Annotated in this window: 53 protein-coding genes and 1 pseudogene (1 of these 54 cut by a window edge); 16 read left to right on the top strand and 38 right to left on the bottom strand. The window is 36.0% G+C overall.

The features are described 5' to 3' along the window. Window positions 1-211 precede the first annotated feature (211 nt). Entirely contained in the window at window positions 212-622 is a 411-nt protein-coding gene (locus OWO01_RS00710; protein ID WP_268778492.1) for a DUF4395 domain-containing protein, read from the bottom strand. A 340-nt stretch (window positions 623-962) separates the two neighbouring features. Here OWO01_RS00710 and OWO01_RS00705 point away from each other — a divergent pair, with 340 nt between their 5' ends. Continuing rightward, window positions 963-1,817, top strand: a complete 855-nt coding sequence (locus OWO01_RS00705) for a Cof-type HAD-IIB family hydrolase (RefSeq protein WP_268778491.1) — start codon at window positions 963-965, stop codon at window positions 1,815-1,817. 386 nt (window positions 1,818-2,203) lie between these two features. Here the strand turns inward: OWO01_RS00705 and licT are convergent, their stop codons facing one another. From licT to OWO01_RS00665, 8 genes are all read right to left on the bottom strand, one after another. Then, complete coding sequence (licT, locus tag OWO01_RS00700) at window positions 2,204-3,073, bottom strand: BglG family transcription antiterminator LicT (protein WP_268778490.1); 870 nt, start codon at window positions 3,071-3,073, stop codon at window positions 2,204-2,206. A 644-nt stretch (window positions 3,074-3,717) separates the two neighbouring features. Beyond that, entirely contained in the window at window positions 3,718-4,170 is a 453-nt protein-coding gene (locus OWO01_RS00695) for a Dps family protein (RefSeq protein ID WP_268778489.1), read from the bottom strand. 55 nt (window positions 4,171-4,225) lie between these two features. Next, window positions 4,226-4,741, bottom strand: coding sequence for a methylated-DNA--[protein]-cysteine S-methyltransferase (locus OWO01_RS15975; RefSeq protein ID WP_272505943.1), 516 nt, complete (start codon window positions 4,739-4,741; stop codon window positions 4,226-4,228). A 150-nt stretch (window positions 4,742-4,891) separates the two neighbouring features. Next, window positions 4,892-5,467: a redoxin domain-containing protein gene (locus OWO01_RS00685; protein ID WP_268778488.1), complete on the bottom strand. Its 576-nt coding sequence runs from the start codon at window positions 5,465-5,467 to the stop codon at window positions 4,892-4,894. Window positions 5,468-5,478: 11 nt separating this feature from the next. Continuing rightward, window positions 5,479-6,222, bottom strand: a complete 744-nt coding sequence (locus tag OWO01_RS00680) for a cytochrome c biogenesis CcdA family protein (protein WP_268778487.1) — start codon at window positions 6,220-6,222, stop codon at window positions 5,479-5,481. A gap of 28 nt (window positions 6,223-6,250) precedes the next feature. Further along, window positions 6,251-6,898 carry a hypothetical protein gene (locus tag OWO01_RS00675; RefSeq protein ID WP_268778486.1) on the bottom strand — a complete coding sequence of 216 codons (648 nt, stop codon included), beginning with the start codon at window positions 6,896-6,898 and terminating at the stop codon, window positions 6,251-6,253. A 321-nt stretch (window positions 6,899-7,219) separates the two neighbouring features. Then, window positions 7,220-7,846 (bottom strand): class I SAM-dependent methyltransferase, encoded by a 627-nt coding sequence (locus tag OWO01_RS00670; RefSeq protein WP_268778485.1) that lies wholly within the window; start codon window positions 7,844-7,846, stop codon window positions 7,220-7,222. A 174-nt stretch (window positions 7,847-8,020) separates the two neighbouring features. Then, window positions 8,021-8,311 carry a rhodanese-like domain-containing protein gene (locus tag OWO01_RS00665; RefSeq protein ID WP_268778484.1) on the bottom strand — a complete coding sequence of 97 codons (291 nt, stop codon included), beginning with the start codon at window positions 8,309-8,311 and terminating at the stop codon, window positions 8,021-8,023. A gap of 134 nt (window positions 8,312-8,445) precedes the next feature. On the opposite strand from OWO01_RS00665, the gene OWO01_RS00660 reads away from it, so the two are divergent. Continuing rightward, window positions 8,446-8,781: a thioredoxin family protein gene (locus OWO01_RS00660; RefSeq protein ID WP_336283687.1), complete on the top strand. Its 336-nt coding sequence runs from the start codon at window positions 8,446-8,448 to the stop codon at window positions 8,779-8,781. A gap of 794 nt (window positions 8,782-9,575) precedes the next feature. On the opposite strand, the gene OWO01_RS00655 is transcribed toward OWO01_RS00660, so the two are convergent. Continuing rightward, window positions 9,576-10,274, bottom strand: a complete 699-nt coding sequence (locus OWO01_RS00655) for a CBS domain-containing protein (RefSeq protein WP_268778483.1) — start codon at window positions 10,272-10,274, stop codon at window positions 9,576-9,578. A 338-nt stretch (window positions 10,275-10,612) separates the two neighbouring features. Then, complete coding sequence (locus OWO01_RS00650; RefSeq protein ID WP_268778482.1) at window positions 10,613-12,295, bottom strand: methyl-accepting chemotaxis protein; 1,683 nt, start codon at window positions 12,293-12,295, stop codon at window positions 10,613-10,615. A gap of 395 nt (window positions 12,296-12,690) precedes the next feature. Between OWO01_RS00650 and OWO01_RS00645 the strand changes: the two genes are divergently transcribed. Both OWO01_RS00645 and OWO01_RS00640 read left to right on the top strand, forming a co-directional pair. Further along, window positions 12,691-13,170 (top strand): PH domain-containing protein, encoded by a 480-nt coding sequence (locus OWO01_RS00645; protein ID WP_268778481.1) that lies wholly within the window; start codon window positions 12,691-12,693, stop codon window positions 13,168-13,170. Further along, the gene (locus OWO01_RS00640) at window positions 13,163-14,680 is read left to right on the top strand and encodes a PH domain-containing protein (protein ID WP_268778480.1); all 1,518 of its coding nucleotides are present in this window, start codon (window positions 13,163-13,165) and stop codon (window positions 14,678-14,680) included. Before OWO01_RS00645 ends, OWO01_RS00640 begins: the two co-directional genes overlap by 8 nt. 124 nt (window positions 14,681-14,804) lie before the next feature. On the opposite strand, the gene OWO01_RS00635 is transcribed toward OWO01_RS00640, so the two are convergent. Next, on the bottom strand, window positions 14,805-16,019 hold the full coding sequence (locus OWO01_RS00635; RefSeq protein WP_268778479.1) for an EAL domain-containing protein: 1,215 nt from the start codon (window positions 16,017-16,019) through the stop codon (window positions 14,805-14,807). Between the two features lie 459 nt (window positions 16,020-16,478). On the opposite strand from OWO01_RS00635, the gene OWO01_RS00630 reads away from it, so the two are divergent. Both OWO01_RS00630 and OWO01_RS00625 read left to right on the top strand, forming a co-directional pair. Beyond that, entirely contained in the window at window positions 16,479-18,938 is a 2,460-nt protein-coding gene (locus OWO01_RS00630; RefSeq protein ID WP_268778478.1) for a sensor domain-containing protein, read from the top strand. A gap of 99 nt (window positions 18,939-19,037) precedes the next feature. Further along, complete coding sequence (locus OWO01_RS00625) at window positions 19,038-19,211, top strand: hypothetical protein (RefSeq protein ID WP_268778477.1); 174 nt, start codon at window positions 19,038-19,040, stop codon at window positions 19,209-19,211. A gap of 91 nt (window positions 19,212-19,302) precedes the next feature. On the opposite strand, the gene OWO01_RS00620 is transcribed toward OWO01_RS00625, so the two are convergent. Both OWO01_RS00620 and OWO01_RS00615 read right to left on the bottom strand, forming a co-directional pair. After that, window positions 19,303-20,724, bottom strand: coding sequence for a 6-phospho-beta-glucosidase (locus OWO01_RS00620; RefSeq protein WP_268778476.1), 1,422 nt, complete (start codon window positions 20,722-20,724; stop codon window positions 19,303-19,305). 340 nt (window positions 20,725-21,064) lie between these two features. Next, entirely contained in the window at window positions 21,065-21,367 is a 303-nt protein-coding gene (locus OWO01_RS00615; protein WP_268778475.1) for a PTS lactose/cellobiose transporter subunit IIA, read from the bottom strand. A gap of 290 nt (window positions 21,368-21,657) precedes the next feature. Between OWO01_RS00615 and guaC the strand changes: the two genes are divergently transcribed. Further along, on the top strand, window positions 21,658-22,641 hold the full coding sequence (gene guaC, locus OWO01_RS00610; protein ID WP_336283686.1) for a GMP reductase: 984 nt from the start codon (window positions 21,658-21,660) through the stop codon (window positions 22,639-22,641). Between the two features lie 338 nt (window positions 22,642-22,979). Here the strand turns inward: guaC and OWO01_RS00605 are convergent, their stop codons facing one another. Further along, window positions 22,980-23,153, bottom strand: a complete 174-nt coding sequence (locus tag OWO01_RS00605) for a hypothetical protein (protein WP_268778473.1) — start codon at window positions 23,151-23,153, stop codon at window positions 22,980-22,982. A 237-nt stretch (window positions 23,154-23,390) separates the two neighbouring features. Between OWO01_RS00605 and OWO01_RS00600 the strand changes: the two genes are divergently transcribed. The 3 genes from OWO01_RS00600 (at window position 23,391) to OWO01_RS00590 (ending at window position 27,432) form a co-directional block, all read left to right on the top strand. Further along, a complete protein-coding gene (locus OWO01_RS00600; protein WP_268778472.1) occupies window positions 23,391-24,887 on the top strand; it encodes a spore germination protein in 1,497 nt (498 codons plus the stop codon). A gap of 5 nt (window positions 24,888-24,892) precedes the next feature. After that, entirely contained in the window at window positions 24,893-26,056 is a 1,164-nt protein-coding gene (locus OWO01_RS00595) for a Ger(x)C family spore germination protein (protein ID WP_268778471.1), read from the top strand. A gap of 251 nt (window positions 26,057-26,307) precedes the next feature. Continuing rightward, entirely contained in the window at window positions 26,308-27,432 is a 1,125-nt protein-coding gene (locus OWO01_RS00590; protein ID WP_268778470.1) for a GerAB/ArcD/ProY family transporter, read from the top strand. Between the two features lie 34 nt (window positions 27,433-27,466). Here OWO01_RS00590 and OWO01_RS00585 read toward each other — a convergent pair whose 3' ends face one another. Then, window positions 27,467-28,141 (bottom strand): CPBP family intramembrane glutamic endopeptidase, encoded by a 675-nt coding sequence (locus OWO01_RS00585; RefSeq protein WP_268778469.1) that lies wholly within the window; start codon window positions 28,139-28,141, stop codon window positions 27,467-27,469. A gap of 197 nt (window positions 28,142-28,338) precedes the next feature. Next, complete coding sequence (locus tag OWO01_RS00580; protein ID WP_268778468.1) at window positions 28,339-29,538, bottom strand: M20 metallopeptidase family protein; 1,200 nt, start codon at window positions 29,536-29,538, stop codon at window positions 28,339-28,341. Between the two features lie 556 nt (window positions 29,539-30,094). On the opposite strand from OWO01_RS00580, the gene OWO01_RS00575 reads away from it, so the two are divergent. Next, window positions 30,095-30,754: a potassium channel family protein gene (locus tag OWO01_RS00575; RefSeq protein WP_268778467.1), complete on the top strand. Its 660-nt coding sequence runs from the start codon at window positions 30,095-30,097 to the stop codon at window positions 30,752-30,754. Further along, window positions 30,754-32,085 (top strand): TrkH family potassium uptake protein, encoded by a 1,332-nt coding sequence (locus tag OWO01_RS00570; protein WP_268778466.1) that lies wholly within the window; start codon window positions 30,754-30,756, stop codon window positions 32,083-32,085. Before OWO01_RS00575 ends, OWO01_RS00570 begins: the two co-directional genes overlap by 1 nt. Window positions 32,086-32,162: 77 nt before the next feature. Here the strand turns inward: OWO01_RS00570 and OWO01_RS00565 are convergent. The 7 genes and pseudogenes from OWO01_RS00565 to OWO01_RS00535 all read right to left on the bottom strand — a co-directional run. After that, a pseudogene (locus tag OWO01_RS00565) lies at window positions 32,163-32,513 on the bottom strand (YkgJ family cysteine cluster protein); the annotation flags it as partial. Window positions 32,514-33,187: 674 nt separating this feature from the next. Further along, complete coding sequence (gene trpB / locus OWO01_RS00560; protein WP_418936186.1) at window positions 33,188-34,351, bottom strand: tryptophan synthase subunit beta; 1,164 nt, start codon at window positions 34,349-34,351, stop codon at window positions 33,188-33,190. A gap of 717 nt (window positions 34,352-35,068) precedes the next feature. Further along, complete coding sequence (locus OWO01_RS00555; protein ID WP_268778465.1) at window positions 35,069-35,674, bottom strand: flavin reductase family protein; 606 nt, start codon at window positions 35,672-35,674, stop codon at window positions 35,069-35,071. Window positions 35,675-35,896: 222 nt separating this feature from the next. Continuing rightward, window positions 35,897-36,640: an amino acid ABC transporter ATP-binding protein gene (locus tag OWO01_RS00550; RefSeq protein ID WP_272505932.1), complete on the bottom strand. Its 744-nt coding sequence runs from the start codon at window positions 36,638-36,640 to the stop codon at window positions 35,897-35,899. Between the two features lie 13 nt (window positions 36,641-36,653). Further along, window positions 36,654-37,316 (bottom strand): amino acid ABC transporter permease, encoded by a 663-nt coding sequence (locus tag OWO01_RS00545; protein WP_268778464.1) that lies wholly within the window; start codon window positions 37,314-37,316, stop codon window positions 36,654-36,656. 405 nt (window positions 37,317-37,721) lie between these two features. Continuing rightward, window positions 37,722-38,510: a transporter substrate-binding domain-containing protein gene (locus OWO01_RS00540; protein ID WP_268778463.1), complete on the bottom strand. Its 789-nt coding sequence runs from the start codon at window positions 38,508-38,510 to the stop codon at window positions 37,722-37,724. A 649-nt stretch (window positions 38,511-39,159) separates the two neighbouring features. Beyond that, a complete protein-coding gene (locus OWO01_RS00535) occupies window positions 39,160-39,978 on the bottom strand; it encodes a metallophosphoesterase (protein WP_268778462.1) in 819 nt (272 codons plus the stop codon). A 97-nt stretch (window positions 39,979-40,075) separates the two neighbouring features. On the opposite strand from OWO01_RS00535, the gene OWO01_RS00530 reads away from it, so the two are divergent. Next, window positions 40,076-40,723 carry a glycoside hydrolase domain-containing protein gene (locus OWO01_RS00530; RefSeq protein ID WP_268778461.1) on the top strand — a complete coding sequence of 216 codons (648 nt, stop codon included), beginning with the start codon at window positions 40,076-40,078 and terminating at the stop codon, window positions 40,721-40,723. 434 nt (window positions 40,724-41,157) lie between these two features. Then, entirely contained in the window at window positions 41,158-41,337 is a 180-nt protein-coding gene (locus OWO01_RS00525; protein WP_268778460.1) for a small acid-soluble spore protein H, read from the top strand. A gap of 140 nt (window positions 41,338-41,477) precedes the next feature. On the opposite strand, the gene OWO01_RS00520 is transcribed toward OWO01_RS00525, so the two are convergent. The 4 genes from OWO01_RS00520 to OWO01_RS00505 all read right to left on the bottom strand — a co-directional run bounded on the left by OWO01_RS00520 (window position 41,478) and on the right by OWO01_RS00505 (window position 45,310). Further along, complete coding sequence (locus OWO01_RS00520; RefSeq protein ID WP_268778459.1) at window positions 41,478-42,452, bottom strand: permease prefix domain 1-containing protein; 975 nt, start codon at window positions 42,450-42,452, stop codon at window positions 41,478-41,480. Continuing rightward, on the bottom strand, window positions 42,437-42,784 hold the full coding sequence (locus tag OWO01_RS00515; protein WP_268778458.1) for a PadR family transcriptional regulator: 348 nt from the start codon (window positions 42,782-42,784) through the stop codon (window positions 42,437-42,439). Before OWO01_RS00515 ends, OWO01_RS00520 begins: the two co-directional genes overlap by 16 nt. 458 nt (window positions 42,785-43,242) lie before the next feature. Then, the gene (locus OWO01_RS00510) at window positions 43,243-43,851 is read right to left on the bottom strand and encodes a hypothetical protein (RefSeq protein ID WP_268778457.1); all 609 of its coding nucleotides are present in this window, start codon (window positions 43,849-43,851) and stop codon (window positions 43,243-43,245) included. Window positions 43,852-44,266: 415 nt separating this feature from the next. Further along, on the bottom strand, window positions 44,267-45,310 hold the full coding sequence (locus OWO01_RS00505) for a M42 family metallopeptidase (RefSeq protein ID WP_268778456.1): 1,044 nt from the start codon (window positions 45,308-45,310) through the stop codon (window positions 44,267-44,269). 248 nt (window positions 45,311-45,558) lie between these two features. On the opposite strand from OWO01_RS00505, the gene OWO01_RS00500 reads away from it, so the two are divergent. Both OWO01_RS00500 and OWO01_RS00495 read left to right on the top strand, forming a co-directional pair. Further along, window positions 45,559-46,530 carry a S8 family peptidase gene (locus OWO01_RS00500; protein WP_268778455.1) on the top strand — a complete coding sequence of 324 codons (972 nt, stop codon included), beginning with the start codon at window positions 45,559-45,561 and terminating at the stop codon, window positions 46,528-46,530. Window positions 46,531-46,593: 63 nt separating this feature from the next. Next, window positions 46,594-46,998 (top strand): SLAP domain-containing protein, encoded by a 405-nt coding sequence (locus OWO01_RS00495; protein ID WP_268778454.1) that lies wholly within the window; start codon window positions 46,594-46,596, stop codon window positions 46,996-46,998. Between the two features lie 555 nt (window positions 46,999-47,553). On the opposite strand, the gene OWO01_RS00490 is transcribed toward OWO01_RS00495, so the two are convergent. From OWO01_RS00490 to OWO01_RS00445, 10 genes are all read right to left on the bottom strand, one after another. Beyond that, window positions 47,554-48,339 (bottom strand): ABC transporter permease, encoded by a 786-nt coding sequence (locus OWO01_RS00490; RefSeq protein WP_268778453.1) that lies wholly within the window; start codon window positions 48,337-48,339, stop codon window positions 47,554-47,556. Then, window positions 48,305-49,300, bottom strand: coding sequence for an ABC transporter ATP-binding protein (locus OWO01_RS00485; protein ID WP_268778452.1), 996 nt, complete (start codon window positions 49,298-49,300; stop codon window positions 48,305-48,307). Before OWO01_RS00485 ends, OWO01_RS00490 begins: the two co-directional genes overlap by 35 nt. 193 nt (window positions 49,301-49,493) lie before the next feature. Then, a complete protein-coding gene (locus OWO01_RS00480) occupies window positions 49,494-49,724 on the bottom strand; it encodes an excisionase family DNA-binding protein (RefSeq protein WP_268778451.1) in 231 nt (76 codons plus the stop codon). Window positions 49,725-49,732: 8 nt separating this feature from the next. Beyond that, window positions 49,733-50,611, bottom strand: coding sequence for an RluA family pseudouridine synthase (locus tag OWO01_RS00475; protein WP_268778450.1), 879 nt, complete (start codon window positions 50,609-50,611; stop codon window positions 49,733-49,735). 298 nt (window positions 50,612-50,909) lie between these two features. Further along, window positions 50,910-51,452: a GNAT family N-acetyltransferase gene (locus OWO01_RS00470; protein WP_268778449.1), complete on the bottom strand. Its 543-nt coding sequence runs from the start codon at window positions 51,450-51,452 to the stop codon at window positions 50,910-50,912. A gap of 114 nt (window positions 51,453-51,566) precedes the next feature. Then, on the bottom strand, window positions 51,567-52,751 hold the full coding sequence (locus tag OWO01_RS00465) for a cation:proton antiporter (protein WP_268778448.1): 1,185 nt from the start codon (window positions 52,749-52,751) through the stop codon (window positions 51,567-51,569). Window positions 52,752-53,681: 930 nt separating this feature from the next. Next, entirely contained in the window at window positions 53,682-55,289 is a 1,608-nt protein-coding gene (locus tag OWO01_RS00460) for a gamma-glutamyltransferase family protein (protein ID WP_268778447.1), read from the bottom strand. A gap of 148 nt (window positions 55,290-55,437) precedes the next feature. Continuing rightward, window positions 55,438-55,818, bottom strand: coding sequence for a hypothetical protein (locus OWO01_RS00455; RefSeq protein WP_268778446.1), 381 nt, complete (start codon window positions 55,816-55,818; stop codon window positions 55,438-55,440). Between the two features lie 600 nt (window positions 55,819-56,418). Then, window positions 56,419-56,832: a hypothetical protein gene (locus OWO01_RS00450; RefSeq protein WP_268778445.1), complete on the bottom strand. Its 414-nt coding sequence runs from the start codon at window positions 56,830-56,832 to the stop codon at window positions 56,419-56,421. Window positions 56,833-57,062: 230 nt separating this feature from the next. Next, window positions 57,063-57,671, bottom strand: partial view of a 5'-3' exonuclease gene (locus OWO01_RS00445; protein WP_272505931.1) — the 3' portion only. The gene runs 291 nt beyond the window's last position; 609 of the gene's 900 nt are visible here — the last part of the coding sequence; its start codon lies beyond the right edge, outside the window — the gene reads right to left on this strand; it ends in the stop codon at window positions 57,063-57,065.

The raw sequence follows: 57,671 nt of genomic DNA, 5'->3' as shown, positions 1-57,671 counted from the left end.
ATTCAATCAGTGAAAGTTTTAGGCATTCCGCAATTGATTGTTAGTCCTAAAGCATGTCCTAAAGACTGACCCTTGAATCTTTCGGGATGCTAACGTCCGTTATTCCCACTGAAACATCGTGGTATTCTCGTTGTTTTGAAGTGGGGGTATTGGACGGTTGCTCCGGATAAAGTAACGAGCTCTCTCAAAAGAGAAAGCTCTCATCCATTATCTAAGTGTTTTGATTTTGCCTACGATATTTCCACATCATATAGCGATATCGTATCGTGCATCCGATGCAATAGCCCATTAATGCTATACCAGCAGCTAAAATAACCATTACACTAAACAAATAGCCGATGAAAGTTAATTCAAAATAAAATGCTATTATACTTATTGCTAAACAGGTCGTTGCAATTGCTTGATTAAATAGTTGTTGATTTTTATCCTCTTGAGGATAGGATTTATTTGTTTTCTTCAGAAAACGTGCAGCAAACGCTATAACTGGATTGCGTTTTGTTGTAAGTGTTACAACTCCAACAATAAACGGAATAAACAATAAATAGTTGAAGAAGATCAATGCAATTGCTGTGGAAAGTACTAAGAACCATTGATTTACTTGTACTAAAGGTTTAGGAATCATCTAAACACCTCCTATTTTAAAACTTATTATACACTTTTATTTTCAAACGATATAACAATCGGCTCGTTAGCTTCATATTTATTGCGTTTCCTACTATTTTGGAGTGAATGTAATTGTTCATTCATCAATTCTCAGGTATGCTAATAATGGAGATAAAATGAAACTTCAATCAGTGGGGTTTTTTAGGTATTCCACACTGATTGTTAGTAGAGCCATTCGGGGTGCTAGCGTCTGTTACTCACACGTAAACAACTCGCTATGATCGTTGTTTTGAAGTAAGTGCCCTTACGTATGGTTGCTCCGGGATAAAAATTATCTACATAATTAGGAGGACAACATAATGAAAGTTATTGCGACAGATTTAGATGGAACATTATTGTCTACTACAGGAGAGATAAGTAGTAGAAATGCACAAGCCATTCGAAAAGCACAGGAGGCTGGAATCACTGTGATCGTTGCGACCGGCAGATCGTATCATGCTGCGCATAAACCATTAAAACAAGCTGGATTAACATGTCCAATCATCTGTTTAAATGGAGCTAATATCTATACAGAGAACGGAACAATTACCCGTAGTATACCTTTGTCTAAATCTGTTAGTAAAGAAATTCTAGCTCTATGCCAAGAACATCAAGCCTACTTTGAGCTTTATACGAGCCGTGGTGTCTTTTCAACAGATCGAAAAGATTTTATGAAAATTATTGTGAATATTATCTTATCTTCACATCCAGACGTTTCTGCTGAAGAAGTAGAGCATCGGGCGCAACAGCGCTTTCAAGAAGATGATTTTCAATTTACAAATGATTTTCACGCATTACTTGAAGACCAATCACTAGAAGTTTTTAAAGCTTTAGCTTTCTCTTTAGAAGCAAATGGACTAGATAAAATAAAAGCTCCTTTTAAAGATCGTGATGAAGTGGTTGTAACATCTTCTGGATATGATAATGCAGAGTTTAACCACCCAGAAGCTCAAAAAGGTATTGCACTTCAATTATTCTTAGAGGATAAGAATATTGATTTAGCTGACGTTATGGCAATCGGTGATAATTATAATGACCTGTCTATGCTGGAAATTGTCGGACGTGGCGTTGCAATGGGGAATGCAGAACAAGGTGTGAAGAATTCATGTTCGTTCGAAACGTTATCTAATGATGAAGATGGTGTGGCACATGCAATCGAGACAGTTTTAAAATAATTTTTCATTTTTTGATCTTTTATTCATGCATTTATTTGTTGGATCAATTGAAGGGTTAGTGGCTACTGCTTCCAATAAAGTGAAACTTCAATCAGTGGGGGTTTTTAGGTATTCCCCCACTGATTGTTAGTTGAACCATTCGGGGTGCTAGCGTCCGTTACTCCCACTTAAACAACATGTTTTTCTTGTTGTTTTGAAGTGGGAGTCTTTACGGACGGTTGCTCCGGGATAAAGTGAAACTTCAATCAGTGGGGGTTTTTAGGTATTCCCCCACTGATTGTTAGTTGAACCATTCGAGGTGCTAGCGTCCGTTACTTCCACTTAAACAACTTGATATTCTCGTTGTTTTGAAGTGGGACTCTTACGGACGGATGCTCCGAGATCAATTATTCAAGCATTCTTTTTTCTGCATTTTTTTCTTGAGTAGCAACACGTTGAATGTGTAGAGTTAAAAAAACCTTTTCATCATTAGATACGTGCCAACCATAGGTCTTATTAATAAATTCATCGATCTTTTCACTACAATCAAAGGCTTCTTTATATTTTTCTTTCACTTGTTCGTATAGAAACGATTCGACGCCTACTTTAGTTTTGCCTTCATCTCGAACAAAACGTAATGCGAAAAATTTTAAATGCGTTAAAAATCGTTGATAATTAATCGAATCTTCGTCAAGTACGATTTGATAATGATACTTCACAATAGCTAAAATACTGTTCACCATTTTCGTCATTTGAACTGTTGCTTCCATATTTTCTCCAGATAGTTGACTATTCACTAAGTGTAATGCAATCGAAGCTGCTTCATCCTCAGGCAGCTTAATATTCATATCCTCTTCAATAATTGCTAAAGATGCCTGCGCAATTTTGTACTCCTGTTTATAAAATTTTTTTATCTCCCATAATAATGCGTTGGGTAAATTTATCCCTTGATTGTACCGACCAATGGCAAAACTCAAGTGATCAGTCAAAGCAATATAAATATAGTCGTCAAGTTTATAATCAAGTCTTTCTTTTGCAAAGGATATAATCTTATATGCAATATCGAAATGCTGTTCTGGTATCTCTTTCAGTAATTCCCCTAGCTTATCGGAAACGTCTTGTTCTTCTAAGATAAATGTTTTCTCAACTTTATCCACATTGATCTGATCACCAATTTTTTTTTGAAAAGCAAGTCCTCGACCCATTACAACGATTTCTTCGTATTTCTTATCTTCTGATACAACCACATTATTATTTAATATTTTCTTTATTCTCATTATCAATCGTCCTTTATCGTATAAAATTTTTAGCATTATTCGTCCACTAGCGTCAAAGGATACTAGATCAATTCCCTCTTAAAAATAAAGGAAAACTCAGATAAGTGCGGGTATTTCCAATCTGATTTCTACTAATTATATGCAAATTATTCGGTAAAACCATAAACATACTCCTACTTTAACAACTTTGATTTCATTGATGTTTTAATTGGGAGTTTTTATCGACAGTTGTTTAGAGACGTAAATGATAACGGCGTACTTTACTTCTAGTTTTATCCCTTGTTAGTAAGATATTCAATCCATTTTACTTCTTATAATAATCGCGCTATAAGTTTCCTCTAATTACATCAGTGGGTATTTCCGAGATGGTTGCTAGTCCTAAAAATGAGCCCCAAAGTTCTTTAAAGATTCTGGTGCTAGCGTCCTTTGCTTAGGATAAAATAAAAACCTAAATTTGAACACGAAAATAAACCATCTTCTTTTGGTTAATTGATTCGCTCAAATTTAGGTTTTGCCTGCCGAACAGTAACAATCCTATATGATTATACGATTTTATCTATTATACTATACCATTTTCTAATTAAGCAGTAAAGCAAACAAACATAAAAAGTGCTTGATCCTAAAGACCAAACACTTTTTATTAATTAACCTAAGTATGCTTTTAACATCCACATTGCTTTTTCAATTTCAGTTTTGTATCCAATAAACATATCTTCAGAGATATCGTCACCAGCATCGCCAGCCAAATCAATCCCTTTAGCTAAATCTTTCGTTAGTGTAGTGAAATCATCTAATACGCTTTGAACCATTGTCTTTTGTTCCACTTCTGTTGAATAAGGTTGTTCAGAGATCGTAGAATGTTCTAAGAACTCTCCTAATGTTGAATAAGGTGCGCCACCAATGGTTAGTAAGCGTTCTGCAAACTCATCAAATTGCTCATTCACTTCATTGTAAAGCTCCTCAAATTTTTCATGTAACACAAAGAAATTTGGCCCTTTTACAAACCAGTGGTGTTGGTGTAATTTAGTAAATAAAACACCATGTGTAGCTACTAATTGATTTAGATGATCTTGTAATGCTTTGTTTTCTGTTGTCATGAATAAAACCTCCATTTTTTATTTTATTATAATAATTATTATAATATAATAATTATTATTTGTAAACTATTTTTTGTTCTAATTGTAATAATGTTTTTTTCAATGGTAAGCCTGCACGAAATCCAGTTAATTTTCCATTTTTTCCGATAACACGATGACAAGGATTGACAAGTAATAATGGGTTTGCGCCAATTGCATTAGCTACAGCTCTTATTGCAGTTGGTCGATTAAGTTGTTGAGCAATCGTTTGATAGGTAGTGGTTTGTCCATACGGGATTAATCTAAGTTGTTCCCAGACCATCCGTTGAAATTCTGTTCCATATGGATCAGTTTCCAATAATAATTTATCTGTACAACCTTCTAAGTACCTTCTCATTACTTCTTTTTCTCTCGTATAAAGGTCATTATCACACATTAGCGTATGTTTCATAAAAAACTTTCTTTTAAAGGATACCCAATTATCCTTTGGTTCATCTACAACTTTAATATAACAAATTCCTTTGGAAGTACCAAAAATCATAAAATGAAATTGCTGAAAACAAAAATCTGTGCAATACAAATGTTTGACCAAATCAATAATCTCCTTCTATCGTCAACCTTAACCTTTTAATGTAGTACCCCTATTTTATCTTTTTAAACCAATTTCTCATCATTTTCCTAATATACCAACATTTTTTCACATGAGAATAACATCATATTTTTTAAGTGCTTAAAGAAAAGCTTAATTCATTTGGTTTAAGGCATGTACCATTTGTTCATAATTTAAGGCACCATAAGACTTTTGTTGAATTACGCCTTTCGAATCAATCATAAAAGTCGTCGGTATCGGACGAATTTCATATGTGGAGGAAACACTAGGATTCTCTTCATCTAGAGGGATCATAAAAGTCAAATTATAATCTTCAACAAACTGTCTAATATCTTCAATAGACTCTTCTGTCTGTGTTAAATTTACAGCTAATATTGTCACATCATGTTCTTGATAAAACCTTTCCATATCTGGCATTTCTGCGCGACAAGGTGGACACCAAGTTGCCCAGAAATTCAACATCACCCGTTGCCCGCGATATTCCGATAAAACAACACTCTCCCCATCAATAGTTGTTAATTGAAAATCCGGAGCAATGTCACCAACTTGCAAACCAACAGCAAGTTCATTTTGTTCGACATTTGCTTGATTTTGCTTTGGAGAAATGTCTTCTGAAACACTAAGCTGTTGTTTTTCATTAGCATAAAAATCGTAGATCGCCCAAGCAAACAAAACACAGATTATTGCTAACAGAATATTTTTTTTCAAACAGAACACCCCTAACCTAAATTAGAAAACCAAGTATCTTCAATTAGTCGTAGTAAGAAAATGGATATACGCGTTATTTGTCCGGTAAATAGCAATATACCAAACACAATAATCAAAGCTCCTCCGATTTTCATTATCTTTTCACTATATTTAACGAGAACCTTTGTGAAACTTAAATAATACGTGGATAAGAAAAAAGGTAAGGAAAAGCCGATAATATACATCATTGTATATAAGGCTCCTTCGGCTGGATTATTAGCAGCAACCAATAAAATCGATGCAAAGATAGGTCCAATACAAGGCGTCCATCCAGCTGCAAAACCAATTCCTACAAATAAGCTACCTATAATACTTCCCGGTTTACTCTTAAACCGAATTCGTTTCTCTTTCATCAATGGGATAATCGTAATCCAACCACCGACCATCAAACCTGTTATCATTAAAAATATTCCTGTAACTCTTTGAATAAGGATCCCTGAATTACCTGCTAACATACTTTGGAGCCAATTTCCAAAAAAAGACGCACCTATTCCCAAACTAAAGAAAATAATGGATACACCCAATAAAAAAAATACTGCATGTAGGGACATGCGCATTTTTAACTTTCTATTCTCATCTCCCTGTAACTCTTTTACACTTACACCGGTAATATAGGAAAGATATGCTGGAAAAACAGGTAAGGTGCATGGTGATAAAAAGGATAAAATTCCGGCACCTAAAGCCAACCACGTGGAAAGATCTGTTACCTGTTGCATCGAACCCCCCTCTCTTTCTTTTACTACTCTATGCTTTCTTCTTTGTTTTCAGTAATATAATTAGCCCGACTAGTCCAATCATTAAGTAATACCATGAATCTACGTGAAAACCAAACAATAGCGCTGGGCTAAATGTATGTAAAAAAGCAGAACAAAACCCCCAAATCATTAGAATGTTTGCATGCAAGAACAAATAAGGTATTCTTTTCTCAAGAAGTAATAAGAATAGAAGTAAAATGAAGGAAAGCATCAATTGATAGATAGGAACAAAATCATTCGTAAATATTATTTCACTAAAAAACTGTACAAACATTGTCATCAATAGGACACGCACGAAACTGTCGCTAAAAGATAGTAAGTCAATCTTATTGCGCTTAACCAACATGCTCAAATAAACTGACATCATAACAAAAGCAAGATAAAAAGCTTTTGAATCACTAGGGAAAGCCAACACTGCAATAGGATCAGTTAAAAAGATCCGAATATGTAATAAAACCTTTGAACCAATAATTATCAAGAAAAAGACTATCAAAAAATCTATAACCTGACTTGTTTGCTCTTTTCTAGAAAAAGGACTGGTTACGATCAAAAAAATTATACCGAAAACAAAACTCAAACTTTTAATGATTATATCAAATGAAAGGATAAAAGGACCAAAATATAAAGCATCTGTCATCAAGCGACTCCTTTGAAAAGTTTTTTATTCCTAACACAATCATATACCCTTATAGGTATATGAGCAAGAAAACAGTTTAAGCTATCTCATTATAGAGTTAAATAAAGTGAAACTTCAATCAGTGTAGTTTTTTTGGTATTCCCCTACTGGTTGTTAGTCCAAAAGGATGACCTAAAGGCCCTTCAATCATTTGGGGTCCTAGCGCACATCTACCCCCTCTTAAACAACTTGGTATTCTCATTGTTTTGAAGCGGAGTCTCATGGACTGTCGCTCCGTTATAAAACAAGAAAAGATGCGTAACATTTTCGTTATGCATCCCCTTACTTTTCACATACTACAATCCCTAAAGGATAGTATTCTAGCCTTGCTGAATTGGCTGGTTCAATTAAGGCACCTTTTTGCATATAATAATTCACTACAGAAAAGTTGAATGCATCAAACAAATGATAAAATTCTTTCTGCGTAATTTGATGAATATGAAAAGGTGATCCACATGGGGTTCCCCTCCCTTTACCAAAAGGCGTAGATAAAACCAACGTTCCACCAGGTTTTAATAAATGATAGATATTGCTAAGAAATTTTTCTTCTTCTTCAATGTGTTCATACGTCTCAAAACTAAGGATTGTATCAAAAACCCCCAATTGTTCAACTAATGATTGATCTGTTACATCCGCTTGTTGATAGGATGACTTTGGGTGATAATAGTTTTTCTTTGCATACGCTAACGAATCAGCATCAATATCAATTCCGATAACTTCCTCAACTAGCTTCTTGTTCTTCTTTGCGATAATATGTGTTCCAAATCCAGTACCACATGCAAAATCAAGTACACGCCCTCCCTTTATATATGGTAAGGCAAAGTGGTAGCGAGCTACATGTTCAATTAATAATTCATTGGTTATTTTCATTTTTTCTGGAATAATTCTTTCCCCAGTATCTTCCAACATCATTACCACCACTTTATTATAATTTTTATCCTTACAAAAGCATACCATCAATAGAGTATACTTGAAAAGGAAAAAGAAGCCTATCCATCGTGAAGAGCCTAGGAACATCCCGACTGTTGTTGTATTATATCTCTTTTTTTTGTTCTAATTAATGGTAATAGGAGTATTTAATCTCTATTTTTCTGTCCAGTTCAACATACCACCTGTTATATTCGTTACATTATATCCATGCTCCGTTAAAAAAACCCCGACATCACCGCTTCTTGCTCCAGAACGACATATGAGATAGTAATGTTTCTTTCGGTCCAGCTCTTCCATCCGAAGAGGAATTTCACCCATTGGAATATTTATCACACCAGGAATTTTGCTAACTTCCAACTCGAACGGTTCTCTTACATCAATGATATTAACTTTTTCTCCATTAGATAGGCGATTTTCTAATTCTTTTGTTTGTATTTCTTTCAACATATTTGCTCCTTTTACAGTTAAACTTTGTTGTGTTATTATATTATACCTGCACAGGTATAAGGTCAATTATTTTGTTTTACGATTTTTTTTAAAAAAAATTGAGGATATTATTAATAGGGAGGATGTTATTTATGATGAATAATTTCGAGCAGATCACAAGTATTGAACAAATCGATTATTTCCTACATCAAAACAAACTAGCTTTTTTATTTATTTCTCGTCCTAATTGCAGTGTATGTGTTAGTTTATTTCCTCAAGTTGAAGAAATATTGCTGAAATATCCAAAAATAAAATTAGCGTATATCAATGCAGAGGTATTACCTGAAGTCGCTAGCAAGTTTTCCATTTTTGCTGTACCTGTATTGTTATTGTTTGTTGAAGGAAAAGAGTATGTAAGAGAGGCGAGAATCGTAGCACTAATAGAGTTTGAATCGAAAATCAAAAAAATTTATGATAACCAAAAATAATAAGCAAAATTAAAACGGCCATCAAGAATTGAAAAATCTAACTACTTCGTAATTGACACAAACTGCTGTGCGGTAAGGCATTTGTCCTTTTCACTTTAAAGAGGTTCACACGATGATGTGGTATTAAAAGTTCTGAAACATTATCTTAAGGAGTCTTTTTCACCTAGGTTCAGGGCAGTAAATAACGCTAACATCGTCAAGGTTGCTGATCTTGCTTAGGTTGAGGGTAGAAAATGCTCCTAACCTCATCAAAACGACCTCTTTCGCCTAGGTTAAACACAAATATCGGCTCCAACCTCGTCATAACGACCACTTTCGCTTAGGTTAAGCACAAAAATCGGCTCCAACCTCGTCATAACGACCTCTTTCGCCTAGGTTAAACACATAAATGGCCCCCAACCTCGTCATAACGACCACTTTCGCTTAGGTTAAGCACAAAAATGGACTCCAACCTCGTCATAACGACCACTTTCGCTTAGGTTAAGCACAAAAATGGACTCCAACCTCGTTATAACGACCACTTTCACCTAGGTTAAACACATAAATGGCCCCCAACCTCGTCATAACGACCTCTTTCGCCTAGGTTAAGCACAAAAATCGGCTCCAACCTCGTCATAACGACCTCTTTCGCCTAGGTTAAGCACAAAAATCGGCTCCAACCTCGTCATAACGACCTCTTTCACCTAGGTTAAACACAAAAATCGGCTCCAACCTCGTCATAACGACCACTTTCACCTAGGTTAAACACATAAATGGCCTCCAACCTCGTCATAACGGCCACATACACCTAAATTTTAGGGGATTTCAATTAAATCATTGGTTGAGATCATTCCTAATAATGGCTGGTCAGGCTTACCATCTTCGGTAATAAGCAATGCATCTAAGCGCTTTTGGTTTCTTATTTGCTCAATAAATATATCTTCTGCATGATAGACACTCATAGTCTTAGGAATAAATAGATAGTTCTGCGCTCGTTTTTCATCTTCAATTAACTTACTAATCTTAACATTAACTACTTGCTCAATAGCTTCACTCATATTATGTGCCAGCCAATGCAATATCCCTTTATCCGTTAACAACCCTATAAATTTTTTGTTACGATAAACAGGAAATTGTGAAAAATCCGTTTCTCTAATGATTCCAAGAACGTCACGAAGCTTAAGATCGGATTCGATCGTTCGTAATGTTTTTTGAAACATAGGAATAACTAGTTTTGGAGCAGTGATTTCCTCTGCAATCCGTTCAATGGCCTCAACGATATGATTATGGGGATCTGCAATAGTATAATTCAGTTCGGTACGTTCATGCACAATTGCATTGCGCAACTCGGAAAATTCCAGTAAATCATTATGGTAACGTTTAATTACTGCATTTTCTTTTCGTAATAGATAGACAGATCGATGAAAAGGAATATAACGATTTTCATTAATCTCACTATCCATGTGTTTTTCAATTTTGTTAAATGCTACTATAAATCTTTCTGCATTCTTCACGTAAATCACTCCTGACCATAGATTAACCTTTTTGTATTTTAATTATGTATATTTGTTCTTATACAACTATATTAGGTTCGTTAACGTCGTGCCCGCTGTTAACACGGAGAACTTGTACATAAAATAAAGTGAAACTTCAATCAGTGAGAGGTTTTAGTTGTGCCCCACTAATTGTTAGCCCTAAAGGATGACCTAAAGGCCCTTGAACCATTCGGGGTAGAAACTATATTGTAGGGGGCTGATGGTAACAAGTGAACACTTGTCCAGTCAAGCTATATATACACACTTTCTCATACTTTAAAAAAAGCTATTCGCATATAAACGAATAGCTTTTTTTGTTAAATTGTAAAACGTCCAACTTCTTCTTCTAATTGTGTAGCTAGTTTAGATAATTGTTCCGCTGTATTGGATACTTCCTCCATCGAACTAACGGATTGCTCGGATGAAGCAGCAGTTTGTTCAACCCCTGCAGCCGACTCTTCCGATAAGGAAGCAACTTCCTCAATCGCAGCATGCATACTATCACTTGATGCTACAATATTATCTAAATCTGTAGAAATTTGTTTCAAACGAGTTGCCATACTTGTATAGGACGTATTCATTTGCTCAAAAATTTCGCCAGTCTGATTTACTTGACGTGTTCCCTGGTCAACTTTTTGATAGCCTTGTTCTAGAGCAGAAGCTACCGTATTTGAACCAGACTGGATGCGACCAGCGATCGTTGTAATCTCGTTAATAGAAGTAGATACTTGCTCAGCTAGTTTACGAACTTCATCAGCTACAACAGCAAAACCTTTTCCATGCTCACCTGCTCGCGCTGCTTCAATTGCAGCATTTAAAGCAAGAAGATTGGTTTGATCAGCGATATCTCTAATGACGTCAACTAATTTTGTGATCTCTTTTGTCTCTAAATCAAGATCTCTTACTTTTGCCACTGCATCTTTTACAATATCATAAACACCTTTAATTTCATCTACTGATTTCGTCATCGATACTTTTCCACGATCTGTTAATTCTAAAACAACGCCTGCATCCTTCGCTGTCTCATTACTCGCATCATTTGCATTACGAATGCTCGAAACGAATTTTTCCATTAATTCATTTAACATCGATGCATTATCTGCTTGTGATTCTGCTCCATCGGACAACTCTTCCATTGTCGTTGAAATTTGACGACTACCTTCACGAACTTCACTCGCTGATTGACTTAATTCATCACTCTGAGTAGCAACTCGTCCAGTCGCGGCTTTAATCTCCACCAGTACCGACTTTACGTTTTCCCTCATTTTATTCGTAGCATCCACAAGCATACCGATTTCATCTTTTCGCTTGGTTTTTAACAACTCTCCTGTTAAATCTCCATCTGCTACTTGATCCATTTGTTTCGCCACTCGTTTCAATGGTGTACCTATGTATCGACCCATTAATGTACCAAAAATAACTGCGCCTATCGCTGAAACAACAACAACGACAGAAACTAAAATGCGATTGCTTTCAAAAACTCGATGGTTGTTTTCGTAAAGCCTATCCATTTCATCTTCATTATACTGCATCAATTCAACTAAATATTGACTTGCTGGCTCATAAAACATACGAACTGTACCAGCTTCTTCTTGCGCGGAATCAAAATTATCATTTTCCATTAATGTAATATGATTTAACACTACTCGCTCAAACCTTATCCAATTTGCTCGAAAGCTTGAGTATATACCGTCCTCTTCCGAAGAGGAGATAGCGCTTTCATAATTGTCCATATATTCGGCAATTTGTTCAAAGTTCGCTAATACTCGTTCTGTGAATTCCAGATCTTCATTTACTACAGCTGATAACATGTTTACTTGTGAGTTTTCTGCTAAACGCACAACCTGGTTTAGATCACTCAATGGTTGAACACGTTCTTCATACATTTCACGAGTACTATCGTTTGTAACATTTAGTGCATATAAAGCAATAGTACCTAATACGACTAACAACGCTACCATTGAAAGTGCTAATGAAATTAACTTACCTGTAATTTTCATTCTCTCTGCCCTCTTTCACTTCTGTTTTTCTCTCACTTATAATATCGACCTATCGACATAAATTATCAAGAAGAAATGCGAAAATCTATCAAACTTTTTACCTATATACAATTTTTCAACTTTATCCCGGAGCAACCGTCCGTAAGACTCCCACTTCAAAACAACGAGAATAACAAGTTGTTTAAGTGGGAGTAACGGACGCTAGCACCCCGAATGGTTCAGCTAACAATCAGTGGGGAATACCTAAAAACCCACTGATTGAAGTTTCACTTTATAGAATGATATAGTTAAAGAAATGTTCATTTATCCTATTCATCCAAAAATAACCTATTTTTTTTTGTAAAGTTGCGATATAATAGACAAGGTCAAAAAAATTATAGAAAGGAAGATTCTAGTTGAGAGAAGTACCAGAACAACGCATTGCAAAAACAGCCATTAAAGTATGGAAAATCCAAGCAATTATTTTATCTTTTTTTCCCTTTATTGCTACTATTGCGCTATTCATTCTTGCCAATATGTATGATTTTTCTTATTGGTACGCCATTGGACTTTTAGTTTTTACCGTCATTGAAGTGATCTTATCTGTCTTTATCATTCCATATGTTCGTTGGAGACGTTGGCGTTACCAAGTATACGATCAAGAGGTTTATATTCAACACGGTATTATCATTGTAAAACGAACCCTTGTTCCAATGATTCGTGTTCAACACGTAGACACAAAGCAAGGTCCTATTTTAAAGCGTTTCAAATTGGCGAGTCTAGCAATATCAACCGCCGCAACGACACATGAAATTCCTGCATTGCGTGAACAAGAGGCAGATCTTTTACGAGATCAAATTTCTATACTAGCAAGGGTGGAACAAGAAGATGTCTGAGCCAAAACGATTACACTTTTTAGCGATACTTTTTCAAACATTATCATCGATAAAAGATTGGTTTTTAGGTCTCTTCCCATTGATTTTCTTGTTCGGACGAGGAAACTTTCTACTTTATTCACTTATCGGTTTTTCTATCTTAGCAGTTATCATGATTGGATATAGTATGATTGGGTGGTATCGTTTTACATATCAATTAGATGATGATCAAATTAGAATTGAACGAGGTATTTTCATTCGAAAAAAACGAACCATTTCTAAACATCGAATTCAATCAATCAATTTATCCCAAAATATCATCCATCGTATCTTTGGACTGACCAGTGTCCAAATAGAAACTGCTGGAAGTGATGCTGACGTTGATGCTAAACTTACTGCAGTTACAATGAGTGATGGGATAGAACTTCGTAAACACTTAAAACCAAGCAAACAACAAGCAATGTTAAATGTAGAAACAGAAGATACAGAAAATGCGTTTGCATCTGACCAGGAAGATACAGTAACAAGTCAAATTGCTGAAAAAACAGACAATCAATATGATTATGATTATGTTTTAGAAAATAATTACCCAAAGTACGAAACACCTTTCAAGCGACTGTTTCTTTATGGTTCTACCTCCGGTGGGTTCAGCGCTATTATGGGGATTTTCTTTCTTATTATTTTTGAGGTTGAAAACCTTATTCCAGAAGCTCTTTATGAATCAACCACTGCTTGGCTATACGCGCAAGCTATTTGGGCTCTAATTGCACTATTCGTAGTTTTTCTAGTTATTGTATGGATACTCGGCGTTTTCGGTATGGTAATTAAATACGGAGACTTTACTATTGTTCGTTATGATGAAGAATTATATATTACACGTGGCTTATGGGAGAAAAAACAATTGACCATTCCATTAAAGCGAATCCAAGCAGTAGGAATAAAGCAAAATTTAATCCGACAACCTTTAGGGTTTGCGAGTTTGTACGTCGAAAGTGCTGGTGGAGAAATCAATAAAACAGAAGGTACTCGTACAATCATCTTGCCATTACTTCACAAACGAGAAATACAAGCTTTTCTAGAGAAAATGTTACCTGAATACCAATTAGATTGGGAACAATTAATTCCTGCACCTAAGCGGGCGATTCCTTATTATTTAATAAAATCAAGTATCGTTCCTTTTCTAGCTATGATACCAACGGCAGTTTTCGCATTAAATTGGCTGTGGATCCCAAAGGCATTTTTCGTCCTTGCCTTAATCATTGGTTGGATAGATTATCGAACAGCAGGATCCTGTATTACAAAAGAACAAGTAACACTACAAAATTGGCTTTTTAGCAAGGAAACGGTAATTTTAAAACATCGACGTATCCAAGCGCTTGAGAAGAAGCAGCATTTTCTACACCGGAGGCATCGTTTAGCTACTATTAAGGCATCCATTCTAAATAATTTTATGGGTCAACATTATATTGTTCATGCACTTGATCAAGAGCAGGTTGATCAAATCGGTGACTGGTATTCTTACCGAAAATAGGACGAAACTCAGCTTCTTCTATAAGAATGCTGTTACCCTTTCTGGCAAATGAAATGACAGATGACCTTGAATGATCATCTGTCATTTCATTACTTAGAAAGTGAATCTTTTCCATCTATCCCTATCAAATGAGTAAACAATCTTTGTTATATAAAAAAGAATAACTCATGTCAATAAATATAAAATAGTTATCAGCTAATGGAAAACTAAATGTTCGTATTAATTCTCTCGTCTCAATGTCTGAATATAAATCAGATAACATGGCTCGGTTCCACAACTTCATTTGCATCAAATTTGCTAAAAAGTATGGACGAAACGCCCAGTTTGCCCCTTCCTGATCTTTTTCCTTCATCCAAAAGTTACTTTCTTTTCGAAAATTAGCTGAAACCTGTTTCCCATCTCCATTACAAACGTAGATCCGAAAGCTCTCGTGATCAAAATGTTTCGTAACTTCTTCTAAAAATACATTAACAAACTCCGGGCCAGTCCAACTAATCAGTAACTTCTTTATTCTATCCTCCCAGTTAACCATCCAAGCCAAACGTTCTTCGATTAATTTTTTTTGACGCTTAATATATTCTGTAGCTTTTTTTTCCAGATTGACTTCAAGATCGTTGGTCGTGATACATTCGTGTGAAGGTCTGGCAAGATAATATCCTTGATAGTACCGCCCACCATGTTTCCATGCGAAATATTGCAAGAAATCATCTTCCACATTTTCAAACAACAAAGCTGCGCCAATCCGATCTGCTAGCATTTCAAAAGAGTACATAATGTCTTCATACCCTTCCGTCTCATAACTTCCAATAATTCTGGTATTCATTTTTAATATATGAGGCTCTAATTGACGAATTCGGTCTAAATTGGCAGTCTTCTTCCCTAATTGATCAATGGCGATTTGAATGCCACAATTTTTATAATACAAGAGAAGGTGATATATATCATCAAAGTACTCTTCAATATCGTCTTCCTTAATTTCTAACACAATTCGATTCATTGAAAAATTCTCTTTCTCAAATTGACGTGATAACTCCAATAAGGGTTCTCCGTCTCGTATCATAAGTTCTTCAACTGTTCGATTTATTGTCAAAAAAAACTGACCACCATTTAAAATTGATGTTTGAATAGCTTGTTTTAATATGTATTGATCAATTTCAAGTTTAAACTCTCCAGGAACTTCATCATCCAGAAAAAAGTTTGCTAAACTTTTTTTGACACCATTTTCTTCTATTGCAGCAAAAATTTCATAGCCTGCTATTTCGTGTGTCACCGCACTAACAATTGGCTGATAAAGTGGTTTTAGTTGCTCTTTTTTTTCTATGATATCCAATGATTTCATCTCAAAGATCCCTCCACTCTTTCACATTATATCATAATTTATAGGGAAAAATAATTTAACTCATTAATTTTCTGAAAATTCTAACTTAACATTTTTATTCTATACTTCATTATCTTAATCAACGAAATCTAACTCATTTGTATTGAAGTTTCTTCAGAAAATAATAGATTATCAGTTTTGTAGTATACCAATCATATACTAGAACTGCTCATCTGTAGTAATTAATTGATCTCATACAAAGTACTACTTATTAATACAACTTAAATGAAGGCTTCTTTACCACTATGCAATAGTATTCAAGATTTTTCTTCCTGATAATTTAAATGATAGCCCCTATCTCTTTCAATTTGCAATGCAATATACTCGTTTTCATTGTATACTAGAGATAACGATTATTTGATAAAATTCGACTTTATTTTACATTGTGTTTACGCGATTGTATTGAAAGGAAGTTTTGCGATGTCTTACTTTAATTCTAATGAAAAAAATGTGCTGCAATTTCCTAATCCTGAATTAAAACAATTATTTCAACATATGAATAATCCAATTGTCATTTATGAGTTAGATCAATCGGAGAAAAACGCCAAATTTATTCAAATAAATGAAGCTACTTGTAACATTACGGGTTATACAGAAGAACAATTAATTAATCTTTCACCAGCAACATTATTTGGAGATACAGAGAGTTTTTTTCAGTACCAAACAGAATTAGTAAAAGAGAAGAGATTAGTCACAGAAAATTTTATTCACACCACACAATCGAAGCTTCTACCTATTGAAATTAATGCTCAAATTATTGCTAATCGTAACAATAAATATATTATTCTTGCTTTTATTCGAGATGTTTCTAAGCGTAAGCATGTTGCAACGATGCTAGTAAAACGAACTAAACAATTCGAATCACTATTTTATTACAACCCTAACATTATTTTCACCCTCAACGCTACTGGTGAATTCGCAAGTATGAATCCTGCTGGCTTTGAACTTTTACAATACGAAAAAAACGAATTAATCGGTACTCACTATCAAATACTTGTTGATAAAGAAGATATCGCACATACGAATCAACAGTTTAAAAAGATTATTAGCGGATATTCCACCCAATTTGAACAAATTACGTGGAGTAAACTTGGTGACCGATACGAACTTCAAATTACCGCGGTGCCAATTATAATCGAAGAAGAAATAACCGGGGTAATTGGTATTGCACAGGATATTACTAGTGAAAACAGGACAAAGCAATTGCTAGAGGAGAGTCAACAACGATATAAATCATTATTTGATAATAATATTGATATGGTTGCTAGTTTTGATATGGAAGAAAATCTAACTGACGTGAATCAAGCTACTGAAGATATGACAGGATATAAGAAGAGTCAGTTGATTGGAAAGAAATTTTCACAATTATGTCCAGAAAATGAGCAGGATCGAGTAAAGTTATTACTTGAAAATGCTTCTGATGGTCAGCCAATGCGGTTTGAAACCTCGATCATGCATAAAGAAGGATCAATAATACACATCCATATTACTGTTATCCCGATTGTCATTGATGAGAAGATAATAGGAATGCATTGTATTATCAAAAATACAACGGAACATAAAAAATTAACCGATCAACTAAATTATATTGCCTATCATGATCATTTAACAGCATTACCTAATCAACGGTCCTTTGAGGTAGATTTCGATCAAGTAATTGCTCACGCAAGTAAAATGAAAGATAAATTCGCGATTATTTTTCTAGACCTTGATCGATTTAAAGTAATAAATGATTCATTAGGGCATTCCCAAGGAGATAGCTTACTTAAAAAAGTGGCTAAACGATTAAAAAGTGTACGAACAGAAAAAATCACTGTTTATCGATATGGCGGAGATGAATTTATCCTACTAATCCAAGAAACGAATCAACATGCTTTAAAACAATTTGCTGAGAAGTTGCTTAATCTATTGGTGACACCTTATCAGATGGATAAACTTGAAATTGTCAGTACTCCGAGTATGGGTATCAGCATATACCCAGATGACGGGGTGGATAAGTCTACATTAATTAAGAATGCAGATAATGCGATGTATCATGCTAAACGAATTGGTAAGAGTAATTTTCAATTCTATCAAGAACAGCTACCAAAGAAAGTTTATGGCGATACAGAATTAGAGACATTACTTCGAAAAGCCATTGAACGAGAGGAATTTTTCTTAGTGTATCAACCACAGATTAATGCAATCACTGGTCACATAGATGGTGTAGAAGCATTAATTCGATGGGAAAATAATATCTATGGTCTAATAGGTCCAAACGACTTTATTCCATTAGCAGAAGAAACCGGCTTAATCATACCGATTGGTGAATGGGTTCTACGTAACGCATGTAGCCAAGCAAAACAATGGCAAGTTGATGGCATGAAACCTTTTTCCGTTTCGGTGAATTTATCGATTAGACAGTTTTACCAAGATAACCTACCTACTGTCATTGAAGACATTTTAACCAAAACAGAACTAGATCCACAATATTTGGTTCTAGAAATTACAGAATCCATGGCCATGGATTCGACGATTGCATCTAACGTATTACAACAACTTAAAAATATTGGTGTAAAAATATCGATTGATGACTTCGGTACAGGGTACAGTTCACTAAACTATTTAAAAAAATTCCCCATCGATTACTTAAAAATTGATCAATCATTCGTGCAAGACTTGTCAACAGATAAAGATGATCGTGAAATTATTGAATCAATTATCATGTTAGGAAAGAAGTTAGGTATAGGATTAATAGCCGAGGGGGTTGAAACGGCTGATCATGTTGATTTTCTTAAGAATTTAGCTTGTAATGTCTTACAAGGGTATTATTATAGTAAACCGATCGCTGCAGAGCAAGTTCCTGGTTTTATCCAGGAATCAGCATTTAGTAATGATTAGAACACTTGACAAGTCGTATATAATAAAAAAGGTGAGTTTTAATATATACTGAACACTTTTATTTAGAAACTGCTTGATGCGATAGGAGGGAGTATAAGCATGATGAATATCGCCATTCTTATTGCAGGATTGACTTTTATTTTCACTGCATGTACCAGTTTAATTATGTATTTTAAAGGATATGGAAAGCGTTACGCAATAATTGGGGCTATTACTTTTTTGCTTATTTACCTTATATTTGGGATTTGGAATAATGCATCCCACGCCCTTTAACATCGGACCAATGGTCTAAAAAAAATCAAACGTCTAGCTTCTTTAGGAAACTAGACGTTCTGTCTTTAAAAATTCAGATCTTCTTTGTTTATTATAATTGTTCACCGTTTGTTTCAATTACTTTTTTATACCAATCAAACGATTTCTTTTTGTAACGTTTACCTGTTCCTTTACCTTCATTATCACGGTCAACATAAATAAATCCGTAACGTTTTTTCATCTCTCCTGTTCCAGCACTAACAAGGTCAATACATCCCCAAGAAGTATAACCAAGTAGGTCTACCCCATCATCGACAGCTTCTATCATCTCTTTAATATGTTCACGCATATATTCAATTCGATAGTTATCTTCGATCGTTTCATTTTCTAATTTATCTACTGCTCCAAGACCATTTTCTACAATGAACAATGGTTTTTGATAACGATCATATAGTTGATTCATTGTTACACGTAAACCAACAGGATCTATTTGCCAGCCCCACTCGGATGATTTTAAGTACGGATTTTTCAAAGTTTCCATTGCATTTCCTTGGCTAGAATTCTTATTTGTTTCTGGGTCAGCACTTGTTACCCTAGAAGAATAGTAAGAAAAAGAAATAAAATCAACTGGATATTGTTTCAGGATCTCTTTATCTCCTTCTTGCATTTCAATTACCACACCTAATTCTTTAAACATACGGTTTGAATAGGAAGGATATTCTCCTCGTGACTGTACGTCAATAAAGAAATATTGCTTCTGGTTTTCTTTGACTGATTTTAACAAATCATTCGGATGACATGTATGTGGATATATCTCACCAGCAGCCAACATACAACCAATCATGAAATGCTCCTCATTAATTTCTTTAGCTGCTTTCGTTGCTAAACTACTAGCCACTAATTGATGGTGTGCAGCTTGAAACTTCACTTGATCAATATTTTCGTTGTCATCGAAAATTAACCCACCTCCGAAGAAAGGAATGTGAAGTAACATGTTAATTTCATTAAACGTTAACCAATACTTAACCTTATTTTTATAGCGTTTAAGAACAACTTTTGCATAGCGTTCGTAAAATTCAATTAGTTTACGATTACGCCACCCCCCATATTCTTCTACCAAATATAACGGGGTATCAAAATGATTCAAGGTAACAAGCGGTTCCATACCATATTTTCTACACTCGTCAAAAAGTTCATCGTAAAAACGTAATCCAGCTTCATTTGGTTCCAATTCATCACCTTTTGGAAAAATCCGTGGCCATGAAATGGATGTACGAAACACTTTAAAACCCATCTCTGCAAAGAGTTTAATATCCTCTTTGTATGTATGATAAAAATCAATTGCCTCATGACTTGGATAATGGCTATACGTTGTACTCAATGCAACTTTTGGATGAAACAACGCTTCCCATCGTTCATTCCCTGCAGGCAATACATCGACTAATGCCATACCTTTTCCATCCTTTTTATAAGCACCTTCAGCTTGATTAGCTGCAATTGCTCCTCCCCATAGAAAATCTTTTTGTAACGGCATATTGAATCCTCCCTTTTATCTTTTCATTTCATCTTTATAATTAGTATAGTTAAGATTTTCCTTAATGAAAAGAGATTCAACTGATTTCCTTGTTACTATCAAGTGTGACATGTTACTCCAAAACGTTTCACAAAAAAACTATGTAAAATCAGTGCAAAAAACTAATGATCGTTACCATAAAGTGAAACTTCAATCGGTGGGGTTTTTTAGATATTCTCCGATTGATTGTTAGTTGAACCATTCGGGGTGCTATCGTCCGCTACTACCACTGAAACAACTTGGTATTCTCCTTGTTTTGAGGTGGAGTATTACGGACGGTTGCTCCGGGATAAATTGTTCCTCACTTCTCTTTATGCAAATAAATTATTTCCACTGCTAAGTCTTTAAGTGATGAGGCAGTCATAATGTGATCTTGTGCATGGATCATGAGTAATGTGATTTCTGATAGTTGACCATTTTCCTCCACTTCCATTAATTGGCTTTGTAGTTTATGCCCTTCATGTAACGATTGATTCGATTTTTTAATCCATTTATTTGCCTCTTCAAAATCCGCTGACTTTGCTGCTGTTATCGCACGCATCGCGTGATCTCTTGCGCTTCCCCCGCTAGCAATAATTCCATTGATTATTTCTTTTGTATTCAAATCAAGCACCCCTTTTTTATTAGCATGGTCTGAATAACACGAACTCATACGAAAGAAGAACAGATGAAAATTTTAACACGTACTGATTAACCTCCTTCTACTTCGCTCCCAATAATTCGACAACTAATATTTTTCTATTAAAAGTGAGTCTGCGAACAATATTTAAAGAAATAGATTATGTCCAAATAACATTCCTTTTGACATTCACAACAAAATACGGTATATTACCTAATGGTCGAACAATTAATATTAGTTTATAGAAAAATATTCGTCTTTAGAGGTGAAAAATGATGGAAAACGTATTTGATTATGAAGATATTCAGTTAATTCCCGCAAAATGCATTGTAAATAGCCGTTCTGAATGTGATACTTCTGTTGTTTTAGGAGGATATACCTTCAAAATACCAGTTGTGCCTGCTAATATGCAAACGATTATTGATGAGAAAGTTGCACTATATCTTGCTGAGAATAATTATTTCTATATTATGCACCGCTTCGAACCAGAAGCACGTATAACATTCACAAAAGATATGCAACATCGAGGGTTAATTGCTTCTATTAGCGTTGGAGTTAAACCGGAAGAGTATCTTTTCATTGATCAGTTGGTGGAAGAAAAACTCGTACCAGAATTTATTACTATTGATATTGCACATGGACACTCCAATGCAGTTATTAATATGATTCAATACATTAAAGAAAAATTACCGAAGAGCTTTGTCATTGCAGGTAATGTTGGTACACCAGAAGCAGTGCGTGAATTAGAACATGCAGGTGCAGATGCAACAAAAGTTGGAATCGGTCCTGGAAAAGTTTGTATAACAAAGATTAAAACAGGGTTTGGTACTGGGGGTTGGCAATTAGCAGCACTACGTTGGTGTGCGAAAGCCGCTAGCAAACCTTTGATTGCAGATGGAGGGATCCGCACACATGGTGATATCGCAAAATCTATTCGTTTTGGGGCTACCATGGTGATGATTGGATCACTTTTTGCTGGTCATGAAGAATCGCCTGGTGTGACTGTGGAACAAGACGGCAAACTTTACAAAGAATACTTCGGTTCTGCATCAGAGTACCAAAAAGGGGAAAAACGCAATGTCGAAGGAAAGAAGATGTTTGTAGAATACAAAGGGCACTTGCAAGATACCTTAACCGAAATGGAACAAGACTTACAATCGTCAATCTCCTATGCCGGTGGTAAGCATTTACAGGCCATTCGTAATGTTGATTATGTTGTTGTAAAAAACTCCATTTTCAATGGTGATCACGTTTATTAAATCTTTTTGGATATATTAAACCTAAGACGGAACCAAAGCTTATAGGAGCGTCTAAATATTTTAAAAGCAATGTCCTAAATTTGGGCATTGCTTTTTTACGTATAACTGCGAGGTGCGAACTTGCATATATAAATTCAAGAAGTATAAAGTGAACCATTTGGGGTACTGCATCCTTTATTGTCACTTAAACAACTTTAGTTTTTCTTGTGTTTTAAAGTGTGAGTCTTCCAAACGGTTGTTCCAGGATAAATGCATCCTATCGTTCTTCTACCCCTGTAAAAAATTGGCCCATAACAAACCTAAGAACAATCAATTGACTTGGTCTAAGCGAGCTGGAATTATAAATCAAAAATATTACTCGAGTGAGAAACTGCATCATCTAAATCACTCTTGGAAACGGTAAAAAGAAGAAGGGAACCGATCACAAATAAAATTGCTCCCACCACAAACATACCTGTGGCTGTATAAGTCATTTTCTGCTTATCTAAACTCGATAAAGTTGTTATCGACATATAAATCTCTCCTTTCCATTACAAAAATTCTACTATGATATTTATATGATCTGAGAGGATAAATTGACTGCACATTACATTAAAGAATTTTCCTTTCCCGAATAATCTCTCCTAATCTTCGTAATTTTCAAGCTTCTGCCTCCTGTTTGAATTTCTCATTTGGTTTTAATTGCATATTTTTTAAAAATGAGACTAACAATAGAAGAAATATCTTTTAATAAGATTGGATGTGTCAATGTGACAAAATCATTTCATTTAACAGAACGGGAGAAATGGTTCAATCAAAAATTTTATATATCAAAAGATATAATCTATCATCCATTTACTCTAGGCAACGATCTTGACTGTATGCTCATTTATATCCAAGGACTTGTGAATCAGGATCTGTTACAACAACATGTTCTTGAACCTTTATTAAATACTTGTACAAACGATACCTCCATCCATGAAGTATTAAAAAAAGTAACAATACAAAAACAAATTTCCGTTAGTGGCTATACGGTAATTGACCAATTGGAGAAAGCCTTGACCTCTATTCTTGAGGGGAATGTCCTGCTTCTTATAGACAATGAAGTACAAATGATAGCCTTTCCATTATCGGAATATAAGATTAGAGAGATTACAGAGTCCTCCACTGAAAATGTTATTAGAGGTCCAAAAGATTCTTTTGTGGAAGATCTACCAACCAATTTAACTATTTTAAGGAGAAAGGTTAGAAGTGAGAGGTTGACTATTGAAACGTTAAACTTCGGCACGCTAACGAACACGGAAACAGCTTTGGTCTATATTCGTGGATTATGCTCTGACAAACTTTTAAAAGAAGTAAAGCAACGCTTATCCCGGATAAACATAGATGCTGTGTTAGGGACTAGCCAGTTAGAGGCATACCTAGAGGATGATCCATACTCTCCATTTCCACAGATTGGAAACACGGAGAGGCCAGATGTGGTTGCAGGTGCGTTACTGGAGGGAAGAGTAGTTCTTTTTACTGACGGGTCACCTTTTCCCATCATGGCTCCTATGACATTCTTTATGATGTTACAGTCTCCGGAAGACTATTATCAAAGATTTATGCATTCAACTTTTACGAGATGGCTTCGTATTTTTTTCATGTGTATATCTTTAGTGCTTCCTTCATTTTATATTGCGGTCATTAATTTCCACCCAGAGATGCTTCCAGGTGATTTGATTATTACCATTGCAGCTTCACGCGAAGTCATTCCCTTTCCAGCAATAGTAGAAGCGCTAATTATGGAAATATCCTTTGAACTTCTAAGGGAAGCAGGATTAAGGATTCCGAAACCACTAGGACAAACCGTATCCATCCTAGGTGCGTTAATCATTGGGACAGCTGCGGTTCAAGCAGGAATTGTATCGGCACCTATGGTAATCATTGTTTCATTAACAGGAATTTCTTCCTTTATTATCCCTCATTTCGATTTAGCAACATCATTACGTTTATTGAGATTTCCCATGTTATTTTTATCGAGTATGGTAGGGATGTTTGGTTTGATGTCTGGTTTAATTATAATACTTTTTCATTTATGTTCATTAAGATCTTTTGGTACGCCATATCTACAGCCAGTCGCTCCAATCGTTTTTTCTGACTGGAAGGATACGCTTGTTCGTGCTCCTTTCCGGTCTATCCGAACAAGGGCTAAGCTGTTTGGGACCAAAAACCCAGTCAGAAATAGTAATCATAGTAGACCTACTAAGCCTAAGGAGAGTGATTAGGATTAATGAAATACAACTTTTATCTATTACTGTTTGTTGTATTGTTTTTTTTAACAGGCTGTTGGTCGAGCGTCGAAATTAATGATAATGCCTTCGTGACTGCTGTTTTTATCGATCAAGGAAAAGATGGAAATGTGGAGTTAACGTTAGGTTTTCCTTTACCTAGCAGAATGGTTCCTGGAAATTTGGGTGGGCAAGTAGAAGGAAACATCTATACCACGGTTACTCACGAAGCTGAAAATGTAGCGGCTGCATATCGAAAAATTCAATCTGACATCACAAGACATATCTCTTGGGGACACACTCGAATCATTGTATTCAGTGAGGAATTCGCAAAAAACGGTGTATATGAACCACTAGAATTTTTCTCAAGACAACCTGCTTTTCATTCGAAAAGTCTTGTATTGATAGCGCCAGGGAAAGCGATTGATATTACGAAGTTGACACCGGCATTTGAACGCTTTCCAGCAGAGGTACTTCATAAGTTCATTCAGCAAGAGGTGACTGTTAGAACAACTGTAGCAGATTTTCTAAGGGTTTATTATTACGGAGGTAACATGCTTGCACCAATGCTAACGGTGGGAGAAGAACCAATGTTAAGCGAGGAACAAAAAGTAAGGACCTGGGTAGGCACAGGTGGAGCTGCCTTATTTCGGAAAGGGAAAATGGTTGATGAATTATCCGAACAAGATATGAGAGGGGCTCTCTGGTTCGAAAGGATAACGAGGGAATCTGTGATTACCATCGACTCGTTTACAGATGGGAAACCGATCAGTATTATCGTATTGGATTCAGTCATTAAAAAGAACCCGATAATCAAGGAGAATAACCAATTAGGTTTCCAACTAGAGATTAAAGTAAAAGACGATTTGTTATCCGTCGACTCAGAAATAAACATTTCAGATCCTAGCACATTAACAAAGTTGGAAGTGGAAATTGCCAAGGCTCTTGAAGATAGAATACAAAGTGCTTTTCAGAAAACTCAAGAGATAGGAGCAGATGTGTTTAATTTAGGGGAATATTTTGAATGGTACCATCCTAATGAATGGAAAGAGTTAAAGGATGATTGGCCAGAACACTACAAGAATATAGAATTAGAAAGCAAGATCACCATAAAAATTAAGCGTCCAGGTGCTACCAAAAGACCTCTTTGGGAAGAAAATAGATAATGGGATGGTGAAGATATGATTGGCGTCCTTTTTTTAGGAATAAGTGTTTTTTGGCTTGAATGGATTTACTTAAAAAGAAAAAAAGAACAATATATTACTTATGTGAAGGTGTTCCCCCTATTATTTTTAGCTATTATCTACATTGGATGGGTTATTTCTTTGGAAAGTGATCATGTAACTTCTCCCCATTTTTATTTAGATATAGTATTTAACCCTCTACAAAATTTTCTAACATTGAAAGGATGGCGAGAATGAAAAAGGTAGAGCAAGTTACTCAACTACAGTTAATGATGTTTACAACTGTATATCTTTTTTCTACCACAATCGGTTTTTTAATTAACCCTATTATTGAAATAGGTAGCTACTCATCATGGGTTTCATTTATCTGTGGTGCTATTATAGCTCTAGTCTTTCTCTATATTGCTTCTTACGTCTGTGAAAAAATTCCAAACAATTCACTTTTAGAAAACGGAGATAAAATTGTATCAAAGTGGGTTCACAACTTTTTTTTGTTTTACATTGGTTTTTACTTTTTTCATTATTCAGCGCTTGTATCGAGATTATTCCAGGATTTTTTGGTCCAAACGTATTTACCTACTACACCAGATCGGGTAATTGCTATTTGTTTAAGTTTACTTGCTGTTGTTGCCACCTGGTCTGGCTTAGAACCTATTTTCAGGTTCGTCCAATTATTTTTCTTTTTCACGATAGCAGCAGCAGTTTCCATACCTATACTCATTGCTACTGATCTAGAATATGATATACTCATTGCATTTTTTAACCATATTCAAATGGCTCCAATCGCGAAAACAACGATGTTTACTGTTCCTTGGTTTACAGATTTAATCCTCATTTTACTGTTTTACCATTGGATTCGTGATTCAAAAAAAACGATAAAATCGATTAGTATTGGAATAGGGGTAAACATTATTTTAGTTTTACCTAACTTATTGGTAACTATTATCCTATTTAGACCGTATTATGCTAGTGATTTAACTTACCCTGTCTTAGAGGTGATACGCCAAATTAGTATTGGTAACTTTATTGAAAATCTCGATCCAATTTTGGTCTCCATTTGGTTTGTAGGCATTGTTGTTAAAATTAGCATAACGCTATATGGGGCTATTCTTGTTCTAGCAAAACTACTAAAAGTTCAAAATTATCGACTGTTAGTTCCTCCAATGGGTTTATTCATGTTTGGTTATAGTATGCAGTTGGATGGAAGCGCGACGGAGATCAATTACTTTATTACCGAAGCCTGGTCTGGCTTCGGATGGTCAGTAGCTTTCATTCCCCTTATCTACTTTATTGTACTAAAAATAAGGGGATTGGTTTCAAATAAACCTAAACATTCTACGAAATATAGAAAGAATTGAATCATTGAGCACAACGCTCGATAAGTTCAGCGTTTTAAATGATTTCAAATAATAGTAAACCAATTGTATTTATTGCGAAGTTCGCACTTGCATGCACAATCCACGAAGGGTAAATGCTTCCTGCTCGTTCATTTAACCAATTAAAAAATAAACCCGCAACAAACAAACTAACAATTAATAAAATAAATAGGCCTGGTGTAAACCAACTCGTCATAATTGCGACATGATAAACCGAAAAAACACCTGCACTAAACACATAGGCGAATTTTCTCGTTGTAAATTTCTTTAAAGTTAAAAAAGCAAATCCCCGAAAGAAAAACTCTTCCAATAAAGAATTGACAATAGCAATATAAAGTGCAACAAAGATAAAATTTTTTGCGTTTACCCCAATATTATTTTCAAGTGCTACCGTAACATTAGAAAAATCAAAATAAGTCCCTATTGAAAAATAAGCGAGAATAATAAATACATAAACAACAGCAGCAAAGATTATTGTACCCTTCCTATTCTGTTTAGAAAGGATGAATAATTCACGATAAGAAACAGATCTATTTAATCTACGATAAGCTAGAGGAACAACAAGAAACAATAGAATTTTTCCTGCTGACTTAATTGGATAGTTTGGTGATACAATATCCACAAAAGCCATAATCACACACGCAATAACAACTACCAACATCAATAGTAGCCCTTGATCTTTTTGGCGCATCTTAATCAACCAACTTTCATTATCTGGGAAATTAGACTCCCTATATTTTTATCCCGGGATAAACAACGACGATGATGGTATGAATACCTATCAAATTATCTCCGAATAGCCATTAATAGTTCATAATCGAGCAAAACGTGATATTCAAACCAAAAATTCACCTGCATAGCGGGTGAATTTTTTGGTTTGAATAGATTTTAAAAAACATATGCAGAAGCTATTGCTAAGAATGCCAATTGAATGTTTTTCAATGCACGCTCATCCATATCAAATAGTGGATGATGGTGAGGATATGATGTACTAGGTGATTCATTTTGTGAACCTACTCGGAAATACGTTCCTGGAATAGCTTCTAAAAAGTAGGAGAAATCTTCAGCTCCCATCATCGGCTCAAATTCTACGACATTATGTTGATCAAATCCTTCTGTGAATTGCTTCTCTACCTGCTTCGTTACCTGTGGATCATTATAAAGAGCTGGATATCCTCGCAAATACTCAATTTCAACATTTGCATCATAAGCTGTAGCGATTCCGTTTACGATCGCCCGGATATTTTCTTCCACCTGATTGCGAATTTCTTGGTTAAAAGAACGTACGGTACCTTCTAATTTCGCGCTATCTGGAATTACGTTAAACGCATTGCCTGATTGAAATACCCCAATTGTAACAACCGCAGAAGCAAGTGGGTCAATACGACGACTAACGATTTTTTGTAGAGCATTTACCATGTCGCTACCAATTACGATGGGATCATTAGCATCTTGTGGTCTTGCTCCATGACCACCTCTTCCTTTTATCGTAATAGCAAACTTATCTACTGCTGCCATCCTATAGCCCGATCCTAATGCAAGTTGACCTACTGGTAAATCCGAAGCTAAATGTGCGGCAAAAGCATAGTCAATTTTCTGAAATTCATCATTTGCCTGAAGCATGGCTTTAGCTCCACCAGGCGGGGTTTCTTCCGCTGGTTGAAAAATAAACACAACGTTTCCGTTCATTTCAGCTTGATATTTAATTAAAACCTTAGCAAAACCTAGTAATGCGGCGGTATGTCCATCATGTCCGCAAGCATGCATGATGCCAGGATGTTGGGAGCGATAAGGAACATCTTTTTCATCTTGGATGGGTAATGCATCGAAGTCAGCTCGAAATGCGATACTCTTGCCGGGTTTCCCACCTGTCAATGTAGCAATGATGCCATTTCCTCCTATATTGGTTTGAATATCAAATCCGAATTCTTCCATTTTATTCACGATAAACAAAGCGGTTTCTGTCTCTTGAAAAGACAGTTCTGGATGCTGATGCAAGTATCTTCTCCATTGGATAACCTCTTGATCCTGCTGATTTATCTCCTTAGTGATCTGTGCAATTAAATCGTTTTTATCTTTTATCTCCATAGTTATATTTCCCCTTCCTAATAATTTGCGAGAATTCCCACCGAAAAAACTCAACCAAATGATTCTAAGCAGTGTATGAAATGCACTTTATTTTCTGTACGGAAGAATATAAAACACTGGTACTAACTATCAATGAATAAGATTAAATATAAGTGAAAATCCTATAATTATCAACAGGTTATCAAAAGAAAACAGCTCCTTCCTAACATTTATATCAATGTTTATCTCTTATGATTTCTCTCAAAAGGTTAAAAAACGAAAGAGACATTGACAATGTACATTTAGGGGTGTATCTTAAAAGTTATGTTATTTAGCTATAGTGATATATAAAATGAAACTTCAATCAGTGGAGTTATTAGGTACTCCTCCACTGATTGTTAGGTGAACCATTCGGGGTGCTAGCGTCCGTTACTTCCAATTAAACAAATTGGTATTCTCGTTGATTTGAAGTGGGAGTTTTACGGACGGTTGCTCCGGGATAAAATAATTCACACGTAAATGTTACAAGCCAAAATCATCTTTTTTTGATTATGGATAAAGGAGTTGACAAAGATTCGTGAAACAAAAACAAATCGCCGTCATCGGTTTAGGACAATTTGGTGGAGGCATATGTAAAGAGCTTGCTCGTCTAGGGCATGACGTTTTAGTAATTGATAAAGAAGAACGATTGGTAAATGACTATTCTAAAATAGCCACCCATGCTGTTGTCGCAGATACGACAGACGAAGAACTTCTGCACTCCCTTGGTTTGCGAAATTTTGATTATGTCATTGTAGCGATCGGTGAAGATATTCAAGCAAGTATATTAACTACTATAATTTTAAAGGATATGGGAGCGACGCATGTATGGGTAAAAGCTAGAAATAGCTATCACCATAAAATTCTCAACAAAATTGGTGCGGATTTGATTATTCATCCCGAAAAAGATATTGGCAAGCGCCTAGCTCAACGCCTAAAAAAGGATCAACTATTTGATTTTATAGAGATTTCCGATGAATACAGTATTGTAGAAATTAACACTACAAATAAACTAAGCAATAAATCATTACTAGATCTAAATATAAGTTCACGATATGGTCTTACGATACTCGGTGTTAAAAAGAACGGTAAACTTAATATTAACCCTGCCCCTGAATTAGACTTAGATTTAGGGAATGTTCTTTTTATTATCGGGAATAATCTCGATATTCAACGATTTAAAAAGGTGGAATTATAATGAAATGGTTCACTCAATTAAAATCCAAACAATTTTCTCCACCACAAGTATTAGCACTTGGTTTTGGACTTGTTATTCTTTTCGGTATGATTGGTTTAAAGTTACCTTGGAGTACTGTTGAACCTATTTCATGGTTAGACGCTGCATTCACCTCCACTTCAGCTGTAACGGTAACGGGATTAATTGTTGTCGATACTGGAACTGCCTTCACCGTTTTTGGACAGATCATTTTGATGATTTTAATTCAAATTGGTGGCTTAGGACTAATGACTTTTGCCGTTATGACTATTATGTTATTACGAAAAAAAATTGGCTTGAAAGAACGAATACTAATTCAAGAATCGCTGAATCAAACTTCGATTGGAGGAGTAGTACGTTTAATTAAGACACTCTTCTGCTTTGCCATTATCATTGAGACAATTGCAGCACTTCTGCTTGCAATCCGTTGGGTTCCTGAACATGGATGGGGATTTGGTATACTTACAAGTTTCTTTCATTCTATATCTGCATTTAATAATGCCGGATTTAGTCTCTGGTCAGATAGTTTAAGTGGGTATGTTGGTGATCCAGTCATCAACATTATCATTACTGTATTATTTATTACTGGTGGGATTGGATTTACGGTTATTTATGAAATAATGACAAAGAAAAAAGCCCGACAATATAGTCTACATACGAAGGTCATGTTAGTCGGAACACTTCTCGTGAATATTATCGCTATGCTAACAATTTTTCTATTAGAATATCAAAACCCAGAAACTTTAGGGGTATTATCTACACAAGATCAATTGTGGGCCAGTTATTTTCAAGCAGTAACACCTAGAACAGCAGGTTTTAATTCCATTGACATTAGTGCAATGAATGATAATTCACTGCTCTTAACGATATTATTAATGTTTATCGGTGCTGGTAGCGCTTCTACTGGAAGTGGGGTCAAACTTACAACGTTTATCATTATTTTCATTGCTGTTTTTTCTTACTTACGAGGAAAAAATGAAGTACAATTATTTCGTAGTAGTATTCCACTGAATATTATACATCGATCATTAGCTATTATTGTTATTAGTCTTATTATGATTTTTAGTGCTATTTTTCTATTATCTCTTACAGAAAACACTTCAATTTTTCTGATTGCGTTTGAAGCATTTTCTGCATTTGGAACCGTTGGCCTTTCGATTGGCTTAACCGAACAGTTATCTGATTTAGGTAAACCCATCATCATGGCACTGATGTTTATTGGACGTGTTGGTCCGCTAACAGTCGCCTTTGCACTAGCAAAATCAGTCAAACCAAAAATCTCTTATCCAAAAGGGGATATTTTTACAGGATAAAGTAAAAAGCGACGTTAATGCAACGTCGCTTTTTTATATCTCTCATTTTAGAAACAGTCGATTCTCAGACCTCTCAGTTAGCTTCTTAACCAATGAACAAGATAATCTTGTTTATATATATCATCAGGATACTCAACTATACCCGTGTCACCGTCTTCATAGAGCCAAGTCAGAAAATCATTGAAAGCTTCAAAATAAGAATAATACAAAAAATCAAAACTTACCGTCTCCTTGGGCATCGCATTTTTCTGACAAACTACCGAATCTGTATAATTTACATACGTACGACACGGTATTGGACGTACTTCATAGGCTAAACACTGATTCGTCTTCGTATCTAACAATGGACAAGCTAGCTCACTTTCTCGGTATTTCTTTTTAAAAGAAGAATCTTCATTAAAATCTAGTTTCGTAAGTCTATCAATTTTACCTTCATTGCATTGATAATATTATGCTAAATGTTCCGTTACCTTTACTTTCCGCTCCTCGGGGAAATTTTGAATTACCTGTTTTATTAATTTAGCTTCCATTTCTGTAATAATAATAGGAAAATAGCAACAAAAAGCACACCCCATTTGACACGTCGGGGTCAACTCAGTAATGCCTTCAATTTTTTCTACTTCTTTAGATACGAGTAAAAGCAACTCTTGAAAACTCTTTGATAACTTTTCGTCAATCGGAACAGACTGTTCATCCCAATGCTCAATAATTTGATAAAGTGAAACTTCAATCAGTGGGGGTTTTTAGGTATTCCCCCACTGATTGTTAGCCCTAAAGGATGACCTAAAGGCCTTTGAACCATTCGGGGTGCTAGCGTCCGTTACTCCCACTTAAACAACTTGATATTCTCGTTGTTTTGAAGTGGGAGTCTTACGGACGGTTGCTCCGGGATAAAAAAGAGACTCATCAATTTGATATTGTTTTGCCATATTGGCACACCGCGATTCAATTTCAGTTAGCGTCGGAAACGGAGACACTTGCATCACTTCCTTTTGAAAAATCCAGACTACCTCACTATAGCACAAAACTACAGAGATGATAGCATTTTCTAACAGATATAAAAAGAAAATAGACTCTGGCTAAACCCCAGAGTCTGTCTTTTTCATTTCTTCAACATATCGAAAACCTGTGCAACATCCTTGTCACCACGCCCTGATAAGTTAACCACTATAATATCGTCTTTTTCTAAACTAGCTGCCAGTTTTATTGCATAAGCTATTGCATGAGAACTCTCTAAAGCCGGAATAATTCCTTCTACTTTAGATAACTCTTGAAATGCCTCTAATGCTTCTTGCCCACTAACTGCCACATATTCAGCTCGACCATTCGTTTTTAGAAAACTATGTTCTGGGCCCACACCTGGATAATCCAATCCTGCCGCAATCGAATTGGTTGGCAAAGGTTGCTCGTTTTCATCCAGTAGTGTTAAGCACTTAAACCCATGAATGACTGCAGGGACACCTTTCGTGATTGATGCAGCTTCTGTTGGCTCAACACCAATTAGACGCACATCTTTTTCAGGGATGTAATGTGCAAAAGCACCAATCGCATTACTACCACCACCAACACAAGCAACAACTGCTGTTGGTAACTTTCCTTCCGCTTCTAAAATTTGACGTTTGGATTCTTCACTAATAATTGCTTGGAAATGCTTAACCATCGTTGGATACGGATGTGGACCAACTGCTGAACCTAGTAGGTAAAAAGTATTTTGATAGTTTTCGACCAAATCTTTTAATGCTGCATCGACCGCATCTTTTAATCGTCCTTGTCCCGAATCTACAGAAACTACTTTTGCGCCTAACAATTCCATTCGGAAAACATTTAACTCCTGACGCTTAATATCCACTTTCCCCATATAAATGGTGCAAGAAATGCCAAACATCGCACATGCCGTTGCAGTAGCTACACCATGTTGTCCAGCACCAGTTTCTGCAATAATACGTGTGACGCCCATTCGTTTTGCCAATAATATTTGACCAATCACGTTATTAATCTTATGCGCACCAGTATGATTAAGATCTTCACGTTTTAAGTAGATTTTCGCTCCATCAACTTTGTTCGTTAGGTTCTCAGCAAAAGTTAATGGATTTTCACGACCGACAAAAGCTCTTAAATAATACGCGAATTCTTCTTGAAACTCTTTATCCTGTTTATATTTTTCAAATTGCTCACTTAATATCGATAATACTTTTTTTAAATCGTCGGGAATATAGCTACCACCAAACTCCCCAAATAGACCTTCTCTACTCAACTGCTCTCCCACTGAACTCAGCTCCTCTATACTAAAATCTCTCTATTAGTTTAACATTTCAGACTAGTTTTGCAATTATAATTTGTATCAAAATCCTTAAATACGTAGTAACTGGTTGAATCAATGAGGTAAAGAGATCATGGTTAGCATGCTAATCGATTATGAATTATAATCAATTGCTTCATGAAGTTACCTAGTTTTTAGAGTTCGAAGCTAAGTCGCTTGGTTATAACTGTTCTGAAATGTTATCCTTAATAATAAACTTTATCCTTTCCCACAAGATAAAGTGAAACTTCAATCAGTGGGGGTTTTTAGGTATTCCCCCACTGATTGTTAGCCCTAAAGGATGACCTAAAGGCCTTTGAACCATTCGGGGTGCTAGCGTCCGTTACTCCCACTTAAACAACTTGATATTCTCGTTGTTTTGAAATGGGATTCTTACGGACGGTTGCTCCGGGATAAACCGTGAAAACCATCCGGCACTTTTAAAAAACAACAAGAAACTATATTTTGTAAGGATCTGATGGTGACAAGCGAACGCTTGTCATGTCACGCTATAGCGTGACACTTTCCCATAAGTAAAACGACAGATAACCATTCATGGTCATCTGTCGTTTTACTTATGGGAAAGCAACCATCAGACTCTACTGTTATACTAGAAAATCCTTTGCATCCATTTTAAAGATAAAAAGATAAGTCAGAAAATGAGTCAACAAAGAAATAATCTTTTTAATCAGGGCGTTCTAAAGCAAAAATCTCCCCTATTTTCGCGTAGTTATTCCCCGCTAATCGACTAACTGCAGCTAGCTTCGAAGCATCAATTCGACCGTCTTGATAAATGTTATTATCTATATGAAATCGAACAATTTCTCCAATTATTAAGTCTGCACTTGGCGCCTCTCTACCTATCTCGATTGCTTGTTCCAATCTACATTCCATTCGAATTTTTGCTTCCTTTATTCCTGGCACATGAATTTTCTCACTAGGAATAGGCGTCAGTCCTGAAAGAATAACTTCGCTTTGATCTGAGGGTAATGTTGCGGCAGTTTCGTTCACTTGCACCACATTCTTCTCATCTACTATATGTACAACAAATGATTTTGCTGACAAAATATTTCTAGCAGTATCCTTCTGATCTAATCCAGATCGTTGAATCGATATAGAAATCATTGGAGGTTGTGCAGACACAACAGAAAAATAACTAAATGGAGCTGCATTTAAGGTTCCGTCTTCAGCTAATGTCGTTACAAATGCGATCGGTCGAGGGATAATACTCCCAATCAAAAATTTATATTTTTCTTTTGCAGATAAATCTTTAGGATCTATGGACAACATACTAAAACACTCCTTTCATGAATGAGGGAAAGCTTTTATCATTGTTATATGTACTATATTAAAGGATATACTAACGAAAGGGAAACTTTAATCACTGAGAATTTTCAAATTTTCCCACTACTTGTTAATCATGAAAGATGGTACGGAAATCTTACACACGTCACTTCAGGATCAATACAAAAAAGAAAAACTTCCGACTTTTTGGAAGCTTTTCTTTTGTATTTAATGTAATACCGAGTTGAGAAATGCTTGCGTTCGTTCTTCTTTTGGATTATCGAAAATATCTGATGGTTTCCCTGTTTCAACGATTTTTCCATCGTGCATATAGACAACCCAATCGCCTACTTCTCGAGCAAATCCCATTTCATGGGTAACTACAACCATTGTCATCCCCTCTTCTCCGAGTTCTTTCATGGTTGCTAATACTTCTCCAACCAATTCCGGATCAAGCGCAGAAGTTGGTTCATCGAATAACATGACGTCTGGATTCATTGCTAACGCACGTGCAATAGCAACACGTTGTTTTTGTCCACCAGACAATTTGGATGGATACTCATTGTTTTTATCACCAAGACCCACCTTATTTAATAATTCCTTTCCTATTTCCTCTGCTTCACTTTGGCGCATCTTCTTTACTTGAACTGGTGCTTCGATAACATTTTCTAAAACCGTTTTATGTGGGAATAAATTAAAATGTTGAAATACCATCCCAACCCGTTCACGAACTTTATTTAAATTATGCGTCTCTTTTTCTATTTGCTCTCCTTCAATAATAATGTTTCCACTATTTTTGATTTCTAAAAAATTCAAACACCGAAGTAATGTACTTTTCCCTGATCCACTTGCTCCAATTAATACGACAACGTCACTCTCATTAACTTTCAGATCAATATCTTTTAATACATGCAAGTCACCAAATGATTTGTTTAATTTTTCTACTCGGATCATTTCTTTTGCCTCACTCATAATTTTCTCTCCTTTAGTCGCTTACTGCTAATTTCTTTTCGAGTCGGTTTACACAAAATGTAAGTATCAAAACAATTAATAAATAGTAAACTGCTACAGACAAAAAGTATGGCATATAATTAAAGGAGTTAGACCCTAAAGAGTTAGCCACACCGAATAACTCTTGAATACCAATAAAAGAAGCAAGGGAGGAATCTTTAATCCCTATGATAAATTGATTCCCTAGAGATGGGACAGCACGGCGAAAAGCCTGTGGTAAAATAATTCGCCGCATGGCAAGACTCTGTGTCATTCCAAGAGAACGGGCTGCTTCTGTTTGTCCCATATCAACGGATTGAATGGCTCCTCGAATAATCTCAGCAATATAAGCACCGCTATGGAAGGCTAATGCGATCGCTGCAGCCCAAAACATGGAAATGAGAAAAACATCCGTAAGTCCGTAAAATAAAATAAATATTTGAACAATTAATGGCGTTCCTCGAACAATCCAGATATACATGTCTGCAATGCGTTCCAATGCTTTCACGTTCGAAATTTTTAACATAGCAAAAAACAAACCAATCACTAACGCAATTAATAACGATACAACAGATAAACGTAAGGTAATCCATAAACCACGGAAGAAAACATCCGTACTGTTTATGAAGATTTCAAAAAATTCTATTACTGCCTCCAAGTAATTTCACTCCTTCTTATAAAGTGTAACTTCAACCAGTGGGGGTTTTTAGGTATCCCCCCACTGATTGTTAGTTGAACCATTCGGGGTGCTAGCGTCCGTTACTCCCACGTAAACAACTTGGGATTCTCACTGTTTTGAAGTGGGAGTCTTACGGACGTTTGCTCCGGGATAAAATAAAACCAATCGGTAAGAGAATATGTCTCCAACTGCTTGTAAGTTGAAATATTCAATTTTTATCGTCCGTTCATTCTCACTGATACCCATTTCATTTGCTCGGTGTTTTGAATGCGGGACGCAGACGATTACACTATCTGAACTAGCTTATGTAATCCATTTGACGACTTAAATATTCACCCTATGTGCTTCATACACATAGGGCAAATAAGCATAATCAATGATTTATTACTCTTCATCCTCTGGCTCTACTGTTATATCTACACCAATCCATTCTTCAGATAATCCTCGAAGTTCACCACTATCGATCATGTCTTGTAATATCTCATTAATAGCTTCTAGTAATTCTGGATTATCTTTGTTCACAGCAATCGCTTGCTCACTAACACCTAAATAAAATCTTGATTCAATTTCTAATCCATTATCGATACCTGTCATGCCTGTAATATCATCCGTGATTACTACATCATAATGTCCGCTTGACAAAGATTGCAATGCAACGACATCACTATCTACTTGTGGTGTATTGTCGGTATATTCTTCAGCTATTTCAATGTATGTTGTTCCACGAGCAACTGCAATTTCTCGACCATTCAAATCATCTAAAGTTTCGATATCACTATCTGGTCTCGTATAAACCACTGGACCAGAGTAATAATATGGAATACTAAAATCAACTTGTTCTAAACGTTCTTCTGTAATCGTGTGACTTGCTACGGCAATATCGTAACGCCCCTCATTAACACCAGTAACGATACCTGAAAATACAGCTCTTGTTGGGTTTGGCTCAAGCCCTAGTTCTTCTGCAATTGCTTTACCAACTGCAACATCATACCCTACCATTTCTGTTCCTTCCATATAACTAAATGGTCGAAATTCACCTGATGAAGCAAACGTCAGTTGCCCATTTTGTACTAAATCAAATTCTGATTCTACCCCTTCAGCTGAATTCCCGTCATCACAAGCCACTAAAACAAAAATTAAAACTAGTAACAATAAACTTAATACTTTTTTCATCAACTTATTCTCCTTTTGTTTTTTCCACTTTTTTCTTTTTTTACAAAAGAATTTTAAGCCCTTATCCATACTTTTAAAAAAAGTGGTGTGGTGCTTTAATTATTCTAGCAATTCATCATTCCAAATCAATCAGTAGTTACTGCCACTCCCTTCTACATTTAAATAGGATTAGTATACATAGTCAATACGAATGCAGATAATTAAGTCCACGTATATACATAACCTTACTTTTTCATGCTTAAACCACTTTTTTTAATTCTAATCATAGAGTGGACCCCTGCTTTAACTATAAAACTATGTTTCAACCACATCTATTATGTTTTTATTTGTAAGATAAATCGGGAAATCACCAGGCACTTCTAAAAAGCTATATCTTGTAAGGTGCTGATGGTGACAAGCTATAGCGTGACACTTTCCAATAAGTGAAACTTCAATTAGTGAAAGTTTTTAGGTATCCCCCCCCGCTGTTTGTTAGCCCTAAAGGATGACGTAAAGGCCCTTGAACGATTCGGATTGCTAGCGTCCGTTATTAACACTTAGACAACCTGGTATTCACGTTGTTTTGATGTGGGAGTCTTACGGACGTATACTCCGGCATAAGTAAAACGACAAGATACTATGAGTCTCTTGTCGTTTTTTCCAGTTAACATTATTCACCTTCGATGATTATCAAACTGATTTGACTTTGATTGAAAAATCGAATAGGAAGTACACTCGTTCCTAGTCCACTATCAATATACAAATAATTTCCTTGTTCTAACGTATACAGCCCCTTGTCATATGTAGGGAAAAACCCTTGATCTGGTGCGATCACACCTCCTATTCCTGGGAAACGAATTTGTCCTCCATGTGTATGCCCACTCAGTGTCAAATCAATCGTCTTCGCCACACGGATTGGTGTATGAGATAAGAGAATCGTATACAGTTCTTGATTCACTCCTTGCCAAGCAGCATCCAGATCATCATGTTTGGTTGACACATCTGCAATTCCCATCAGGTTTATCGTTGACTCCCCATTTGATATTACTGAATGTGTATTATCAAGCATCACTACACCTAGAGAAGATAGCTCTTGAAATAGCATTTCATGTGACGGATTGCCCCATTCATGATTTCCTGAAACAAAATAAACATGTTCATTTAATTCGAGTAGTTCTTCTATAAAAAGCAATACTTCCGTGAAATCTTTAGTACTGCGGTCTACTAGATCACCTGTAATGACAATGAAGTCCGGGTTAAGTTGAGCAATTTCCGTCTTGAGCCGTTGATTATTTACACCAAAATTTTTCGCATGTAAATCACTAATTTGAAGGATCTTCAAACGTGACTCTGGTGGTAATTTATCCGACGTGATTTTGGTTTCAACTACTTTGAAGAAATTTGTATCATAAAATGATTTTCCCATAACAAACAAAACGACCGTGCATAATACGAGCGCAAATAATTTCTTTTTCTTTTTTTTCTCCATTATTCTCCTCCATGTCCTATACGAAATCACGAGTAGCCATTCATAAGTTATTCCATATATATAAATAGACGAATTTTTTATAGAAAGGGTTTTATTATTGAGTTATGTATGGGGAGTAGATTCAGCAACGAATGTAACGGAAGATCTTTATCAATGTGTATTAAATAATTATGGAAAACCTGAATTTTGGGGAAGATATTTAGTTCGAGTAGAAGGAGCTGCTGAAGGAATTACACGAAAAGAAGTAGAACTTCTACACAATAGCGGGACAAAAATTTTACCGATTTATAGTAATTTCCTGATTGCCATTGGGGAACGTGAAGGAAGGATTATGGCGCAAAATGCAGCTTTCCACGCCAAACGATTGGGAATACCCGAAGGTACGATGCTGTTTGCAAACGTAGAGAATTTCTTTGAAGTGGATGCAGCCTGGATTATTGGTTACGTGGAAGCGATGCGACCTACAGGATATAAACCTGGATTTTACCATGACCCTGATGAAGGAAACTTCTCAAGTGCTTATTGTCAAGCCGTTTCACAAAATAAACAAGTTGCCGTTCAATCCGTTTTATGGAGCGCTGAACCAGAACCGGGTATTACAAGTCGTCGAGATGCACCCGAATTCGATCCTGCTAAACCGACTTGTCAAGCAAACGTATGGGCATGGCAATACGGAAGAGATGATACTACATGCCCGATTGATACCAACCTAATTGATCGTCGTCTTCATGATATGTTGTGGTAAGTGTTGTTAGCCTCGTTATTGTTTCCTCTGATGTAACGGACGCTATCGCTTTGAACCAAGTGAATCCAACTTAAAAGAAGTACTTTTTCTGACGTAACGAGTAAGAAGCACCAAGTAGTTTGATTCAATTCTGAATGCAAATGTCAAATCAATGTTTATTCTTCACAAATGTATGTAAAATAACCAAAAAAGTCGATACCAATTGGTATCGACTTTTTTTCATGTACGTTTTGCGGCGAAGCACCGTTGACCACATTCAACGTTTAGCCCGGAGGCATATGGCTCGTCTTATGCAAAATAGCTCATCGCTAAATCAATATAACACGATCACTAGTAAAATTCAATGGAAATTATTCATTCCTTTATGCTCTTGAGTATAAAAAACGGCTAGTTCCACATAATATCCTTAGTAATGTATAAAGGTGGTGGCAACTATGGATGCACAGCGCGCACAAGATATTACTTCCTCTCCAGAAATGATTAACGTCACATGTCAAGGGAAAAAAATCTATATCGAACACGTAGATCAAGATAAAGGCTTAGCAACGATACACCCGCTTGATCAACCCGAACAGAAACAAAGCGTTCCTGTAAAAGAACTAGAAGAGCATTAGTAAATATAGTAGAGCTTCCAGTTCGAACGGAAGCTCTTTTTCTTAGTTATCTAGAAAATTATAAAATTCGTTTAGCTAAGGATAACTTTTCAGAACAGAACAGAATAGACCAACGCTCTGCGCTTTTGTGCTTATAATAACTAACCTTCTCTTTTCCAAATGGAATATGCACCACTAAACATCGCAAACAATAAACCAGTGATCGGGAAGACAATCCAGTTTATATGCCACTGATGATAGACTAATCCACTTATTAGGAATACTATTACAGCCAATGGCCATATAATACTTGCAACTGCGCCGATTACTTTGTCTTCTTTTTTTTGTACTTTTTTTGGAATAGCATGTTCTTCTAAATGTAATAATGTGTTATATCCTTCTTTTATTCGACCATAATAGATAAACAAAAACACCGCAATCGTCACCATTAACAATAGGAGGACAACTCCATATACAGAAGCATTATCATGAAATACTGAAGAGATAATTAAAATCATTGGTGCAAGGATACAAAGAGCAACACCAGTAATAGTTGTTCTTACATGTGTTTGCTGAAACTGCTGATTCTCTTGTTCTAACCTTTCTTTCTCGTGTAACTGTATGTGAAAATCACTCTGAGTAAAACTAAATTTCTTCATCATGCTATCCGCGATAATAAACATGCCAACAGCGATGGTGACAAATAGAAACAAAGGGATAAGACCAATAACGTCTACCATCCTTCCTTCAAACACTTGAATATACCCATCTTCCATTAATTGTGTGATTAAAATTAAAAGTGCTGCCCCTAAAATAATCAATCCTACACCAACCCCAACCAAAATACCTGACTTCTTATTTGTTTCCAAGTAATCATTAATTTCCGTTGTAGTCAGTGTCGGAACTGGCTCTTGATTTGATTCAGGAACAACTCCTAACACTTCGATTAATTCATCAATATTACCAAATTCTGATATTACAATTCCGATGGCCTCGTGCTCAGATTTACCTGCTTCAATCAGTTCATGATATTTGTCTTCCATATTCGCTAGCATCTCTTGCTTTATCCCTTGCATTTCTTTTGTGTTTGGCAACCGACTAAACATGTTATCTAAATAATTCATAATTGTTTCCACTCTTCATCTACCCCCTTAATAAATTGATTAACAACGTTTTTGGTAATTTCCCACTCTTGACACTTTTCTTGATAATATGCTAACCCTGCTTCCGTAATTCGATAATACGTTCTTCTTTTCCCATGAGATTTGTCTTGGTAAAACGATTCAACGTAGCCTTTTTTTTCCAAACGGCTAAATGCAGAGTATAATGTTGTTTCTTTAATCACATATCTGTCATTGGAAAGTTGTTTAATTTTTTTTGAAATTTCATAGCCATATGAAGGTGTCTCTATCAATAAATATAAGATGATGGTGTCATTGTAACCACGAATTACATCACTACTGATCAATTTACCCCCTCCTTCATTACTTAATCATCTCGTCAATTACTTTGTCTGTCGTAGTAATTTAACGATAACATAATTACTACGATAGGTAAAGTAATTTGGAATATTGTTTGAAAATAGGAAAGCGTTGCGTTCTATGCCAGGACCAATGGTAACAGAATACAGCTTGCTACCATCAAACCATACTTTAATTTGACGTATCCTCCTAAGAAGTTAAAAATAGATATCTTAATCCATTAACATTTATACTTATTCCACCTGATACTTTTCAAAAATGCAACCCTAAACTTCAGTTAGTCTGAACTTGTTATGAAATAACTGTTGTTATGCCATTCTGTGTGAAAATTTAAATGAATCTCAGTAAGCAACAATTTGTAATATCTCCATGTATGGACGTAAAAAAAAGACAGTAACCATATTATTTGGTTACCCTCTTTTGCAGATTGTATGATAGCATTTACTCAAGTATCTTTCAAAAAAATTGAATCTAATATTTGTTCAATAATCTTTGTATCTCCTACAATAAATTTCAACAGTTCGTTTCGGTTTTTTCTCCATTCACTAGCTAAGGAGAGGTCTATAAAATCATTTGCACGCATAATTTGAATATACAGCTTAAGTCTAATCCAATCATTGATAAGACAAGCAATATCCCCTGGCTCATCATTGTATACCTGCTCAATTGAATAATACAAAAATTTACCTTGATATTCCCCTTTTAACATCCTAAAAACACCTAAGCCTGTCGCAACTGCAATATCGATATCAAGTGGAACATCCAACTTATATAAATAAATCATATTATTGCTCTTTTTTATCGGAGTAGGTGTGATATACTTCTGTTTACTAACATCCACAAGCGTGGAAAGATGAAGTAAGGTATCTTTAGCATTTCGAAAACGCAATATTTCCTTACTATTTATACCTAAAAAGCGATCGATTGAATAAATTGGTTTACCTGGCTCAACAGCTATAAATGATATAACCTCAAAGTCCTCACCGTTTAACATTTTATCTGCCAAAAAAAAATCTCTTATATATGCCATTGCAGTCCTGTCATGTCCCATCATGCATCCTCCTTACAGCCTACAAACGAAAAAAGAGTTGTTTAACTTTGGTAAATGCTTGATGTTCGCTTTACATTGTTCTACATTAACGTCTTTGACCAGCAAATCGAGAAGCGTATTGATTTCTATCCATAAATAACTTTATTGCTAGTAGATGATCATCGCACTATTCCTGCTATGCATTTTTTTACCAAGCTTTTAGGATCTACTCTTGCTATTTATCCTCAAACCACAACATTTTTCGTATTCGTGCGTGTGTTAACTATACCCGAATGCAATCTGTTTAAGCAGAAAGTTGAAAAGATAAGCAGTGGGACTTTTGATAGATAACGCCACTGCTTATCATTGAATTCAGGACTTTAGTTATAAAATTATTTTTATTGAAAATTTTAAGCGAACATGTCTGCTCCAAGTTTTATCAATAACTTACTATGTTAGATAAGAGATAATGATAGATTAATTGCTCCGTATGCTCAAGTGCTTCTTCATGTGTACGTTCATAAGCATGTGAGGAATCAATCCCTGGTCCAATTAAGCCGTGTACAATATCATGTCCAGCGCTAATTGCTGCGGATGCATCAGACCCATAATAAGGATAAATATCCAACTGATAGCTTACATTATGTTTTTCTGCTAGTTCTACTAGATGTTTACGTAAGCCATAATGATAAGGACCACTCGCATCTTTCACACAAATAGAAACAGTGTATTCGTCCGTAGACTGACCATCTCCCATCGCACCCATATCAACTGCTAAATACTCTACTGTTTCTGAAGGGATATTAGAGTTTCCACCATAGCCTATTTCCTCATTATTTGAGATAAGAAAATGTGTAGTGTACGGTAATTGGATACCCTCACGGATTAATCGTTTAATAACATGCATTAATATCGCTACACTCGCTTTATCATCTAAATGTCTAGATTTAATAAAACCAGCTTTTGTTGTTTCTACCCGAGGATCAAACGTAACAAAGTCACCTACTTCAATACCGAGTTCTCGTACGTCTTCTGCACTTTCTACTTTCTCATCAATTCGAACTTCCATATTATCTTGATTACGTTCAGCTGTTCCTGCATCTTGATATACATGTACAGAAGTCTGATGCATTAGAATCGTCCCTGTAAATGTCTTTCCAGAAGCAGTTTCGATTTGACAATATTCGCCTTCAATTGCATTGTAGCGAAAGCCCCCAATGAGATCGAGCTTTAAACGACCGTCTGATTTCACTTCTTTTACCATTGCACCAAGCGTATCTACATGAGCGGTTAACATCCGCTGTTCTTGACCATTTTCCCCCGGTAATGTAACAATCAGACCTCCTTTACGGTTTCTTGTGGTTTCGACACCTAAATCTTGAAAGTATTTTTCTACGAACTGAATCACTTCACCTGTGTGCCCTGAAGGACTCGGAATTTTTACTAACTGTTTGATTAATTGTACTTTTTCGTTGTGTTTCATATTTTTCCCTCCTTTATAATTAATTTTATTGTAGCGTTAAGTTTACATCGGAACAACCATTTAATTGATACTTCCATCCTTCGAGAAATGATAATATGGCACAAAACTCTGGTAGAAATAAACAATTTTCCCCTTCTGTTTTTCGAGAATACAATGAGGAAAACACCCGATCTTTTCAATTTGCATGTTTGTATCTATTCACAAAGAAAAAAACTTGCTAAACTTTACATAGAGGGAGGTGAATAGACATGCATCGTCCAATTCGCATTGCCGACTTCCATATAATCAAAAAATCGAATACAATTGATAAAATCCCAAAAGGGGTTCAACTTATTCAAGCGCCAAAAATTTGGGAGCAAACAAGAGGAGAAAATATTACCATTGCTATCCTTGACACCGGTTGTGACATCAATCATAGTGATTTAAAAGACCGAATCATTGGAGGCCAAAACTTTACGGATGATGATCAATGGGCAAGAAATAATTTTCAAGACTATCAGGGTCACGGAACGCACGTAGCTGGAATTATTGGAGCTTCGCAAGACACTAATGGAATTGTCGGGGTTGCACCTATGGTGAATTTGTTAATTGTAAAAGTCCTCAATCGTGATGGTTATGGAGAATATGATTGGCTAATCCGTGGAATAAATTATGCCATTGATAGAGATGTGGATATTATTTCACTGTCATTAGGAGGACCCTTTCCACATAATGGTCTATTTAAGGTCATTAAAAAAGCAGTTCTAGATCATCATATTCCCGTTGTGTGTGCCGCAGGTAATGATGGCGATGGTGATCATCGAACAGATGAAGTTGATTTTCCTGCTTCTTATCAAGAAGTGATTAGTGTTGGTGCGGTTAATTTTGAAAAAAACACGTCGATTTTCTCAAATTCAAATAACAAAATCGATCTTGTTGCTCCAGGAGAAGGGATCAATTCCACCTATTTACATGGAGGTTATGCAACGCTAAGTGGTACATCGATGGCAGCACCACACGTTTCTGGAAGCCTTGCACTTCTTAAAAATATTACAAAGAAACAATTTAATCGTACCCTAAGTGAACCGGAACTATACGCTCAATTGATTAAACGAACGATTTCTTTAGGTTACCCTGCTACGTTAGAAGGGAATGGCCTATTATACCTCAACCTGCTTGATCAATTAACCGATTCATTTAACCAATTCAAAAACGAATCAGTCTCACAATTAATCATCTAACCTTCCTACTCAACACGACTTTCGCTATACTAATATTATCTCGAAAAAAGGAGTTTTACCTTCATGCAAAAATTACAATTTGAATCTTCTTGGGCTCACACCATTTCTTCACGTGATCAAACAGATATTCAACACTTCTTTCATCAGATAGACGAATATGATTCTAACGCTGCTCTATTATTAAGTGAAACAAACATAAAACTTCTTCCGTTTTGGCAAGCAAAAAACCATCAGGATGAGTTGTTAATTAGTGCATTTATCGTAAATGATAGTCAAGATCGTTTAACAATAGTCAATGAAATGATTAAATATTATCGTTTCAACCAAGAAATCGCGAAACAAGTATTTACCATTTCTAAATTAGTTATCCCTCCTAAAACCACGCTACCTTGGACATTTATTTTTCCTAAACAATCCGTCAATCCAATTCCTAATATTCAAAAAGACCGCACGGTAGTGTTTCGTTGAAAAAAGTGATTTTTTTACTGGGAGGAAGGACTTCTCTACTTCTTGTATTTTTTTCTTGTGGAGAATATAATCCGACTGCTTTTTTTGCAAAAAATCCAAGGTAAACAGATTAGAAGAAAAACCGAAAAAGTTCACCCGGTCCTTTAAAAAAACAATAAGAAGATATATTCGGAAAGGGGTTAATGGTGACAAGCTATAGTGTGACACTTTCCAATAAGTAAAACGGTAGATCCTACTGTTATACTAGAAAATCTTTTGCATCTTTAAGATTTAACAACGATAAAGTGAAACTTCATTCAGTGGAGGTTTTTAGGTTTTTAGATATTCCCCCACTGATTGTTAGCCCTAAAGGCCCTTGAACCATTTGGGGTGCTAGCGTCCGTTACTCCCACTTAAACAACTTGATATTCTCGTTGTTTTGAAATGGGAGTCTTACGGACGATTGCTCCGTGATAAATATCGCTATAAAGCTAATTTTTAACTTTCTTATCTTGTAAAAAAGGTTTCCGTCACATGGACAGAAACCTTTTTGTTATGATTCAATCAAACGATCTATTAATAATGAGCTAACAACCCTTTTTTCATTGCATAACGTTCACAATATAAGTAAGTAGCTAATCCAATGATGAAATAGACAAGTGCATTTGTAGTTAATACGAGGAAATTTGAGAAACCTAATTCATTAAGTGTTAGCCCTTCTACCATCACTGCACGAATCATATCCACGCCTTTCGTAATAGGAAAAAACACAAGAAATGGGGCTCTAGACAGGGAAACAAACGTTAACGCTGCTAGAACAAATTGAAAGATCTGTAAAAAAGCTTGGATTTGCTTCACAATTACTGTTAATCCAGCAATAATGAACGACAGACCGAACATGCTAATACAAGTAAGTAAGAAAATCGGTATGATTGTTACAAAATCAACATTTAACGATTGACCAGTTGTTAACATAGACAAATAAAGTAAGACAATCATCATCGCCGCCGTTAATATTCCTTGCGCCAATAGTCTTGCTGATAAGATCCTCCAAATACCACTAGGTGACATTCCTAGCTGTTCAAATGTTCCTCGAGTAGCTTCCGTAAGAATCTCATATCCTTGGCCATTGACAATGGTTATGGTTAGATACCAAAAGATATAGTTCACTATCGTATTTTGAATGGTTGCATCAACAGTTCCGGGGGCTCCTACCGAGTGGATCCCAGCAAACATCGCCATAAAAATTATATAAACCGTTAATAACATAGCGATTGTATTCGGTAAATAACGTCTTAATTCAATGGTCTCCTTACGAAAGTTCGCTTTAAACAGATTGAGATTTGACTTGATCCACTCCATTAGTTGTTTCCCCCTTTACTATTTTCATAAAAACTTGCTCGAATTGAATTATTTCTCGATCAATTGCTTCCACAGGTGTTTCGTTCAGCTTTAATATGTCAAATAATTGATAAATATCTTCCGTTTTCAATAACTCAACACTAAGCTTTGGTTGTATTCGATTGGATTCGTATTGATAATCAAGAAATCTTTCCTTGATTAAATGCTCCTGTTTCTCATTTAAATGCTCACCTAATGTAATCGTGTAGGAACGCACTTCAAATAATTTTAATAAATCCTCAATTCGATCATCGGTCACTACTTTTCCTTGATTAATAATAATCGTTCTTTCGCATATATCCTGAATAACGTCCATGTCATGGGAACTAATAATGACTGTGCGATTCTCTTCTTTGGCGATCGCTTTTAAAATTTCTCTAACTTCATATCCCGTTTCAATATCCAAGCCCAATGTTGGTTCATCTAATAAAATAACTTCTGTATCAGCTAACATTGCAACTGCAATGGCAAGTTTTTGTTGCATCCCGCGAGATAAACGGTTTACTAATTCCGTTTCCTTATCTTTTAAACGAAATTTTTGCAACAAATCTTCCACTCTACTTGCTACATTTTTTCGCGATACTCCACGATTACCTGCAAAATATTCAAGGTTTTCTCTTACTGTTAATCGCCAATATAAATTTCTACTTCCCTCTAACACCGCACTAATATGTGTTAAGGCACGAAGTCGATGTTTTTCGTTATCTACACCATTAATCAAAATTTGTCCGCTATCTGGTTTTAATAATCCACAGATCATTTTTATTGTTGTTGTCTTACCAGCACCATTGGGTCCAAGCAAACCAATGATTTCTCCACGCTTCACTTGAAAGGAAATGTTATCTACTGCTTGAATCTTTTCCTTTGTTTTTCTTTTTTGATAAACTTTTGTTATCCCAGACACTTCAATAATAGAATCCATTCAACCATCCTTTACTAGATTAATAACATATATTATATAATAACTTGAAAATAATAGAAACCATCACTAGTTGGAAATTTTCTCAGACTTAGGGCGGAGATCGTGATTTCTATGGTCCTATATCATCATTTGCTTTCTGTTTCTTAAGTATAAAAAAACTCAAGAATCAAATTATGATTCTTGAGTTTTTTCATTAATCCTCGTCTTTAATATCAATGTCTTCTGGGATCGGTTCTTGCAGATATTCTTGCATCATTTGTCTGTACTTCTCCATCTGCTTTTGATGGGTTTGAAACTGATCTTTATTTAATAAATAATTTTCTCCATCATAAAGTGCCCGAATCTTTTGTTGGAAAATCAACTGGCGTACTTCCGGTTCGCTGATCTCTAAATAATCAGCAGTCTCTTTGATCGATATATACATCGTTGTCTTCATCCTTTCGATTTCTGAAAAAATAGATCTGGAACGTTCGCTTCAAATCGAAGTTGTTCCTTTGTTGTCGGATGAGTAAACGCTAATACTTTTGCATGTAGTCCTAACCGACCAAGTATGTTTGATTTAGAGAAATACTTTTTATCTCCCACAATTGGATGACCAATATGAGCCAATTGAACACGGATTTGATTTTTTCGACCTGTCTCTAGTTGAACAGCCAATAAAGAAAATTGCCGATTTGTTTGAATCCTTTCATAATGCAAAATTGCTTGCTTTGCTCCGTTTGTTGATTGGCTCACATACATTTGATGTGTTTTTGTTTCTTTTAACCACGAAGTTATCGTACCTTTAGTTTGCTTTACTTCTCCTTCTACCAAAGCAATATATGTACGTTCTTCAACGACTTGCTTCCAATTATTCTGTAACTTGTGCTTAGTTTTTTCATTTTTAGCAAAAACCATCACGCCTGAAGTATCTCGATCCAATCGATGAACAATAAAAATACGATTCGCTGAATTTTTTTTACGTACATAACTATTTAATTCACGATAAGCAGTTGGCTGTTGGTCTTTACCAGTAGCTATCGTCAATAATCCAGCAGTTTTGTTCACCACAATCAGATCATCGTCTTCATAAAGTATTTTTACACCATTTAGTTTTTCTGTTCGTGGTGCTTGTTTTAGAATGGTTACTTGTTGACCTGGTTCAAGTGCATAATTATAAGCCGTCTCAACCTCTCCGTCCACTAGTACTTGTCCTCGTGCAAGAATTGCTTTCGTATAATTCCTTCCTCGATCCACTACTTGTAATAAAAAAGCTAACAGTAAAGAAGATTCTGTCACCTTAAACTGTTGTCCATTCATTTGTTTATCCATAATACGATGCCAACTTTCTTTTCGTAATATCCATTATCTTCATTCTGTCATTTTATCTCCCATACATGCAAGTATATCTCAGTGCTTTTTAGAAAAGGAAAAGTCCCAGACAATGCTGGAACTAGTGAAAAAATCCGATTTTATCCCGGAGCAACCGTCCGTAAGACTCCCACTTCAAAACAACGAGAATATCAAGTTGTTTAAATGAGAGTAATGGACGCTAGCACCTCGAATGGTTCAGCTAACAATCAGTGGAGAATACCTAAGAACCCCTTTTGATTGAAGTTTCACTTTATTTCTACTTCACCCAATCTCTAACTAACATCCCATAGACGACGTGATCAACAAAATGATCCCCTAACCATTCTGCTCCCCGAATTGTACCTTCTTCCACAAAGTTTAATTTCTCAGCAACTCGACGACTAGATTTGTTAAATACCGCTGCCCGGATTTCAACACGATTGAGTAACAATTCAAAAAACGCATAATCAATTAGAGCAGATACTGCTTTCGGCATAATCCCTTTTCCAGCATAATCCTCTCCAAGCCAATACCCTATTTCTGCTTTTTTATTTTGCCAATCAATCGCATGGAAACTCACTACACCAGCAATTTCGTGGTCATATAAAATTACCGTGGTTAAACTTTTACGTTCTACATATCCTTTGAGTGAGGCGTCCACAAAGGAATAGGTATCTGCCGGCTTCGTTGTATGATCTACCCATGCTAACCACCTACGTAAAAAAGTTCGTGAACGATGGATCAAGTTGTATAATCGGTCAGTATCTTGATAATCAATTAATTTCAATGCTAAACCAGGCTCAATTTCATGAATAAACATTCAATCCCCCCCATTTCTTTCTATTATACGAAATAGGAAGTGGTTTTGTACGCATTAATTTTTAAAAAGAAAAAAATCTTCTGAATTATAAGCGAGCGTATCGATCGATGAAAATCAAGATACAGATCCTTGTTGTAATAGCCGCGGTGCGAAAAATTTTATGCCAATTGCCCCAAGTGGTGCGGTGATAAGAATCGATAGAACAGCAATCGCTAAAATCACATTCCCAGCTGCAACTCCAGCTGCAAGTGGTAAAGATCCAATAGCTGCTTGGACTGTTGCTTTTGGAGAATATGCAATCATACAAAATATTCTTTCTTTCTTATTTAAATTGGATCCAATTGTTGCAATCATCACACCAATACTACGACCAATTAATCCAACTGCAATAATAACGACACCTAATAAACCAGCTTCAACAGCTACCTCTATGTTTACCTCGGCACCAACTAGAGAGAACAGGATAATTTGAGCAAACACCCATACTTTAGCTAATTTTTCTGAAAAGAGAATCGCTGTTTTGCTACGCTTTTCTAAAATGATAAGACCAATTGTCATTACACCTAACAAGCTAGCTATACCAATCCATTCACCAAATTCAAAATACAAAATAGACAATGCTAACAACAGTAATAGTTGTTCCGTATTTCTATTTGTAAAACCTTTGACACGGAATATATAAAGTAAAACAACAGCTACAAGAACTCCTCCAAGAATTCCAGCCCCAATACTAAGTGGGATTTTCCCTAATTCAACAAACACATTTGAATCACCCGATACGCCTAACCCGAGAAAAAAAGTAAACAAGGTAATCGCAAACACGTCATCGATGGACGTTCCTGCCAACAATAGAGTTGGTATTTGTTTATCATCACCATAACCTTTTTCTTTTAACTCTAACATTCCCGGCACAACAACTGCTGGAGACACAGCCGCTAAAACAAAACCAAGCATACCCGCTTCAGCAAAACTAAGGTCCAGTAAAAAATACGATATACCAAGCACTGTTAATCCTTCCAAAATACAAGGAATGCTACTAATGCGTAATGCCACGCCCCCAACTTTCGCTAAGTTTTCGCGCTTCAAACCAAGTCCCGCGCGTAGTAAAATAATAATCAGGGCTAGGGCCCGTAAATCTTGTGAGATCTGCAACATATCCGAATTGATCCAATTAAAAACATAAGGACCAAATACAACACCGACGATTAGCATACCTAGCAATCCGGGTAACCGTAATAAACTAATTAACTTTGCTGCTATAAATCCAAAAATCAATAGCATTGCTAAACTTTCTAACATAGCCTGCACCTCTACTTGAAATTTTTTATACTATAATTATGTATATTGCCTATTCAAACTATTTTATAATCGAACAGCTTACCACCTAATTATCAATACATAGCTATTCTACCCGATAACAAAGCATTGACACAAACAGCTTAGTAAATGATTTTTCTTCTCACTTTAATGATGTTAACGTGAGGATGGGGATCAAAAAATACTGTAACTTTTTTAAGGCGAGTTTTTCACCTAGGTTAAGGGCAGGAGATAACGCTAACCTGGTCAAGATTGCTGATCTCGCTTAGGTTGCGGGCAGAAAATGCACCTAACCTCGTTGAAACGACCTCTTTCACCTAGGTTAAGCCATAAAAAGAGTTACAACCTCATCGAAACCACCTCTTTCGCCTAGGTTAAGCCATAAAATGAGCTGCAACCTCATCGAAACCACCTCTTTCGCCTAGGTTAAGCCATAAAAAGAGCTGCAACCTCGTCGAAACCACCTCTTTCGCCTAGGTTAAGCCATAAAAAGAGCTGCAACCTCGTCGAAACCACCTCTTTCGCCTAGGTTAAGCCATAAAAAGAGTTACAACCTCGTCGAAACGACATCTTTCGCCTATATAATTAGGCCATTTGAAATAAATACTGTTTTCAACAAACAAATCTTCTTTTTATTATAATTGACATTAACAGATCGTTACGATAGTGAGGTTACCTTTTTAATGATTTTAGCATGTGAACTAGGTTTCGGATCCCGTGTACATAATCACCTTTGGCGCATCAGTATCATTGCTAGCATATTTGTCAAAGCTTGCACCGAGATAAGCTCGCAATCCATGATCTTATTTCCGGTACGATTGACCTCTAAAGATATTAAGTATGAATGGAACAAAAGAAATCGCCTATCGTTATAGGGATTTCTTTTATTCGTGAAAAACTGATCGATTTTATTTACCAAGCTGCAATGGCACCATCAGTTCGAGATTCTGTTCCTCCTTGAAGTACCCCTGTCTTGGGGTCACGCCAAATGATTTGACCACGACCAAAGCTAACAGACTCTAAGGCGATCTGAATCTGATGACCTTTTCTTGCTAACGCTTGGGCTGTGGCAACCGGAAATGTCGGCTCTACAAGAACTTTCTTACTTTCCATCCATTGCCAACGTGGTGCGTCTAGAGCTGCTTGGGGATTCATTGCAAAGTCAATCGTATTCATAATTACCTGTAGATGCCCTTGTGGTTGCATGTAGCCACCCATTACCCCAAACGGCCCCACTGCTTGATCATCTTTCGTCAAGAAGCCAGGTATAATCGTATGGTACGTGCGTTTACCACCAGCTAGTGAGTTATCATGCGTTTTATCTAGAGAAAAATCTGCTCCCCTATTTTGCAAAGAAATTCCAGTACCCGGTACAACGATTCCTGATCCGAATCCCATATAATTACTTTGAATAAAGGATACCATATTCCCATCATCGTCGGCAGTAGCTAAATACACTGTACCTCCACTTGGTGGCGTACCCGGTTCAGGCATTAATGCTTCTTCCCCAATTAAATTCCGACGTTTTTTCGCATATTGCTCTGACAAAAGTCCTTCGACAGAAGATTTCATTTGCTCTGGGTCGGTAACATATTTTTGTCCATCTGCAAATGCTAATTTGATTGCCTCGATTTGTTTGTGATACCGCTCAACTGATTCGGCGTCTTCAAAAGACCATTCTTTCAAAATATTCAAGCCCAATAATGCAACAATCCCTTGCCCATTCGGCGGAATTTCCCAAACCTCATAACCTCGATAACTTACTTTAATCGGATCAACCCACACTGGTTTAAATGTAGCTAAATCAGCTTCAGTCAAAAAACCCTTATGTAACGTGGACTCTGCTGCAATTTTTTTAGCTAGCTTTCCTCGATAAAAACTTTCTGCTTTGGTCTCTGCTATTTCTCGTAAGGTACTTGCATGCCCTGGTGATCGCCACATTTCACCAATTTGTGGGGACCTACCATTTGGTGCAAAGGTATCAAACCAGTGTGCAAACATAGGATCCGTAAACTCTTGTTTATAACGTTTATACGCACGGTTCCACATATCACCTAGTACAGGGCTAATTGGGTAACCTTCTTCTGCATAATCGATCGCAGGTTTTAACACCTCCGTTAATGGAAGTTTACCAAACCGCTCGGACAGTTCCGCCCATGCCCCCGGGGCGCCTGGTACAGTAACCGGTATCCAACCGAATAACGGCATCTTTTCATGTCCTTGTTCTTTTACTTTCTCAATTGTTATGGATTCTGGCGACCGCCCGCTTGCATTTAACCCATACAATTTGTCTTTGATCCAAACTAGTGCAAATGCATCGCTACCAATTCCATTCGAAGTAGGTTCAAGTACGGTTAAAGCAGCTGCAGTTGCAATCGCTGCATCTACCGCATTTCCTCCTTGTTTCAGTATATCGCGACCCACTTCAGCAGCTAACGGTTGTGAAGTAGCTACCATTCCTTTTTTCGCAAATGTAGTCACACGTTTCGCTGGGTGTGGATGATGTAAATAATTATTCATTTAATACGTCACTCCTCGTAGTTGTTGACAATACTAACTTAAATTATTTTATCACAGTTATACTGTTCCTTCCTATTCAAACCATCTAGTCTAATGAACTCCCACCAAAACAATAAAGGTTCCAGTCATATTAACCGGAACCAAGTTATCATTCTCTAATTAATGTTAATTCAGTTGTTACTCCATAATGATCACCTGAGGGGAAATCAATATAACGGCCCGTAACTCCGCCAAAGTTTTTTTCTTGCTCATAGTAGCCTAATTCTTTAATCACTTCATCATTATGGAAAAAAACCAAGTGATAATCAGGTGAAATTACATCCAAATTTGCAGTGGTAGCTGTGTTTGCATTTTCCAATTCTTCTACTAATCCCTCAATGAACTCTTCATCATCTATAACTCCAATCCGTTCACGATCTTCCCAACTTCTTACTTCAATTTCTGTAACTGGGTTGTCAAACAGATCATTACTACCGCAAGCAACAAGTAATATAACAACAAGTATAAGTAGACCCGTTATTTTTTTCACTTATTTCCCTCCTTCTTCCATTCTTACATAGCATTACCCTCAAATTGTATTAAACAAACTAATCGACATATTTTCTATTCAACAACGTATTTACAAATCTCCAGAACATAGATAGCATGTTGAATGATTAATAACAATTTTATTACGAGGACTTACAGGTTACGATGAATAGAGATTCCAATAATACGAGTGGATGTGTTTATGCGGCATTTGGTGTATCATTTTATCATTCCCTAAAAACTCAATAGATTTTAGCATATAGAGTGAACTTCAATCAGTGGGGTTTTTTAGGTATTCCCCCACTGATTGTTAGCCCTAAAGGATGACCTAAAGGCCCTTGAACCATTCGGGATGCTAGCGTCCGTTACTCCCACTTAAACAACTTGGTATTCTCGTTGTTTTGAAGTGGGAGTCTTACGGACGGTTGATCCAGGATAAAATGGTAATTATGATTTGAATTTACCATATTATGAAGTCATTGGTTAATCACAAAGAAAACAAGATAATATATGATTACTGAAGATTACCGAAAATCTGCTTGCAAACTATGTAAGGAAACGCCACAAAAATATGTTTGCTGACGTTTCTCTTTTTTGACATCTACAGACCTAACATTTTCATCAACGGACCTGCTTGACTTGCAATACCCATCACACTTTGAACGCCGTTGCCTACTTTTTTGATATCAAAATTGCCATTTTCATCTCGAATTAATGCGTCTAACCCTCTTGGTCTTTGTTGTGCTTGCGGTTGCTGTTGTTGTATTTGTTGTTGAGGGATCTGTTGTGGTTGATTATAAGACGCTTGTTGTGGTTGTTGATTATAAAATTGTTGCGCTTGCTGTGCTTGCTGTCTTTGTGGTGCCATAAATCCTCTTCGAAATGGACTGGTAACTTGGCCCTGGCCAAATGGATTATTGTTTTGAAATGGGAAGCCACCGCCCATTTGGTTCGTGTATCTCGTCTGATATTGAGGACCAAATGGTTGTTGTTGTCGGGGGCCTAATGGAAACATAATAATCCCCTCCCTTCTTGTTACTATAAACTATGTAGCTGATATTTCATTGCCACGGTAATACCACTAAGACACCGGTTATTGATTCATTTGCCTTTGTTTAATTATTCCCTTTTCAAAAGCCTGCTACATTTGAATAGTATGATACTGGTATGTACTTTTGTTAACCACTTCTTCTTCCATATCCATTTTGAAAAACCAATCGATATAATTATCGATTGGTTCACCTATTACCCTACTCTATTACCTTTATAATTTACTCGTAGTTCCAATTGTTTAATAGCTTCGGTTAGAGAGGTATCATCTATTGCTAGTTTTAATTCATTGAAGTCAAAACTAGAAAATAAAGGAATATTCGTTTCGATCGTAGCTAATTCTTTACTGATCGTAACCATTTCTTCTCCTCCCATCAATTTCTTCTTATAACGGTTAAACTTTGGATCTAAACCATCCAATTGCTCATATAAATTCTCAACAGATTTGTATTGCTGAATCAACGGCAAAGCAGATTTCGCTCCAACCCCCGGGCATCCCGGAATATTATCACTCGCATCCCCTAGCAACGCCTTTACATCGACCCATTGACTAGAATGAATACCATATTCCTCTTGAAAATGATCAATCGTATACACGGTTTCCATTTTCTTTTGTGCAATAACCTGTGATGTTTGTGAATTCAAAAGTTGTAATAAATCCTTATCATTACTATAAATAAGACAATGACCGTCTGTATCATTCGTCCATCTCGATGCTAGTGTTCCTATTACATCATCCGCTTCATAAGGAGGAGCAACAAGTTGAGCCACTCCGATATCTGCTAAAGATTTCGTTAACGTTTC

This window comes from Natronobacillus azotifigens (assembly GCF_026805325.1).
GTDB lineage: Bacteria > Bacillota > Bacilli > Bacillales > Amphibacillaceae > Natronobacillus > Natronobacillus azotifigens.
The sequence above is the reverse complement of the archived record's forward strand: the minus strand, read 5'-3'. Positions and strand labels throughout refer to the sequence as shown.

Excerpts from the sequence above, each read along its gene's own strand:
- OWO01_RS00710 (WP_268778492.1), bottom strand. The coding sequence starts at position 622 with ATGATTCCTAAACCTTTAGTACAAGTAAATCAATGGTTCTTAGTACTT.
- OWO01_RS00705 (WP_268778491.1), top strand. The coding sequence starts at position 963 with ATGAAAGTTATTGCGACAGATTTAGATGGAACATTATTGTCTACTACA.
- licT (WP_268778490.1), bottom strand. The coding sequence starts at position 3,073 with ATGAGAATAAAGAAAATATTAAATAATAATGTGGTTGTATCAGAAGAT.
- OWO01_RS00695 (WP_268778489.1), bottom strand. The coding sequence starts at position 4,170 with ATGACAACAGAAAACAAAGCATTACAAGATCATCTAAATCAATTAGTA.
- OWO01_RS00680 (WP_268778487.1), bottom strand. The coding sequence starts at position 6,222 with ATGCAACAGGTAACAGATCTTTCCACGTGGTTGGCTTTAGGTGCCGGA.
- OWO01_RS00675 (WP_268778486.1), bottom strand. The coding sequence starts at position 6,898 with ATGACAGATGCTTTATATTTTGGTCCTTTTATCCTTTCATTTGATATA.
- OWO01_RS00670 (WP_268778485.1), bottom strand. The coding sequence starts at position 7,846 with ATGTTGGAAGATACTGGGGAAAGAATTATTCCAGAAAAAATGAAAATA.
- OWO01_RS00660 (WP_336283687.1), top strand. The coding sequence starts at position 8,446 with ATGATGAATAATTTCGAGCAGATCACAAGTATTGAACAAATCGATTAT.
- OWO01_RS00650 (WP_268778482.1), bottom strand. The coding sequence starts at position 12,295 with ATGAAAATTACAGGTAAGTTAATTTCATTAGCACTTTCAATGGTAGCG.
- OWO01_RS00640 (WP_268778480.1), top strand. The coding sequence starts at position 13,163 with ATGTCTGAGCCAAAACGATTACACTTTTTAGCGATACTTTTTCAAACA.
- OWO01_RS00635 (WP_268778479.1), bottom strand. The coding sequence starts at position 16,019 with ATGAAATCATTGGATATCATAGAAAAAAAAGAGCAACTAAAACCACTT.
- OWO01_RS00630 (WP_268778478.1), top strand. The coding sequence starts at position 16,479 with ATGTCTTACTTTAATTCTAATGAAAAAAATGTGCTGCAATTTCCTAAT.
- OWO01_RS00625 (WP_268778477.1), top strand. The coding sequence starts at position 19,038 with ATGATGAATATCGCCATTCTTATTGCAGGATTGACTTTTATTTTCACT.
- OWO01_RS00620 (WP_268778476.1), bottom strand. The coding sequence starts at position 20,724 with ATGCCGTTACAAAAAGATTTTCTATGGGGAGGAGCAATTGCAGCTAAT.
- guaC (WP_336283686.1), top strand. The coding sequence starts at position 21,658 with ATGGAAAACGTATTTGATTATGAAGATATTCAGTTAATTCCCGCAAAA.
- OWO01_RS00605 (WP_268778473.1), bottom strand. The coding sequence starts at position 23,153 with ATGTCGATAACAACTTTATCGAGTTTAGATAAGCAGAAAATGACTTAT.
- OWO01_RS00595 (WP_268778471.1), top strand. The coding sequence starts at position 24,893 with ATGAAATACAACTTTTATCTATTACTGTTTGTTGTATTGTTTTTTTTA.
- OWO01_RS00590 (WP_268778470.1), top strand. The coding sequence starts at position 26,308 with ATGAAAAAGGTAGAGCAAGTTACTCAACTACAGTTAATGATGTTTACA.
- OWO01_RS00585 (WP_268778469.1), bottom strand. The coding sequence starts at position 28,141 with ATGCGCCAAAAAGATCAAGGGCTACTATTGATGTTGGTAGTTGTTATT.
- OWO01_RS00580 (WP_268778468.1), bottom strand. The coding sequence starts at position 29,538 with ATGGAGATAAAAGATAAAAACGATTTAATTGCACAGATCACTAAGGAG.
- OWO01_RS00570 (WP_268778466.1), top strand. The coding sequence starts at position 30,754 with ATGAAATGGTTCACTCAATTAAAATCCAAACAATTTTCTCCACCACAA.
- OWO01_RS00555 (WP_268778465.1), bottom strand. The coding sequence starts at position 35,674 with ATGTTGTCCATAGATCCTAAAGATTTATCTGCAAAAGAAAAATATAAA.
- OWO01_RS00550 (WP_272505932.1), bottom strand. The coding sequence starts at position 36,640 with ATGAGTGAGGCAAAAGAAATGATCCGAGTAGAAAAATTAAACAAATCA.
- OWO01_RS00540 (WP_268778463.1), bottom strand. The coding sequence starts at position 38,510 with ATGAAAAAAGTATTAAGTTTATTGTTACTAGTTTTAATTTTTGTTTTA.
- OWO01_RS00535 (WP_268778462.1), bottom strand. The coding sequence starts at position 39,978 with ATGGAGAAAAAAAAGAAAAAGAAATTATTTGCGCTCGTATTATGCACG.
- OWO01_RS00525 (WP_268778460.1), top strand. The coding sequence starts at position 41,158 with ATGGATGCACAGCGCGCACAAGATATTACTTCCTCTCCAGAAATGATT.
- OWO01_RS00510 (WP_268778457.1), bottom strand. The coding sequence starts at position 43,851 with ATGATGGGACATGACAGGACTGCAATGGCATATATAAGAGATTTTTTT.
- OWO01_RS00505 (WP_268778456.1), bottom strand. The coding sequence starts at position 45,310 with ATGAAACACAACGAAAAAGTACAATTAATCAAACAGTTAGTAAAAATT.
- OWO01_RS00500 (WP_268778455.1), top strand. The coding sequence starts at position 45,559 with ATGCATCGTCCAATTCGCATTGCCGACTTCCATATAATCAAAAAATCG.
- OWO01_RS00495 (WP_268778454.1), top strand. The coding sequence starts at position 46,594 with ATGCAAAAATTACAATTTGAATCTTCTTGGGCTCACACCATTTCTTCA.
- OWO01_RS00490 (WP_268778453.1), bottom strand. The coding sequence starts at position 48,339 with ATGGAGTGGATCAAGTCAAATCTCAATCTGTTTAAAGCGAACTTTCGT.
- OWO01_RS00485 (WP_268778452.1), bottom strand. The coding sequence starts at position 49,300 with ATGGATTCTATTATTGAAGTGTCTGGGATAACAAAAGTTTATCAAAAA.
- OWO01_RS00480 (WP_268778451.1), bottom strand. The coding sequence starts at position 49,724 with ATGTATATATCGATCAAAGAGACTGCTGATTATTTAGAGATCAGCGAA.
- OWO01_RS00475 (WP_268778450.1), bottom strand. The coding sequence starts at position 50,611 with ATGGATAAACAAATGAATGGACAACAGTTTAAGGTGACAGAATCTTCT.
- OWO01_RS00470 (WP_268778449.1), bottom strand. The coding sequence starts at position 51,452 with ATGTTTATTCATGAAATTGAGCCTGGTTTAGCATTGAAATTAATTGAT.
- OWO01_RS00465 (WP_268778448.1), bottom strand. The coding sequence starts at position 52,751 with ATGTTAGAAAGTTTAGCAATGCTATTGATTTTTGGATTTATAGCAGCA.
- OWO01_RS00460 (WP_268778447.1), bottom strand. The coding sequence starts at position 55,289 with ATGAATAATTATTTACATCATCCACACCCAGCGAAACGTGTGACTACA.
- OWO01_RS00450 (WP_268778445.1), bottom strand. The coding sequence starts at position 56,832 with ATGTTTCCATTAGGCCCCCGACAACAACAACCATTTGGTCCTCAATAT.